49 protein-coding genes and 2 pseudogenes are annotated in these 46,317 nt (G+C 40.7%); 25 read left to right on the top strand and 26 right to left on the bottom strand.

Annotated features, from left to right (window positions below):
• Positions 1-119 precede the first annotated feature (119 nt).
• Positions 120-638 carry a PAS domain-containing protein gene (locus tag ACM0OX_RS22325; RefSeq protein WP_414517162.1) on the top strand — a complete coding sequence of 173 codons (519 nt, stop codon included), beginning with the start codon at positions 120-122 and terminating at the stop codon, positions 636-638.
• A gap of 449 nt (positions 639-1,087) precedes the next feature.
• Here the strand turns inward: ACM0OX_RS22325 and ACM0OX_RS22320 are convergent, their stop codons facing one another.
• Positions 1,088-2,407 carry an IS1634 family transposase gene (locus tag ACM0OX_RS22320; RefSeq protein ID WP_414517161.1) on the bottom strand — a complete coding sequence of 440 codons (1,320 nt, stop codon included), beginning with the start codon at positions 2,405-2,407 and terminating at the stop codon, positions 1,088-1,090.
• 653 nt (positions 2,408-3,060) lie between these two features.
• On the opposite strand from ACM0OX_RS22320, the gene ACM0OX_RS22315 reads away from it, so the two are divergent.
• Positions 3,061-3,615: a hypothetical protein gene (locus tag ACM0OX_RS22315; RefSeq protein ID WP_414517159.1), complete on the top strand. Its 555-nt coding sequence runs from the start codon at positions 3,061-3,063 to the stop codon at positions 3,613-3,615.
• A gap of 354 nt (positions 3,616-3,969) precedes the next feature.
• Here ACM0OX_RS22315 and ACM0OX_RS22310 read toward each other — a convergent pair.
• Positions 3,970-5,214 (bottom strand): annotated as a pseudogene (locus tag ACM0OX_RS22310) (IS701 family transposase); the annotation flags it as partial.
• A gap of 40 nt (positions 5,215-5,254) precedes the next feature.
• The gene (locus ACM0OX_RS22305) at positions 5,255-5,539 is read right to left on the bottom strand and encodes a transposase (RefSeq protein WP_414517167.1); all 285 of its coding nucleotides are present in this window, start codon (positions 5,537-5,539) and stop codon (positions 5,255-5,257) included.
• A gap of 226 nt (positions 5,540-5,765) precedes the next feature.
• On the opposite strand from ACM0OX_RS22305, the gene ACM0OX_RS22300 reads away from it, so the two are divergent.
• The gene (locus ACM0OX_RS22300) at positions 5,766-6,320 is read left to right on the top strand and encodes a hypothetical protein (RefSeq protein WP_414517158.1); all 555 of its coding nucleotides are present in this window, start codon (positions 5,766-5,768) and stop codon (positions 6,318-6,320) included.
• Here ACM0OX_RS22300 and ACM0OX_RS22295 read toward each other — a convergent pair.
• Positions 6,280-7,303: pseudogene (locus ACM0OX_RS22295) on the bottom strand (IS4 family transposase). The gene ACM0OX_RS22300 and the pseudogene ACM0OX_RS22295 sit on opposite strands and share 41 nt — an antisense overlap.
• A gap of 568 nt (positions 7,304-7,871) precedes the next feature.
• On the opposite strand from ACM0OX_RS22295, the gene ACM0OX_RS22290 reads away from it, so the two are divergent.
• Together ACM0OX_RS22290 and ACM0OX_RS22285 are read left to right on the top strand one after the other, a co-directional pair.
• Positions 7,872-9,167: a nucleotide disphospho-sugar-binding domain-containing protein gene (locus ACM0OX_RS22290; RefSeq protein WP_414517157.1), complete on the top strand. Its 1,296-nt coding sequence runs from the start codon at positions 7,872-7,874 to the stop codon at positions 9,165-9,167.
• Between the two features lie 101 nt (positions 9,168-9,268).
• Positions 9,269-9,490, top strand: coding sequence for an ABC transporter permease subunit (locus tag ACM0OX_RS22285; protein ID WP_414517156.1), 222 nt, complete (start codon positions 9,269-9,271; stop codon positions 9,488-9,490).
• Here ACM0OX_RS22285 and ACM0OX_RS22280 read toward each other — a convergent pair.
• The 3 genes from ACM0OX_RS22280 to ACM0OX_RS22270 are packed head-to-tail and all read right to left on the bottom strand — an operon-like array spanning position 9,485 to position 12,445.
• A complete protein-coding gene (locus ACM0OX_RS22280) occupies positions 9,485-10,237 on the bottom strand; it encodes a hypothetical protein (protein ID WP_414517155.1) in 753 nt (250 codons plus the stop codon). The genes ACM0OX_RS22285 and ACM0OX_RS22280 overlap by 6 nt on opposite strands.
• Complete coding sequence (dnaB, locus tag ACM0OX_RS22275) at positions 10,200-11,555, bottom strand: replicative DNA helicase (RefSeq protein ID WP_414517154.1); 1,356 nt, start codon at positions 11,553-11,555, stop codon at positions 10,200-10,202. The genes ACM0OX_RS22280 and dnaB overlap by 38 nt, the downstream gene beginning before the upstream one ends.
• Positions 11,552-12,445 carry a MarR family transcriptional regulator gene (locus ACM0OX_RS22270; RefSeq protein WP_414517153.1) on the bottom strand — a complete coding sequence of 298 codons (894 nt, stop codon included), beginning with the start codon at positions 12,443-12,445 and terminating at the stop codon, positions 11,552-11,554. Before ACM0OX_RS22270 ends, dnaB begins: the two co-directional genes overlap by 4 nt.
• Positions 12,446-12,728: 283 nt before the next feature.
• On the opposite strand from ACM0OX_RS22270, the gene ACM0OX_RS22265 reads away from it, so the two are divergent.
• A complete protein-coding gene (locus tag ACM0OX_RS22265; RefSeq protein ID WP_414517152.1) occupies positions 12,729-13,103 on the top strand; it encodes an XRE family transcriptional regulator in 375 nt (124 codons plus the stop codon).
• Positions 13,104-13,161: 58 nt separating this feature from the next.
• Here the strand turns inward: ACM0OX_RS22265 and ACM0OX_RS22260 are convergent, their stop codons facing one another.
• Together ACM0OX_RS22260 and ACM0OX_RS22255 are read right to left on the bottom strand one after the other, a co-directional pair.
• Positions 13,162-13,824, bottom strand: coding sequence for an ISAzo13 family transposase (locus ACM0OX_RS22260; RefSeq protein WP_414517151.1), 663 nt, complete (start codon positions 13,822-13,824; stop codon positions 13,162-13,164).
• Positions 13,793-13,969: an ISAzo13-like element transposase-related protein gene (locus tag ACM0OX_RS22255; protein WP_414517166.1), complete on the bottom strand. Its 177-nt coding sequence runs from the start codon at positions 13,967-13,969 to the stop codon at positions 13,793-13,795. The genes ACM0OX_RS22260 and ACM0OX_RS22255 overlap by 32 nt, the downstream gene beginning before the upstream one ends.
• A gap of 21 nt (positions 13,970-13,990) precedes the next feature.
• Between ACM0OX_RS22255 and ACM0OX_RS22250 the strand changes: the two genes are divergently transcribed.
• Positions 13,991-15,157 carry an RNA-guided endonuclease InsQ/TnpB family protein gene (locus tag ACM0OX_RS22250; RefSeq protein ID WP_414517150.1) on the top strand — a complete coding sequence of 389 codons (1,167 nt, stop codon included), beginning with the start codon at positions 13,991-13,993 and terminating at the stop codon, positions 15,155-15,157.
• 29 nt (positions 15,158-15,186) lie between these two features.
• Here the strand turns inward: ACM0OX_RS22250 and ACM0OX_RS22245 are convergent, their stop codons facing one another.
• Both ACM0OX_RS22245 and ACM0OX_RS22240 read right to left on the bottom strand, forming a co-directional pair.
• Positions 15,187-15,645, bottom strand: coding sequence for a hypothetical protein (locus ACM0OX_RS22245; protein WP_335202981.1), 459 nt, complete (start codon positions 15,643-15,645; stop codon positions 15,187-15,189).
• Positions 15,638-16,402, bottom strand: a complete 765-nt coding sequence (locus ACM0OX_RS22240; protein ID WP_094353341.1) for a ParA family protein — start codon at positions 16,400-16,402, stop codon at positions 15,638-15,640. The genes ACM0OX_RS22245 and ACM0OX_RS22240 overlap by 8 nt, the downstream gene beginning before the upstream one ends.
• Before the next feature lie 590 nt (positions 16,403-16,992).
• Between ACM0OX_RS22240 and ACM0OX_RS22235 the strand changes: the two genes are divergently transcribed.
• Entirely contained in the window at positions 16,993-17,955 is a 963-nt protein-coding gene (locus tag ACM0OX_RS22235) for a ParM/StbA family protein (protein ID WP_414517149.1), read from the top strand.
• 2 nt (positions 17,956-17,957) lie between these two features.
• Positions 17,958-18,248 carry a hypothetical protein gene (locus ACM0OX_RS22230; protein WP_179075951.1) on the top strand — a complete coding sequence of 97 codons (291 nt, stop codon included), beginning with the start codon at positions 17,958-17,960 and terminating at the stop codon, positions 18,246-18,248.
• Positions 18,249-18,300: 52 nt separating this feature from the next.
• Here the strand turns inward: ACM0OX_RS22230 and ACM0OX_RS22225 are convergent, their stop codons facing one another.
• Together ACM0OX_RS22225 and ACM0OX_RS22220 are read right to left on the bottom strand one after the other, a co-directional pair.
• Positions 18,301-18,450 (bottom strand): hypothetical protein, encoded by a 150-nt coding sequence (locus tag ACM0OX_RS22225; RefSeq protein ID WP_414517148.1) that lies wholly within the window; start codon positions 18,448-18,450, stop codon positions 18,301-18,303.
• A 28-nt stretch (positions 18,451-18,478) separates the two neighbouring features.
• Complete coding sequence (locus ACM0OX_RS22220) at positions 18,479-20,113, bottom strand: AAA family ATPase (RefSeq protein ID WP_414517147.1); 1,635 nt, start codon at positions 20,111-20,113, stop codon at positions 18,479-18,481.
• A gap of 329 nt (positions 20,114-20,442) precedes the next feature.
• On the opposite strand from ACM0OX_RS22220, the gene ACM0OX_RS22215 reads away from it, so the two are divergent.
• From ACM0OX_RS22215 to ACM0OX_RS22205, 3 genes are all read left to right on the top strand, one after another.
• The gene (locus tag ACM0OX_RS22215; protein ID WP_414517146.1) at positions 20,443-21,093 is read left to right on the top strand and encodes a primosomal protein; all 651 of its coding nucleotides are present in this window, start codon (positions 20,443-20,445) and stop codon (positions 21,091-21,093) included.
• A 172-nt stretch (positions 21,094-21,265) separates the two neighbouring features.
• Positions 21,266-21,697 (top strand): hypothetical protein, encoded by a 432-nt coding sequence (locus ACM0OX_RS22210; RefSeq protein WP_414517145.1) that lies wholly within the window; start codon positions 21,266-21,268, stop codon positions 21,695-21,697.
• A gap of 185 nt (positions 21,698-21,882) precedes the next feature.
• Positions 21,883-22,206, top strand: coding sequence for a hypothetical protein (locus tag ACM0OX_RS22205; RefSeq protein ID WP_414517144.1), 324 nt, complete (start codon positions 21,883-21,885; stop codon positions 22,204-22,206).
• A 78-nt stretch (positions 22,207-22,284) separates the two neighbouring features.
• On the opposite strand, the gene ACM0OX_RS22200 is transcribed toward ACM0OX_RS22205, so the two are convergent.
• The 6 genes from ACM0OX_RS22200 to ACM0OX_RS22175 all read right to left on the bottom strand — a co-directional run bounded on the left by ACM0OX_RS22200 (position 22,285) and on the right by ACM0OX_RS22175 (position 26,971).
• Entirely contained in the window at positions 22,285-22,830 is a 546-nt protein-coding gene (locus ACM0OX_RS22200) for a hypothetical protein (protein WP_414517143.1), read from the bottom strand.
• A gap of 151 nt (positions 22,831-22,981) precedes the next feature.
• Positions 22,982-23,767 carry a DUF6753 family protein gene (locus ACM0OX_RS22195; protein WP_414517141.1) on the bottom strand — a complete coding sequence of 262 codons (786 nt, stop codon included), beginning with the start codon at positions 23,765-23,767 and terminating at the stop codon, positions 22,982-22,984.
• 184 nt (positions 23,768-23,951) lie between these two features.
• Positions 23,952-24,722, bottom strand: coding sequence for a mobilization protein (locus ACM0OX_RS22190; RefSeq protein ID WP_414517140.1), 771 nt, complete (start codon positions 24,720-24,722; stop codon positions 23,952-23,954).
• Positions 24,723-24,767: 45 nt separating this feature from the next.
• Positions 24,768-25,406, bottom strand: a complete 639-nt coding sequence (locus ACM0OX_RS22185) for a hypothetical protein (protein ID WP_414517139.1) — start codon at positions 25,404-25,406, stop codon at positions 24,768-24,770.
• Entirely contained in the window at positions 25,403-26,551 is a 1,149-nt protein-coding gene (locus tag ACM0OX_RS22180) for a ParM/StbA family protein (protein WP_414517137.1), read from the bottom strand. Before ACM0OX_RS22180 ends, ACM0OX_RS22185 begins: the two co-directional genes overlap by 4 nt.
• A gap of 273 nt (positions 26,552-26,824) precedes the next feature.
• Positions 26,825-26,971: a hypothetical protein gene (locus tag ACM0OX_RS22175; protein WP_414517136.1), complete on the bottom strand. Its 147-nt coding sequence runs from the start codon at positions 26,969-26,971 to the stop codon at positions 26,825-26,827.
• 406 nt (positions 26,972-27,377) lie between these two features.
• Between ACM0OX_RS22175 and ACM0OX_RS22170 the strand changes: the two genes are divergently transcribed.
• The 3 genes from ACM0OX_RS22170 to ACM0OX_RS22160 all read left to right on the top strand — a co-directional run bounded on the left by ACM0OX_RS22170 (position 27,378) and on the right by ACM0OX_RS22160 (position 30,682).
• Positions 27,378-27,734, top strand: coding sequence for a plasmid mobilization protein (locus ACM0OX_RS22170; RefSeq protein ID WP_414517135.1), 357 nt, complete (start codon positions 27,378-27,380; stop codon positions 27,732-27,734).
• The gene (locus ACM0OX_RS22165) at positions 27,731-29,236 is read left to right on the top strand and encodes a relaxase/mobilization nuclease domain-containing protein (RefSeq protein ID WP_414517134.1); all 1,506 of its coding nucleotides are present in this window, start codon (positions 27,731-27,733) and stop codon (positions 29,234-29,236) included. Before ACM0OX_RS22170 ends, ACM0OX_RS22165 begins: the two co-directional genes overlap by 4 nt.
• Positions 29,237-29,326: 90 nt before the next feature.
• A complete protein-coding gene (locus ACM0OX_RS22160) occupies positions 29,327-30,682 on the top strand; it encodes a hypothetical protein (protein ID WP_414517133.1) in 1,356 nt (451 codons plus the stop codon).
• Positions 30,683-30,844: 162 nt separating this feature from the next.
• Here the strand turns inward: ACM0OX_RS22160 and ACM0OX_RS22155 are convergent, their stop codons facing one another.
• Together ACM0OX_RS22155 and ACM0OX_RS22150 are read right to left on the bottom strand one after the other, a co-directional pair.
• Positions 30,845-31,468, bottom strand: coding sequence for a hypothetical protein (locus tag ACM0OX_RS22155; protein ID WP_414517132.1), 624 nt, complete (start codon positions 31,466-31,468; stop codon positions 30,845-30,847).
• A gap of 55 nt (positions 31,469-31,523) precedes the next feature.
• Complete coding sequence (locus ACM0OX_RS22150) at positions 31,524-31,775, bottom strand: hypothetical protein (protein ID WP_414517131.1); 252 nt, start codon at positions 31,773-31,775, stop codon at positions 31,524-31,526.
• A 140-nt stretch (positions 31,776-31,915) separates the two neighbouring features.
• Between ACM0OX_RS22150 and ACM0OX_RS22145 the strand changes: the two genes are divergently transcribed.
• Together ACM0OX_RS22145 and ACM0OX_RS22140 are read left to right on the top strand one after the other, a co-directional pair.
• Positions 31,916-32,107: a hypothetical protein gene (locus ACM0OX_RS22145; RefSeq protein ID WP_414517130.1), complete on the top strand. Its 192-nt coding sequence runs from the start codon at positions 31,916-31,918 to the stop codon at positions 32,105-32,107.
• Between the two features lie 2 nt (positions 32,108-32,109).
• Positions 32,110-32,688: a siphovirus Gp157 family protein gene (locus tag ACM0OX_RS22140; protein ID WP_414517129.1), complete on the top strand. Its 579-nt coding sequence runs from the start codon at positions 32,110-32,112 to the stop codon at positions 32,686-32,688.
• A gap of 314 nt (positions 32,689-33,002) precedes the next feature.
• Here ACM0OX_RS22140 and ACM0OX_RS22135 read toward each other — a convergent pair whose 3' ends face one another.
• Complete coding sequence (locus tag ACM0OX_RS22135; protein WP_292876513.1) at positions 33,003-33,566, bottom strand: Uma2 family endonuclease; 564 nt, start codon at positions 33,564-33,566, stop codon at positions 33,003-33,005.
• Positions 33,567-33,683: 117 nt separating this feature from the next.
• Between ACM0OX_RS22135 and ACM0OX_RS22130 the strand changes: the two genes are divergently transcribed.
• The 6 genes from ACM0OX_RS22130 to ACM0OX_RS22105 all read left to right on the top strand — a co-directional run bounded on the left by ACM0OX_RS22130 (position 33,684) and on the right by ACM0OX_RS22105 (position 38,071).
• Positions 33,684-34,346 (top strand): hypothetical protein, encoded by a 663-nt coding sequence (locus ACM0OX_RS22130; RefSeq protein ID WP_414517128.1) that lies wholly within the window; start codon positions 33,684-33,686, stop codon positions 34,344-34,346.
• A 5-nt stretch (positions 34,347-34,351) separates the two neighbouring features.
• A complete protein-coding gene (locus ACM0OX_RS22125) occupies positions 34,352-34,789 on the top strand; it encodes a hypothetical protein (protein WP_414517127.1) in 438 nt (145 codons plus the stop codon).
• 151 nt (positions 34,790-34,940) lie between these two features.
• Positions 34,941-35,765 carry a hypothetical protein gene (locus ACM0OX_RS22120; protein WP_414517126.1) on the top strand — a complete coding sequence of 275 codons (825 nt, stop codon included), beginning with the start codon at positions 34,941-34,943 and terminating at the stop codon, positions 35,763-35,765.
• Complete coding sequence (locus tag ACM0OX_RS22115) at positions 35,738-36,496, top strand: hypothetical protein (protein ID WP_414517124.1); 759 nt, start codon at positions 35,738-35,740, stop codon at positions 36,494-36,496. Before ACM0OX_RS22120 ends, ACM0OX_RS22115 begins: the two co-directional genes overlap by 28 nt.
• Positions 36,480-37,172 (top strand): hypothetical protein, encoded by a 693-nt coding sequence (locus tag ACM0OX_RS22110; protein ID WP_414517122.1) that lies wholly within the window; start codon positions 36,480-36,482, stop codon positions 37,170-37,172. The genes ACM0OX_RS22115 and ACM0OX_RS22110 overlap by 17 nt, the downstream gene beginning before the upstream one ends.
• The gene (locus tag ACM0OX_RS22105) at positions 37,163-38,071 is read left to right on the top strand and encodes a ThiF family adenylyltransferase (protein WP_414517121.1); all 909 of its coding nucleotides are present in this window, start codon (positions 37,163-37,165) and stop codon (positions 38,069-38,071) included. The genes ACM0OX_RS22110 and ACM0OX_RS22105 overlap by 10 nt, the downstream gene beginning before the upstream one ends.
• Before the next feature lie 70 nt (positions 38,072-38,141).
• On the opposite strand, the gene ACM0OX_RS22100 is transcribed toward ACM0OX_RS22105, so the two are convergent.
• Positions 38,142-38,861 (bottom strand): response regulator, encoded by a 720-nt coding sequence (locus ACM0OX_RS22100; RefSeq protein ID WP_414517164.1) that lies wholly within the window; start codon positions 38,859-38,861, stop codon positions 38,142-38,144.
• Positions 38,862-39,601: 740 nt separating this feature from the next.
• Between ACM0OX_RS22100 and ACM0OX_RS22095 the strand changes: the two genes are divergently transcribed.
• Positions 39,602-40,741 (top strand): ATP-binding protein, encoded by a 1,140-nt coding sequence (locus tag ACM0OX_RS22095; RefSeq protein ID WP_414517119.1) that lies wholly within the window; start codon positions 39,602-39,604, stop codon positions 40,739-40,741.
• A 130-nt stretch (positions 40,742-40,871) separates the two neighbouring features.
• On the opposite strand, the gene ACM0OX_RS22090 is transcribed toward ACM0OX_RS22095, so the two are convergent.
• Positions 40,872-41,198 (bottom strand): hypothetical protein, encoded by a 327-nt coding sequence (locus ACM0OX_RS22090; RefSeq protein WP_414517118.1) that lies wholly within the window; start codon positions 41,196-41,198, stop codon positions 40,872-40,874.
• A gap of 252 nt (positions 41,199-41,450) precedes the next feature.
• Here ACM0OX_RS22090 and ACM0OX_RS22085 point away from each other — a divergent pair, with 252 nt between their 5' ends.
• Positions 41,451-44,846 carry a hypothetical protein gene (locus tag ACM0OX_RS22085; protein WP_414517117.1) on the top strand — a complete coding sequence of 1,132 codons (3,396 nt, stop codon included), beginning with the start codon at positions 41,451-41,453 and terminating at the stop codon, positions 44,844-44,846.
• A 199-nt stretch (positions 44,847-45,045) separates the two neighbouring features.
• Here the strand turns inward: ACM0OX_RS22085 and ACM0OX_RS22080 are convergent, their stop codons facing one another.
• Positions 45,046-45,939: an ATP-binding protein gene (locus ACM0OX_RS22080; RefSeq protein ID WP_414517116.1), complete on the bottom strand. Its 894-nt coding sequence runs from the start codon at positions 45,937-45,939 to the stop codon at positions 45,046-45,048.
• Positions 45,936-46,317: WD40 repeat domain-containing protein (locus tag ACM0OX_RS22075; RefSeq protein WP_414517115.1), on the bottom strand; the 382-nt coding region annotated here is incomplete at its 5' end. The genes ACM0OX_RS22075 and ACM0OX_RS22080, both read right to left, overlap by 4 nt.

Genomic DNA, 46,317 nt, shown 5'->3' with positions numbered 1-46,317 from the left:
ATTAGATTCTTCTGATTCCTTGCGTCAAGCCTGATTGAGATGCTCTTACCCTGACCTGGAAAGGTGGGGTAAAAATATGTGTTTGCGATAGTGAAGCAATCCAAGTTGAACTTCACGCCTTGGCAATCGAGAATTCAGCTAGTCAGATAATAGCAATATTTTTTATTTTCATCGACCTTACTGAGCACAAGCAACTAGAAGCAGCATTAAAACCAATTGAAGAATTTTCCAAGTTAGCATTGAAAGCCGCTGGCATGAGTATCTGGCAGTGGAATCTAAAAACTAGGGAAATAGTCTCCGTTGGTAACTTGAAAAATATTTTTGGCTTAAATCCAGAAACTTTTTGCGGGAACTTTGATACTTTACTTGACTACATTCATCCAGACGACTATCAAAAGTTAACCTCTGTAGTTAACTATGCCTGCGATGAGCACGTGGACTACAATATTGAATTCCGCTTGTTGAGTGGCGGAAGCATCCTCTGGCTTTTAGCTTCCAGCCACTTCCTGTATGATGAAACAGGTCAAGCTACACAGATGTTGGGAATAGTTCAAGACATTACAGAACGAAAAAAATCCGAAGAGTTATTCAGAGAAAGAGAAGCAACTAACCCTGAGGGGCAGGGCAAACGCATCTAAATATTGACAAGCCTGAATCAGGGTAAAATACAGCAAGACTCAAACTAAATAAAGCTTTGAGGAAATTCGACCTCACTGATTATGAAAATGAGAATCATTACAAGGGGGGAGTTAGATCCCACATTCCGCACCCCAAGTGTCACAAACGGAAATTACTGAGAGAAAAAAGGCAAATAAGAATAAAAACAGACATATCTAGAAAAAAATACATAAGAGCCGTGATCAATCAGCAAAAATGGCATCAAAACCTATTGTCAATAAGCAGCAATAAGAACTGATGGCAAATAGATTCGGATTAGATAAATAAAAGAAGATATTAAAGACTGAATTCATAAATTAAAATAATGAATTGAAGTAGCAAAACTAGATTTTTGACATAGTAAATTAGAGCTATGAATCAAAACGATGAGCTTCAGGTAACGTCTATATTAAATTAACAAAGATAAAAATTATCTGATTAATTGATAATAACGGAGACAATCATCTGGTAAAAGATTCAGGATGAAATCCCTATCTTGAGTCCAATTAGAGACGTGTTTTTCATTGTTAAATTCAACTAAATGAATACACTGAAAGCGTTGAAATATCCAACGTAAAGTAGGGCGGTTAGTTGCTTTACCTAATTGGTTTTTAATCGTTGATTTAGACTCTGTGAGTGCGGCTCTGATTTGACGTTGAGCCAATGTATAGACCAGCAAACATAAACCCATAATCATTGCTAACGACTCTATTCTCTCAGTGCTTTTGAGGAAAATACTATCGGCAAAAAATAATGGGTCTTTCAGAAAACCAAATCCCCTCTCACAGGACTGCTGGGCTTTATATTCACTCAGGATTAAATCGTCATCTAGCTGCTTTGAATCTAAAACATTTGTGGCAATAATGAAACGCCCTGCACTCAGAATTTCTGTATTAATTTTACTTTCATTTTTGCATACTGTAGCCGAAACTCGGTAAGCTATTCCTGCTTGATTATCTTTTTTATTAGATATAATCTCCGTAACTTTACTCTCCTGAATTTGGTGATATTTAAATTGTTTTGATAGTTTTGATAATGCTTTGATAGCATCAGCTTCACAAGCAAATTTATCTTGTGATAACTTTTTCAACTCAAGAAGTGCTTTTGATTCTGCCTTGATAATTTTTTGTGAGAGTTTACCCAGGTCTGATTCTCTTCTATCTTGGCTTTGTACTACCAACCATCTTTGTTCTACTTCTGCATAAGTGACTGTTTTTGAAACAAATCTGTATCCTGGCAAATTACTATTAATAAATTCCGATTCTGGTAATGTTGATATTAATGATTGTGCTGATTTAATACTTAATGGCACTCGAGATAACCAGCGTAGATCTGACATCAATTTCAGATTTAATTCTGTATATAAAGCGCAGTCTGCAACTATGAGACTATTAACTTCTATTTGTTTTTGATACTCAACTGCTATTTGACCAAAGCATGATGAGTCGGACTGGTTTCCTGATGCCAATTTCAAAAATATTGGTATGTCCCCATCTCCTGAACATATTAGTTCTATAATGAATTGTTTTAAATCTGGTCTATGGTCTCTTGAATAACCGTAGGTTATGGTAATTTCTTTGGGTGATTTTACTACTAATTCTTCTGACTCTTGGGTATTGACTGTTTGTTGCTCTTCAAATATTACTTCTGGTAAGTTGGTATTGTATTGCCCATGTACGTGCATTGATGATGAATCTAAATGTGATGATAACAGGGATATGCAAAGTATATTAGTTGCTAGCTTAAACAAACTTAAAGCTTGAACTTACTACTTATTCCTTTCTTTCTTCTGCCTTCTGCCCTCTGCCCTCTGCCTTAAGGCGCGTAACTTTTCATCATCACCAAAAGTTGCCAAGAACCGGTTCCATCAGTTCGTTTTACTCTTCAAGTAATGATAACAATTCTCATAATGAGAATTGCTGGGCTCTTATTGTTTTACTATAAATTGCCACATTCTTTAGCCTGTAGCTATTTCAGAGTATTTTGTCTCCCCTCAAGCTGGCTGTCACTCTCACATACCCTTCTCTTGCTGGCAGTCCCTAAGTCTTTGACCCGCTCCCATTGGTCATGCCGTAGCGTATAACGTCGAGTCATTGTTTCTCTATTTGGTTTATCCCAAGCATCACTGATTCCAGTTTACCTAATTGATGACACGCCCTAGTCCTCAACAATCTCAAGAAAATCAATCTCCTGGCTTTGAGCTTGTTCCTCAATCTAATGCCACGGAGTGTGTTTATTGAAAGTTAAGATGAAATATGCTTACAATATTTAGTCTAGAGTATAAATGTAAATTCTCTTGTCTCTAACTTTAAAACAAAAATAGTTTTAACCGAAGTTGGCTACTACAATAATGTTACATATTGACTCTATTTTTTAGTGAAATAGACTAATAACCACTACCCAATGTCCAATTCTCAAAACTCATCGAATCCTAAAAAACTAGCAAAACTAGCAAAGCAACTTGATTCAAAACAAAAATTACTTTTGCTCAAAGAATTAGCTGGTATGTTAAACCCTATGTTGCTTGAAGCTATGAAGATTGAGGCTGAACAGGCATTGATACTTTGCAAACTGGATGGAACAGAAGAACTTGATGAGCTAGATGAGCGACTAGCCAGACATTTTGAAGTTAAAAAAATCAAGCACAAATATTACGCATATCTACGATGGCGAGAAGATGGACACCACAAATCTGAGTATTTAGGACCAATGCCTTTTCTACCAGGTCATACTTATACACTGGTGCATAAAAAAGATGGCAGCAAAAAGACTTTAACGCCACTTAGCTTAGAAATAGAGGATGACCAAATTTACCTCAAGGTTGAAATTTTAAATCCTATTCAAACTATTAGAAGCTATCTCTATCCAGAGTGCTTAAAGACTATATTCAGCAAAAAAGAGTGGACCATTGAGAAGGTAGCTTTTCCTGAGAGCGAAAAGGAAAAAACCGAATACTAAGAGGGTGTTTGAAAAGTCAGAGAAAGCTCCAGTAGTCGGCTCTCGTCCGCTTGCGGATGGCGGAAAACTTATCTATCTGGATGCCTAAGCCAGGAAGTCACCCCCCTGACTCGGCTACAAAACCGTGGATGAAACGTTAATTTCACACGGCTCCTTAGTGATTTGGTGCTTGTCAAGCACACCTATAAATTCAGTAGATCACAAACTTTTTCCCGAAGGGCAATGGCTTGGAAGTTTTGTAGTCAATGATACTTTTTATCAGTTGCTGTTTAAGCAAGTAGGTAGGTCATTGATAAGAATCCCTTACCCCTCTTCTGTCACTTTCCGGAATAAGCAAGTAGTGAATAAGTTAAATTATCCAGAAGTATAACCAGGTTTAAATTGATTCATTGCAGCAATTAAATGATTAAATCCTAGCAATAAATGTGAATTAGGGAAAATATGTATCCAGGGATAAATTAACCAAAATAGTAAGAGTGGTTGGGCAATGAGACGCAGATTATTTAGAGTATTTTTCCATCCGCATTCATGGTGACATTGCGGATGATTAGAAAAATCAACATCACTATTTTCTTCTGCCTCAGTCTCAATTTGACGAGATTGATTTAAGCCTAAGAAGGCTGGAGAATCTAAACTAATCATCGTGTAAACACAAAAAATAATTTCCCACCACCTCTCAATATGTTGGAAATTGGTGAAACGGTAATCTGTCCAGCCTAGTTCCTGTTTACACTGTCGAAAACCATATTCTACCCAGGTTCTTAATCCATATAAGTCGCCTAAAGTTTTCTTGAGATTACCTTGAAGATTTGTCATCACAAAAGAAGTAGAATTTTCTGGCATGGTTTCTGGATCAGTAGTTATTTCCCAGTAAGTTATGGCTCTTTTTTTACCATAAATTATTTCCCTAATGTATCAGGTTTCTGATTTTTGATTGCTAAATGTTCTTTCACATTTACACCACTTATTCGCCCTAACACTTTGTGCTGCTGGCAACCAGACTCCATGATTACTTCTAATTGATACAACATAATCTAATTTATATTCAGCTAGTTTTCTCATAAATTGGCTACTTTCACCATATAAACTATCTGCCAGTACCAGTTCAATATTAAAACCGGATTCAATTAATTCTGTAATAATGTCTGACGCTAACTCTATTTTAGTTTTATATTTATCCTCCTCTTTTAGCGTTCCTTTTGGTTTGAATATTTTTACACTGAAGGGAAAAGTTATATTAGAGTAAACTCCATACGCATTTACTGAAACTATTCCATTATCGACTTTTCCCACACTTACTAGATATTGTCTAGCTACATAATCAGTCTTTTTACCCTTTTTACTATCTCCTGTTTCATCTATTACTACTGTTATTGCATTTCCATTTAAGACTTTCTTAAGCCTCCTTAATCTTCGTTGTTTTAATTTATTTACTGACCAATCTGAATTCGCTAGAAAATGGTGTAATGACTGTGCTGAGTTTATACTTACTACTTTAGCTATCTCTGGTAATGATTTTCTTTTGATTGGCGAGATTATTCCTAAGTGCAAATATTTGAAACACTCATAATTTATCACTTCTTTAAATATATCTTGATAAGTAGGTAGGCGAAAAAATTTATAACTATGTAACAAAAACTTAAGTATAGGTATTAAAGTTAAATTTTACACGTTGCGTACTATAGTTTCCTTTTTCTCCCCTAGCTGTAACACCATCAATGACCGCGTAAGCAAGGTCTAACTCATCATCAAATATTTGCCCAGATAGCTCATCTTTTTTTAGGTGTTGCCACTCCAATTCAATTGGATTCATTTCGGAGCAATATTTTGGTAAAAAGAAAATGTACAAACCCATGTACTCCCACTTTTTCCATAACTGCTGAACTTCCTTGCATCTATGTATGGGACTGTTGTCTTGTACTATTACTTGTTCTCAGATTTAGTAAAGTTTTGTTTTGCTCACGAGTCAAAAATACTCTTAGACGAACACCCATACTTTAAGTTTCCTCGGTAGATACATTCTCCGTATTTATTTATCCTACTAAAAGGGGTTTAAAACCCAGCCCTTTCAACGCGAACAGATGAACTACTAAGGCAAAGGCTAAAACCCGCTCCCAATATAGGTTATCAATGATGAATTCAAGGTATCCTTGGCAATATCAGTACCAGGGTGCTTAAAAATGCTGTCCTCCATCTTTGAGCAATTTGTAAAAGAAAGTCCAGTAAGCGTGATGGCACAAGCATTAATGTCACATATATTTGCATCTGAGCGGATGGATGGGTTATTTAGAAGACATGCTCAGGTGCAGTACCAACAAGATTTGCTATTTTCAAGTCTTGTAGATTTGATGAGCTTGGTGGTATGTGGAATGCAGAAATCAGTTCATGCAGCTTATAAAGCGAGGGCAGCGAATTTAAGTGTAAGTACAACAGCATTGTATAACAAGCTTTGTGGTGTTGAGTTGAGGGTAAGTCAAGCATTAGTAAGAGAAACAGCACAAGACTTAGTTGAATTAGTGAAATTAGTAGGTGGAGAGCAAGCAAGTATATTGCCAGGGTATTGCATGAAAGTAGTAGATGGGACTTGTTTGAAAGCAGAAATGTTGAATGCTGATACAAAACTTTACATAAATAGTTATACTAACTCTAAAAAGCCTAAATTAGTCAACATAACATCATCTCCTCAAACCAATGAACATAGCTGATTTTCTGACACATACAAGATTGAAGATAGCGGAATTTATCTAATAGTGTATGTCCCCATTGTGCCGGAATAGATAAAATCTGTAAAATCAGATAAGCTATCAAACTAACGTAAATTTGTATGGTAATACCATTGACGTTTTTGGTAATTAATTTGTCAAGTTTTAAGTGCATCTTTAAAAACTTCCACAAGAGTTCAACTCCCCAACGTAATCGATAAATATCCCTAATTTCATCATCATGAACAGCTGCATCTCCCGACTCTGGTAAATTAGTCACCTTAGCGTTATTCAGTTTTAGTTTCTAAATCACAAAAATTAATGACTCTATAGGCTTGAGCATTATCAGATGCACCTACTTTGACTAATCCACTTGCATCCTCAAATTCTAATTTCCAATTGTTTTTAATCCGCAAAACAAAGTATTTGTTTTCTTGCACTAATTCTTGGATAAATTTTAATCCCGCAAAGCCTCTATCCATTACCCCAACAGCATTAGTTGGTAGACTAGACATCATCTTTGAACCAAATTTATAATCATGATCATGTCCAAAATTGATGAAGTTATCTTCTGGCCTGCCGGTAGCTAAATTCAAATAACTAAAAAGTTTGACTTGATGATGACCCAAAACCCATAACAATTTACTTGTCAGGGTAATAATTGTTGAATCAATAGGACAAATAGCATATTTGTTGTGTAATTTTTTATGAATTTTCTTCTGTACTAACTCATTCAATTTTTGATAAATTTCTTGAAATGGTTTTTGTGCGCGATGAGAACTGGCTTTGGAAAAGGTCGAAATATCTACTTCAAATCCGGTGTTATTTAATCTTTGAAATAAATCTCGCATACTTGTTAAACTGTTATCCAGAGCATACGATAGCCAGCACTCAAAGAATAGACGACTATTTAATACTGGATAATCGTTTTTTGGCAGGCTTTTCAGGATATCTTTGACAATTTTGGGAAATGAATTTATAATCACAATCAAACTAAAATATTTTAAGCCTTCGCCCAAAATTACCATATTTTGGGTTATTTTTATCGGATTTTTCTTAACATTCAACACTTTTGCATATATGGCAATTATTTCGTTTAGCATATAGCCCTCCTAATTTTCTTCTTGGAGGGCATTTTATTGCTTAATCGGAGCAATGCTATCGCTCGTAAGAGTAACTAGCAACTTGGGTTATTATTTTTCATAAGCGCGTAGGTATTCCCTGTTTTGATGTGAGATATCAAAACCTTTACTCCAAAGGGAATCCTACCTTTTTTTTTGGATAAAAAAACGAGTTATCTTTAGAATCAACAAAGTGTTCTAAGTATTATTACTTTCTCCCCCCTCTGTAATGATTATCATTATTGAATAAATATTGTTTCTTGATTCTTTTGGGATAATTTATTCTTTGGAAGTCCCTGACTTTCTCTAGCAAACTTTGCCCCTCTAGAAAAAATTACCTAAGTATGCAACTTTATGTATGGGGTTAAACGTGGATATAGTTATGCTATTGGCACTCTACCTCATGATGGTTTAAAGATGAAATTTTAGCGTTTTGTTTGACCAACTACAACCTATGAAACTTGGACTTTTCACTCCCTCTGCCAGCGGACACCTTAACCCTGCCCTAGCGCTCGCTAAAGAATTGACCCGTCGCGGTCATGAAGTGAGGCTCTTCTGTGTTCCAGAAGCTCAGCAAGCTGCCGAACTTTCAGGCTGCATATTTGTTGCCCTCCAGTCGGCCAGGCTTCCCAGTGGCGCATCTGCCTCCGACCGCCAAGTACTCGCTGGCAAATCCGGTCCAGGAGCCGTTTTTTCCATCATCAGGCTGTTGACCGACTTAACTGAGCGGTACCTGCAGGAGGTAGACCAGGTTCTGAGGGAACACTGCGATTTAGATGGTCTTCTCATCGATATCGTCTCCCCAGAACTGTTCTTGGTAGCTGAGAAATATAGGCTTCCCTATATTGCCTTTTCCTCCACCCTCCCTATTAGGCTAACGAGCGCCGTGCCTCCGGCTATCTTTAGCTGGGAGCATCGAGCAGATTTGTTTGGTCGATTGCGTAACTGCGTTGGCTGGCAGATGCTCTTCCCAGTTTTGCGTCCGGCCCATTCCTTGGAGAACCAGTTCGCTGACAGGTGGGGACTACCACGGTCAGCAAGACCGCTTGATCCACGACGTTCGCGCGCTTACTTGACCACCTGCCCACCGGACTTCGATTTTCCTCAGCCGGATGCAGCACGCTACACGTACTGCGGGCCGTTCGTTGACCCACAGACGCGGCTGAATATCCCGTTCAATTGGACCAAAGTGCCATCCAACCAGCCACTTGTCTATGTCTCCCTCGGAACGGAGTTTAACAACCAAAAAGATATCTACCGAGTCATCCTGAAAGCGGTGCAAGGTATGGAAGTAACGCTAGTCGTATCTGTGGGCCAAGACATTGCAAACGAGGAAATAGCTTGCCTCCAGCAACTGCATCCCGATGCCGTGATTGTACGCTCGGCCCCTCAACTGGAAATGCTCCAGCGTGCCAAGACGTTCATCACTCATGCCGGGATGAACTCGACGCTTGAGGCCCTTATGTATGGTGTACCGACAGTGGCCATCCCGATAACTGCCGACCAGCCGGGCATCGCTGCTCGCATTCATCGCGCTGCGGTAGGAGAAGTGATTACGCCCAAGCAACTCACCTTAAAGAAGCTGCGAGAGACGCTTACGCTTGTACCGAATAACCTCTCGTATCGGTTGAACCTAAAAAAGTTTCAGGATTGGATTGCCGCTCACCCAGGTGTAGTTGTGGCTGCAGACGAAATTGAAAAGGTTCTCACCCTTCCCAATACTTTGTAGTAAGCAAAGCTGTGTTTCAATATTCAGGGTAAGTTTGCGATTAAAAGCTTGGACTACTGCGACGTGCGTTCTTTAAGACTAGTGCAATTTTAGCTGCGGCTGTGGAAGCGGTTAGAGAAAAAGATCAAGGAACACTAAAACAATTGTTGATGACTCCAGTTGCATCAACTTCCATTCTGATTTCTAAAATTGTGCCGATTTCCGCTTTACTCACAGGAACATTGCTGATTTGTTTCATCGTTGCTTACTGGGTTTTTGCATTACCTTTAAACAAATTAAGCGTTATTTATGATTTGCTCGGCTTTTCTGAAGTTTTCCTATAATTTTACTCGCAATATTGACAAAATTTCTCTAACTGGTGCTTTATCTGCTTCTAGCTTCTCTATTCTCTCTAATAGTCGTTTTGGAATATACTTGCACTTTTTAACTAGGCGATCGCCATCCTTCCAAAACTCATAGTGATACCAAGCTTGGGGATAATCTTTGCCGTGAAGGGTAATGGTTTTCCACTGAATGGAGCCACTACCTAATCCTTTGTGTCGTCTACTTTTACTAGGGTTATTTTTACTGGGGGGTATCTCTGACTGTTCAACATCGTTACTAGGGCTATTTTCGATATCCCCCAGTAATGTGTTTTTACTAGGGCTAGGCACAACACCCAGTAATGTCAAAATTTCTCTAATTGGGCGTTTCTTGAACTCTGCTTCTTGAATAACCCCCAGTAAATGCTTGGGAATGTACTTGGTCTTTTTTCTACCTTTTTCTTGCCAATGATAATAAGCCTGGGGATAGTCCTCTCCACCCCTAGTAATGGTGCGCCAATGAATAGTGCCGTTACCCTCACCCCAATTTCTGCGCTTTTTACTAGGGCTATCTTTACTAAGGGATATCTCTATTTGTCCAAGCTTTTTACTAGGGTTGTCTTTACTAGGGGATATCTCTTGTTCAGAGTTTTTACTAGGGCTATTATCAATACCCCCCAGTAAAAACTCCGACGCAGGAGGGGGATGATTTTGACAGCAGTTTGAGGACTCAGATATTTCCGGAGCGCAAATTCTGTATAATTCCATAAGACTTGTCAAAAAACACCGTTGCTGTACCTGTTTCACCGTGCCGTGCTTTAGCCATGATTAGCTCTAATATTCCTGGGTCTGTAGTGTCTGGGTTGTAGTACTCATCCCGGTAAGCAAGAATAATATTGTCTGCCACCATTTCTAAAATTCCCGATTGGCTGAGGTCGCTCATCATTGGGCGCTTATTCTGTCTGCCCTCAACTCCTCTAGAGATTTGCGACAGTGCTAGCACAGGTACATCTAGTTCCCCTGCCATTTTGTAAAGCCCCCTGGCTACATCTCCTAGTTCATAGCTACGGTTCCCTCCAGAGTCCTCTGCCATCATTTGTAGGTAATCAACTACAACCAACCCCAGTTTTCCTTCTTTGACCTTAATTTGACGGCATTCTGACGCAATTTGTGAAACGGTGATGCCCCTTGAGTCATTCATGTACAGGGGTAATTCTGAAGCAACACCGACGATTTTGGCAATGCTTGTAAATTCCCAGTCTGCTAGGGGTTTATTACCTGAGCGATGTCTGCGGATGCGATCGCTTTTTAGTGGCGTTAACTCTAAATGCTTATAGGCGTTGCTAACACTAATTAAACTCCACAGCCTGTACTCCAATTGTTTCTTTGTCATCTCTAAGGAGAAGATGACCACAGGTAGCTCATGGAACAGTATCATTTGGAAAGCCAAAAACAAGGCTATCTGGGACTTTCCCATTGATGGCCTACCCGCAACTATGGTGAGTGTGCCGCTTTCAAATCCCACCATCAAATTATCGAGTTCATGAAGTCCTGTAGGGTAAATGGGGTTTCCTGAATTTAAATCCTCGTAAGCAGCAACATTAATCGTGCTGTTATGTTCAGTGTTTGAAGATAGGGTTTGATTAGATAATTGGAAAATTTTCTGTTCTGATTGGTCAAGGATTTGTGGTAACTCAGTTTCTGTCTCATAACCCAGATGTACAATTTCATTTCCAGCCTTGATTAACTGCCTACGCGCGAATTTGTCCATCACCAACTCGGCTAAAGTGTCAATGTTGACAGCTGACACTGTGCGGTCTACCAGAGTTGCTAATTTATTTCTCCCGCCGATACGGACTAGTAAATCGTGGTCAGTAAGCCAAGCTGTAACTGTGAGTAAATCAGTGGGTTTACCAGAGCAATGAAGGCGCTGCACGGCTTGATAGATATCTTTATGGGCGCTAATGTAAAAGGCTTCGGGAATTAAGCGATCGCTCACCCTATCGATTGCTTCTGGATCAAGCATGATACCGCCTAAAATTGCCTCTTCCGCTTCGATGTTTTGGGGTGGTAGTTTATCAATCACGTCGCACCTCCAGTATTCTCAGCGAGATTTTGGCTTTGCGACTCTTCCCAAGCTCTTTGAGCCTGTTGCTGCCGTTCTTCAAGTTCACGACGGAATTCGTCTCGAGCATTTTTTGTTTCAGTTTTTTTGGCTTGTACCTGTTTTGAAGCCAGATATTTTTCGTAATAAACTTCCCAGCGATTCCTTCCGGCTTTGTTCTTGTGAGCTAACCAAGCCTCAATATCATTCACCGGCTGGCTAAGATTTTTGGTTTTTTCCTCACAAAATGCTAGAAAATTCGCTCGCTCGTCTTCTGAGAGAGTCTTTATAAAGTCTAAATAATTCTTATTGATCTTAGGGTTTTGAAATTCTCTCTCCACAAGGCTTTTAGCCTCTGCATGGTGCGTGGCGATCGCGCATGGTGCGTCATGATCCATCGTGGTGTGTGGTGATCCAGCGTGGTGCGTGGCGATCGCGCTCGGTACGTCATCACACCTTGGGTACGTCATTACACCATCGGTGTCTTCACACACCATCGGTGCATCATCACACCTTGGGTGCATCATCACACCATCGGTGTCTTCAATAAATTCGGGTGTGTCATTGCACCATAATCCCTTTGGCTTCACCTTGGTTCTGACTTGCAATAGCTCTAGATCAATGAATCCCTTTGCGTCTAATTCCTTAAGAGCGCGGCTTACAGTTTGCCTATGGACTATCCGCTCTGGTGCTGACAGATGACGAGCTACCTCAGCGGCATTGATGTCAATCCCTTGGTTATAAGGGTCAATGGTTCGGATGTAGTACAGGACATCCCTCTGTGCTGGTGTGAGTTCACGGCAGGCTTTCAGCCATTCTTCATGCTTAAGTGGATAGAAACGTCCCTGAATTTTTGAATTTGGTTGTGTCACAATTTTGCTAATACAAATGAAAAGACAAAATTTCACCTCGATCCGTTGGGATAGAGAGTAATTTTTTAGGTGTCCATCATTAACACTTAGTCAACGAATTTTTATATTCAATCGCGACAAGGTATTTATTTGATGGCTATGCTAGTAATCTGAAGATTAAAGATATGTCTGGGAAAAAGCACTCCTAGCAAGAGTTTGGTAAGATTAGGCTATACATCATCGTTGTCGTTTAATCAAACATCAAATAGTATAACCGTTAAACTTAAGTATAATTAGCAAAGCAATGCAAAGTTTTGTATCAGAAAAAACACAAAGTTATCAGCAGTTATTCGATGAGATGATGAATCGCTTCAATTTGGAAGCGAAGAAGACTGCTGAACAGGCTAAAGTGTCAGAAGTAATGTTATCCCGCTTTCGTCGCGGGAAGGCGGATCTAGGAGCATCAAAACTAATAGCGCTACTTTTGGCTATTCCGGTAGAAGCTAGGGTGTGGTATTTATCTGAGTTATTTGGTCAGAGGCCAGGAATTAGCCTGCGATCGCTAATTGCTGAAGCACCTCCAGAAGAACAAGCTGAAGTTTTACGACTAATTGCTGATATTTTTGTGAATAACAGCCGTGAGGCTACAGAACCAGTGCAGTTGCTTAAAGCTTTATAACTCACCGTTCGCAATAGAATTTAACTAAGAGAACTCCCCAAAAAAAATGATTTAATAGCTATGCCGATTTAGCAAAAATTTCCACAAACCATTTTTTGAGATGAGGAAGACGGTGAATTTGTGTTTCAACTTCCGCCATCGCTTCGGTTGTAAGTTTAACTCCTGTTGAGTAAACTTTATTTACCAATGTCACAACTGGATTGTTCCCCTTAAATGTGAGAGTTTTGGCAAAATTCAGTACTGTCTCAACAGTGTCGAGTAAACTGCCATTCCAATGCTTTTCTAACCAGCCAAAGCAGCGTTCAACAGGATTATATTTGCTGTGATAAGGTGGATAATAAGCAAGTTGCAAGTCAAGTTCAGATGAGATAGCAAAGTCTACAATGCGCTTCATAAACTGGGTGCGACGAGAATGATTTTCTGGGCCATTATCCTGATTAATCACCAGTTTTTGAATGTGAGCAAATCGATGCTTGACGCTTTGCCACCAGCTTTCAAGTAAGTCAACTATGCAATCAGCAGTCAATTTGCCAGAAACGAAGAATAAAAATAACTCGTTGTACTCAGGTAAAAAAATCCCATAGGGAATCAGAGTTGTTTCTGGAGCAAAGTCATGGTCTAGGGAGATTGTGGGTACGCGAGTTTTACCCTTGCGGTCAAACTCTCCGACTTTAACCGCAACCTTAGCGTCAACTTCCGATCCGTAGGGTATTTGGGTCATTATCAGCTTCAGTATTAATTTGCTCGACTTGTTCAAATATGGCCTCTGTTTGCGGAATCTTTTTGACTGGCTTGGCTTTGATAACTCGTTTTAAGCAATAACCTAAGTCATTCAATCGCCGCCGAATTGTCTCTTTTGATGGCAGTTGTTCGTCACTGTAACCAAATTGTTCTATCAGTTGCCGACGTATTCTCTTGTCGGATGCACGGATTCAGGAAGTACAGTAAAAAAATCAAGGAAGATCCGGATCTTCCTCACGGCGGCACAAAGGCAGATTCTTAAATCTTGGTTTGGTGTGTCTAGATTTGTCTATAACACTACTGTTAAATCGCTGCAAGATTCTAGCATCAAGGCTAACTGGAAAGCGATTAAGACTGACATATTGAATGGACTACCAGAATGGAGTAAATCAGTCCCTTATCAAATTAAATCAATCGCCATCAAAGATGCCTGTAAAGCTGTTAGTAACGCCAAGAAAAAATTTAAAAATGGTGGTGGTATTAGCAAGGTTAGATTTAGGTCAAGGAAAGACACTGTACAATCTTGCTACATTCCTAAGTCTGCGGTAAAAGACTTAGGAATTTACCACACTATATTAGGTGAGGCAATCTTCAAAGAAGCCTTGCCGCAAAGCTTTGGCGACTGTCGTTTAATATTTGCCTACCGTGATTACTATCTGACAGTTCCAGAGAACGTGCCACAAGAAAAATCTGATAACCAAGGACGCGTTGTGGCACTTGACCCCGGCATCAGGACGTTTATCACATTCTTTTCTGAATCTAGTTTTGGTGAAATTGGAACAGCTGCTAATTTGCAAATTCAGAAGCTATGCTTCCGCTTAGATAAGTTGATTTCTAAACTCACCAAAGCTAAATGCAAACAGAAAAGAAGAATGAAACTTGCGGCAAGTTCACTACGAGGTAAAATCAAAAATCTTGTAGACGAACTGCACAAGAAAACTGCTCGATTTTTGGTTGACAACTTTGACATTATTTTGCTACCAACTTTTGAAACATCTCAGATGTCTAAGAAAGCAAAGCGGCGAATTAGGTCAAAGTCAGTACGCCAGATGTTAACACTCTCCCACTACCGATTTAAGCAGTTTCTTAAGCACAAAGCTTTTGAAACTAGCAAGTCAGTTATGGATGTTAACGAGGCATACACATCAAAAACAGTAAGTTGGTCTGGTGAAATAATCCCCAATCTTGGTGGCGCTAAATTCGTCCAGTCTCCATCTGATGGGCAAGTGATGAGCCGGGATCTAAATGGTGCGCGAGGGATTTTCCTTCGTGCATTGGTTGATACGCCCTCTCTCCAAGAGTGTATTTGTTAATGAATGTTAGCAAAAAGGTATCGGTTAACTTAATCGTTAACGTTGATTTTCTTAGCCAATGTCTGAAATTTGCGTTGTTCACCAGCTTGTTTACGCTGTTGATAACGTTTTCTAGCTTGCTTTAGTACCTCTTGCAATAATTCCTCATTTTCTGAGCAGACGATAAATGCACCTTCTAGGAAAGTATCTCTAGTAATTTTATTTACATTGCAAAACGTATCTAGCTTGGTATCAATATCCTGTTCTAACCTGATTGTTCGCCTGATGATCTGGGGTAACTCTAACTGCTCTTCTTGATTAGAAGTGCTTACCTTATCGTTTATTACTTCCTCACTATCTAAATCCGGTTTTGGTTTTTCAGGTAAATGACTAAATTCAGTAATTTGGTCATTTAGTAAGTTATCGTGTTGTACTTTTACAAGTGTTGTATCCCGTGCTGGAACACTTGGACGTGTCTTTTTCTTAAGGCGCTCAAAAACATCAGACATTCTTTTGTAACCTCTCGATAATTTGTTGGAAGGGAGTTTCGAGTTGTTCAAAGCCTAGAGAGGACAAACTTACACCTTTATCTATGGCCTTTTTAAATTGTTCAGATTCTAAAATTGAAGGTAAAACGACTATTTCTTCGGCAATTGTTCGCATTGCACTGATACTCGCCTTACTTTGTGCGACTTGGTTATTACCTACCCATTTATCTCTGAATGGCAAGATGCCAAGCACTATCCCTGAAAAAGCATCAATTTCTTGAAGTTCTTCAACTAAACTTAGAGTTCGGATGAGAGAATTTACACCTTTGGATGATGCTTCTACAGGAATGATGATATGGTCAGCTGCCCCCAACGATGTAAGGCAGATTTGCGATCGCTGAGGTGGCGCATCGACAATGCAGTATTGGAATAAATCTGATACCTCTTTTAAGCGTTTGCTCAGAACAATAGCTCCCATACCGCTCCCAGACAAAAATTCTTGAGCATTATCTAATCCATCATCAGCAGGAATTAACCATAGGTTTTCTCCGATTTCATAAATACCGTCTTCAGTATTGATCTGTTTTTTGAGAACTTCTAGAAGCGTGGGTTGATTCTGCTGAACTTCGTGTCCCAGGTAAAAAGTTAGGTTCGCTTGGGGATCGGCATCAATCATCAGTACACGCTGTCCTGTTTGAGCAAGCATTCTACCCAACAAGATTGCAACAGTTGTTTTTCCCTGGCCACCGGACAAGGATGCACAAGTAAGAATTAACATTTTACTGACTACCAGCAGCATGGTGTAAATTAGTCAATATCATAATGCATAATGTTGTTTTTAAGTTATTTAGTCATTATATAATTTAGTCATTTGCAAATGACTAAATTATACTTAACGCTATTTAGCCATTACTTTAGCTCTCAAAAAGTCTTGCTCTTCGGGAAGATGGCTGTTCTGTAAAGATAGGTTTTTGTCCTATTTAGTTGTTAATGATTTTAGTCAAGACAGAATTTAGTCATTCCCAAATAGCGAAATTATATAATGACGTAATTTATTAAACCAATTTTATTTTATTCATAAAATAAAATTTCAAAAATGCTGCTGGGGGTTATATAGGGGTTATATGTACCCCAAAAACGATTCAGGACTTCGATGAGTATTTGACACCTATATAGGGTATATATGGGTGTTTTATGGGGTATACTTGACTGTTTGACACTTTGTACCCCACTTAGCCCCCAAGGGAGTATGATAAGCTCTTGAGGCTGGAGAAAAAAGAGGTAGTCATTTTATTCTTCTCTCCTCTGCTCCCCCATATCTCCTCAACTGATAACTTTTACAAATTGAACCGTATTACCTTTCCCCCAATGTCGAACATTCACACCTTACAAAAAATTTTTCCTGCTGGCTTTGATAACGGTTACGGAAGCCTAAAACTTTTAGTCGATGGCTTTGAAGTAGTTCGTGTCCCTAGCTATATTTCCACTGCCGAGATGGAAGATGTTCCAGGACGGGTAGTTTTTAACGGCACTGCTTACACAGTCGGAGAATCAGCTTTCCGCACAGGATATCATTTTGACCGAAACACAGATAACAATGAAAACAAAGTCAATAATGCGTTGTTGACTTTATTTGGTGCATTGGCACATCTTCCATACCGTAAGGCTTGGCATTTAAAATTAGTCGTCAGCTTACATGATGTTGGTCTGGCTGACGAATTGCAAAAAGTACTAAATGGAGAATATCAGCCAATACTTGCTGGCAAACAATCAGAAGTGAAGATCGAAGTCCTGAAAGTCGTACTAGAGGGGATGGGTGCATTGTTTGGGCATCAACTACCCAAAAAATTAACGATTTTAGACTTTGGTAATGGAACGACTCTGTATTCTCGTTACAACCAGGGGAAGCGAGAAGTTCACACCGCCTACCCCATTGGTGTAGAAGTTCTCATCGATGATATTTCTCAAAAAATGAAACATCTAAATGGGGGAAAAATCGGGGATGCCTCCAAAATCCGATTTTGTCTGGAAATGGGACATACCAAGTACAGCCGTGACATCGATATCAAAGATATATACAGTGCTTGTTTGAAAGATTGGTATGAAAAATACTTGAAGAAAGTGGTGAATTTGACACTTGATGCCAAGCACCAAGGGGATGAAATCTGGGCTATAGGTGGAGGTTGCCTCTTACCTGGATTTAAGAAGCTCTTAGAAAAGAACGGGTTCAAAATTCTGGATAATCCAGTGGAAGCTAATGTTTTTGGGCTTCTAGAAATGGCAAAAACCATTATCAGCAAGAATTCACCAAACACATCTGGGAAGCTATAACAATGACAGACAAACAAGACTTGACACCGGAAAAAGTTCGGATCAAAGATAGCTACCGTGAGCGGATATTTGCAGAATCACAGCAATTAGGTAAAAGTTATCTGGAGACGCTTTACTTTATTATTGATTGTTATTTTGCTTTTAGAAGGGGTACATTCCCTACTCAACAAGTAGCTTTCACCCCGATTAATACTGAGTCAAACCAACTTATTCAGCCGACTAAAGAGCTATCTACAGACTCTAAACCAGAGGATTCTGATGACCAAACCTTCAGCCTTGATTTTGATTTGTAAGGGAAATATAGGGCTCCCGTGAGGTTGGTCAGCCGATGCTGTAGTCTCAGAGTCAGCGCCCAAGGATGTCACCAGTCGAAGTTAGAGAGCTGTTCACCCAGACATTTTGGTTGTGATAAAAATTACCACGTTGTTCTAATATAAACCCACCCAGCAATAATCCCAACCATACTTCTACTATCGGCATTTTAAAATCCGACACAAGCTGAATTTCAAAAATTACATTCGACTCACCCAAATAACTCTCGGTGCTGATAAGCAAATCGAGAAACATCCAGACTAGCCACAGGTTTAGCATAAATAGCCTGATTGCGAATAGCCTGTATCTGTTCTGACTCTCGCTCCATAGCTGGTGTGAATTCTTGTCGCTGTGTCAGCAAATCCTCAAACTCAATTTCCCCAGGTCTACCTTGATAAAAAGCCTCTTCAGCACAACGACGGACTGCATTACCAATTTCTGCCGGACTGCAAATGCGATATTCAGCCAACAGTCTACGCCATTGATCATCACTCCAAGGTGAGTTATTGTCTCGAAAAGCTGGAAAATACTTAGCTAGATGTAGATTGAAAACTTCATATCTTGCCCCTTCATGGGGTAAATCCACAAAAAAGATATCATCAAAACGGCGCACTAATTCCGCAGGTAGCATTGACAAGCGATTGACAGTAGCAATGGTATAAACTGGCTCTTGATGCTCTTGCATCCAAGTTAGTAAAGCCGCAGATAGCCGCCGTGCCACACCTCCATCTGCATTGGAGTCCCAGCCAGCAAAGCCTTTATCAAAGTCATCCCAATAAAGTACACAGGGAGCAAGGGAAGTCACCAAAGCAATAAACTCCTTTAATGCTCTGTCTGGATGACGATCGCCCAGTAGTACACCCCAATTAGCTGCTAACAATGGCAATCCCATTTTCTTAGCTGCTAACTTGGCAGAGAGACTTTTACCAGTACCCGGTGGCCCCCATAAGAGCATCCCAGTGGGAAACTTCAATCCATATTGCTTTGCTTGAGGTTGAAGTAGACAGGTAATAGTTTCCAACCTTTTCTCCAACAAATCTAATCCCCCGGCTGAAGGTACATCCGGTTGAGCAATGTATTCTAAACCCCGATCCCGCAGTTTGCTAACTTTATGCTCTAGGACTAATTGGGCGATTTCCTCAAGCTGCTCTGCAAAACCCAGACATTGGTGTAGTAGCATATTGATCTCGCCTATGGGTAAACCCTGACAGGCACGAAAGAGCAATTGCAGTGCTGATGTTTTTTCTGTTGTCTTTAACCAAGAATTGCGATCGGCTACGGCGAGGTAATCGCGATCGCACTCAGCAAACTGCTGAAGCCAAGGATGGCTACTCCCAACCCAGGCATCACAAAACTGCTCCACAACTATCTGCACCTGCTGTTGATCTGGAAGTGGATTTGATAGTACAGGAATAAAAGGCTGTAATTCTAGAGATAGTTGAACGTAAGTTTCCAATAACACCCAGTAATGATGTTTTTGACTCCAGAGAGCTTGATGACAGGCATTTAGTAATTGATAGCTAAATTTTTGACTTATTTTGCTACCATCACCCTCATTTAGAACTCCCTCCAGTAAATAAATGCCTGGTTGATATTCCTCCAGAAGATACTGAATAATGTCCCCGTCTTTACCCCTGTCAGTTGACTGTAAGATGTACTGACCTTGATGCTGAATTAATTGCTGTAGTCCACAGTAACCAGGATTCCAGACAAAGACTGACAAAGAACGTTCTTCACCCCAATGGTAAAACTGCTGTAGTATTTGCATTCTGTCAGGCGTATGATACTCCACAGCCACAATTGGAGCATTTTGGTTAGCTAGAGCAGGCCAGTCTGTCAACTTCATAAATCTGACTTCAACAACTTACTTTCCCCTTTTAGAGCAAATTTATTACTGATGCTTTAGCCACACGGATAATTATTACTAACGGGTTGGCTATATTTCTTATGTGAAAAAGAGCGATGGCTACGCCCGCCGCAGGCATCGCCTCTAGCACAGTGTTAATTTCGGAAACTGCTCCTACTGCGTTTCTTTATCTTTTAATTCCAAAGCATAAATTTGTCGCCGCAGCAAAGACAGGTTTGAAATCGCAAAAAAATTGAAATGAAATGGATGTGAAAGCCGCGATTGCGGCAAGGAGGTGAAAAATTTACTTCATTAAAGGAAGCTGTAAAATGGCATACGCAAAGCGCTCCGAAGGAATCGCTAGAGCTAGAACCAATAACAACAATCGCAACGGAGCTAATACTAAAACATCTGCCAAAACCAATGGCACATCTGCAACAACTAAATCAAAGGTAGCGAATGCTTCACCACAAGAAGAGGCATTAGCATTGTTGAAGGAATTACGGAACCTAATCTTCAAAGAATACGGCGTTAAGTTGCAGCTACGGGATTCGCGTGTTTCAACTAAAATCGGTCATGCAGCCCGTGAAAAACTCGGACTTGACATTGCAGCCCAAGTCAAAAAGAAAGGTGGTAACAAAAAGTTTGATTGGCAAAAATGGAATACCAAATTATTTACTAAATTGTTTGGACAACCAGATGCACTCAAATATGCACCAGAAGTAGTGGCAATTTTCATGAGTATGCTGTATGACACTATCAGCACTGACCCAGAGCAAGCAATAGCAGATTTAGTTGAATTCAACCGCGCATCTCTGGAACGTCGTAATTCTTTCCAAGAACAAGAAGAGGAAGAACTTGACGATTTAGATGACGAACTAGACGAAGACGTGGATGAAGATGAGGAGGATATCGAAGATGAACTAGACGAAGATTTAGATGAAGATGACGAATTAGATGAAGAAGATGAAGATGAGTAAATAACTCCGGCTTATTCTCAGGAATTGACAGAATAATAACCCAAAATAACCATGTATTGCCTCAAACAATACAGGTTATTTTTTTGTCGAATAAAGAATTTAAATTGGAGCGAATTGCATCTTTCGATGCTGTTTCTATGAGAAAAATACTAAATATCAAGGAGTAATTCTCATGGTTAACGCTAACGCTCGCAAAACTGCTAAAGCATCACGTAAAATTGAAAGGCACATTCCTGCTTTAGAACGAGTAATGACTTATCAGGAAAAAGTACACCTGATGGTAATTGAAGTATTGCGGGAAGAATCAGGAAGAGAATTAGCAGCAGCAGCTAGATTTAACGGACAAGAGTTTGATTGGGACAAACACAATTCCCAATTCCGTAAGGACTATGTAAATACACCATTAAAAGAACTGGTGAATTATGCCCGCAAACTTTACGGCTTGAATAATCTTGATGAAATTCGAGATAGACGTGCTTCTCATAAAGCTGCTCGGTCTAAACGTATGGACGGACTCAATGGTTTAAGTAACAACTCTGATGACTTGATAAATGACGATTTTGAACAAGATGAAGATGACGAAGATATAGAAATTGGCGATTAATTACAATGCCCTGAATTATCTAATTCAGGGCATTCTATTTCCCGCCCACCCGCATCCAACAAACAGAATTGAATGCAGCGATCGCTGCTGAATTCAAGAGATTCAAAAGTGAACTCTAACTCAGAAGGCATCTGTCGATGCTGTCTAGGTGAGATGTAGTAATTCGTTAATCAAAGGATAATCAAATGACTCAGATGACTCGTAATCAGCAACAAACAAAAGCGTTGGATCAAGTAATAGGTTATCAGGATAAAGTGCGATTAATGGTACTGGAAGTTTTACGTGAGGAATCAGGCAGAGAACTTGCTGCTCAAGCACGTTTTAATCAGCAAGAATTTGATTGGAACGAACATAACATTCAGTTTCGCCAGGATTATAGCGAAACTCCCATCAATGAACTAGTAGCATACGCCAAACGTCTGTATGGACTAAAAGATTTGGATGCAGTACGGGAGCGGCGTAAAGCTCATAAACAACAACGTACAGCTAGATGGGCTGAAGCTTCATAATTATCTGCTGGCTCTCACAGCAGCCCCACTAAAATGTGGGGTAACTTTTTTGCCCGCCCACCCTCAACCGTAAAAGCTTTATTTTACCGAAGATGCAGCTTCGCACCCCACCCCGCCAAATGTTGGAATTGTCCGACTGGAAAGTTTACTAGTCATCAACTCATAAATCTGCTGGTTTGAAAGTTGAGTTGGCTTGACTTCGACTGTGGGTGCAGTTTCTCCCCTGTTGACTTGAATAATGGAATTAGCCCAATAAAACTGCTGCTGGTCAGGTTGGGAATAAACAGGATAACAGCCTTTCGAGGCGATCGCTAATTTATGTTCTACGCTAGAAACTGATGGCAGAGAAATACCAGCACGAACTAATTTTGCCTCTCCTACTGGCCCCCACAAACGCAATTGTTGATTGACACAACGTTTTCCATCCTTGAGGGGGGCAATGATATTGCCACAAACTTTAACATCCACATCATACATCGGTGGATAATCAGGCACAGTTTGAGCTTGAGCTTGAGTCGTATTCCTCTCATCCTTGCCACTGACATTTACAGTAGTAGGGGTACAAGCTGTAACTATACCTCCTATTACCAGCAGCCAAAGCCAGTTAACTTTGCAGGTAAACATCTGCTGAATCCTCTTCTACGATTGAGAAATTGACAACTAATTTTTTAACTTAAACTCCGTCTATTTTGAAACCTGGAGTTTTAAGGAAAGTGTATTATTCTGGCGTGGCTTGAGTTCTGAGCTTTACTCTGATTCCAAAAAACTATGGTTTTCAAGGTTGACGCGGTTTAGATACAAACTGGCGTTGATTACTAGGTGATGTCCATAACGTGCAGAACCCGGACGAGGCTTTTCTGCTACTTGCTCCAATTTCCAGTGTTACCCCCAAACGCTTAACATCCTTAGCACAAGTAAGTTGACCGTTTTGATCACGACTCAGCAAATCTTGATTCCATTGCATTAGATTGTGAGCAAATTTACCTTCATTACTAGTTGCCCATTCCAAAGCATTGGCTTGGGCTTGTGTGAGTTGGCGTGGCCCAGCAGGATCTAGATGACTAGATTGATACCAGGACATTCCAGCTACACTTACCAGTCCGCCTACTCCAGCTGCAATTAATAGCAGTGTTCCCGCAGCAATTAAAGAGGGAACCGAATGAATAGCACGCTCAAATTCAGTACGCCTAATTAATCCTGTCACAGCCTGAGCGATCGCTTTTTGCTGACCTTTTACTGCTGCCTTTTCATATGTCTGGAGATGGTCATAAAGCTGCGTTTGCCACAGGTCAAACATTGCTTCCATTTCTTTGGGATTGTCTTCCAACAATACTTGTAGCCTGCCAGTAGCAATCATCATCAGAAAAGCTGGATCATCAGGGTCAAGTCCGGTTTGGACTACTATTTCCCAAACCCTAGCTTTAAATGAATCATCTTTACCTCGAATGGCTAAATCTAGTAAAGTTGGGTAAGGAATTTGGCTCAGTCCTTTGCCTCTAGCAGCTACTGAATCCAAAAATTCATCGTCTAAATCGAGTTCTTCAGTGTGAGAATTACTCATATCTGTATTTGCTTTTAGCTAATTAGCGCCCTCGTACCCTACGCTCATTTGGTAATTTGATTTGATGGTGGGAGATGTCACCGAAACAGTGCTGAGTGCTGAGTAATGAGTCCTGAGTAAAAAAGTAAAATTAATTGCACAGGCTAAACCCCCCGCTATCCATGTACACCACTCCTGAATTAGATTACTTCTTGGTAGCAACCTTACCGTTGACATTAGCATCATCAACTTTTTCTGTTGGGGAAGTAATTGAAGCTGCTGGAAGGTTCCAAATTTTAGCCTTCTCAATTTCCTCAGAAGCTTTTTTGAGAAAATTGTGTAATCGCTGCTTACCCAATACACCTAACTCTCCATAATCTCTAGCCGCAGAAAAATTTATCTGATTGGCATCAAGGATATCCCGCTCTCGATAGCTGAACTTGGGAAAATTGATGACAGCTACTTTATGAGCTTTGATTAAATCCTGTAAATTCTTACGTCCATCTACATGTTTCCAGTCATCGCATAAACCATAATTGCGTACAAATATGTGCTTAATTTTGTTCTCAAAGCGTTCGAGAGATTGCATAAATAATTGAACACTGTCATATCCACCACTACAAACAAACCACTTATATATTTTGACCTTATTTTTCCCCGTAATTTCTAGGATTTGATTACGCTCAATCCAATCAGTTACTGCTGGGTATACTTGAGCAGGTAAATTGACAATGACAGAAGTTGTTAACGCTAAATTAAAAATTTCATCAGCATCGTAAGCTTTACGCTCTGATTCGCTAAAAACTGCTGTTTTATGATTATCTGGGTAAAATGCACCCACATCTGGATTACTTTGGTCTGCTTCTACCAACTCATAAGAGAGTTTATTGTCAATGCAGTATTGCACCATAACCCGTGCAAACAAAGACTTGCCAACTCCACCTTTTTCACCATCAATGAAGTGAATTGCTGCCATTTTAAATCTCCTTTGTGATTTGACTAAATGTGCATTAATAAATACTTAAATATTCTCAAACATATTGTCTGTATCATCATAGAAAGACCCCTCACCAGGAATGAAGGAATCAGAATCTATTTTGTGTTTTGGCTGGTTGTCACTATTACTACTGCCATTGCCTTTAGTTTTACCTTTAGCGCTAGCATTACGATCATTTTCATCATCAATACCACCGCTATTACCAATTTCTAGACCGAACATAGTAGCAAGCGTTTGAGGATTGGTCATAGTGCTGAGAGGTACAGGCAAAACATCACTTGATTTATGCGGTAATCCTAGTTCCATTCGCAAATAGGCCAAATGTTGCTCCAGGGCATGACAACAAATTAACCCTACCTGATGCACCTCTTTATCACTAATTTCTACATCCGTATTTGCTTTAGCTTGATATGCTAAAGGCAACCAACACATTCGTAATGCTTGTAACACCATCTCTTTGCTAGTACTGACTCCATTTCCTTTTTGCAAATATATAATTAGCTTTGCATCAACAGTATTTGAGTAAGCACGAAGCCGGAGAGTCAAATTTTTATATTGTCTTTGTCTGTTAGTATCAGTTCCTTCAGGCAGCCTACAACTACCGCTACTATTGGGCTGTCTATTATTGTCATTATTTTTGGGTTGTTTTTTATTTGTAGTCATGCTACCTTCTCGATTTGCGCTCTAAACCGCATAAACAAACCAAACGCATCAATCAACCTAAATGACAAAGCTTCCTGCTCTCGGAAAGTATGGCAATAATCATTACTTTTATCCTTGAATACTTCTTGTACCTGCTGCTGTAAGTCAGCACCCCAATAAGTTAAAATTTCTTGAAAGCAGTCTTGTAACTCTTGCTCTAAGTACAATGCTGCGCCACCACTCAAAATCACCTCGTTCACCGCAGGTAAAGTTGATTCCAGCCAATCGTAAAGCCTAGACCAATACTCAGCTTTAGCAGTAGCAATGGCATTAACAATCATCTGCAATTCATAATCAATATTTTTAGGTTCTCTACTTTTGACTAGAGTGCGAATTGCTTGGTTATCAGTTGTGATATCTGAACCAGCTGCATAGATGGCAGAGGTTAAAGCAGTGGCATCCTGCCCAGATGTGCGCTCAATTACTCGCTTTACCATTTGGTGAAAGCCCAGCCCATTGGTGTAACCCGCCGTCATCTTACCCCGTTCAAATAATAGAAGGCTGGTATTGCGATGCCCGAACATTAGCACTGCGATGGTTTGGGCGTTAAACCATTCTTTACCATTCTGGCGTTGCCGAATCATTGCTAATCCCGCACCTTCGGGTAAGCACTCGAATCGCTCCAGTTTCACCCGCAACCTTTGACCCCGAAACCTAAAATCCTTGAGTGCAGACTGCAATTGTTGCTCAAATGCTTGACGATTTTGATATTCACCATAGGGCAGTAGTGAGGTCAGTGATAGTGAAAACCTGTTAGGCAATTTGTTGTGTTGAGCGATCGCACCAATAACCGCCAAGGCTTTGTGAATTGAGGTTTCGTACTTGAGCTTATCGAGTCTGGCAGATGCTGAAAACTGCCGTGCCAGGAATCCAACTACCGTACATTGTGTATCTCCATCCGCAGGACTTGACACCCAGGCTTCATCTGCTGGTTTAGGAGATTCCAGACCCTTGCGACTCGACATATAAGCGTCAATCGAACTTTGAGGCAACTTCAGCATCTCTGGTTCCATTGTCATTAAACATGGTTTGCCTTCAGTTGCTAGTTCGTAAACAATCTTGGTCAAGGAAGCACCAGGGTCAAAACTGACTATCAAGTTTGACATTGACTGTGGTTTACCTAAAAGCTTTTCTTTAAGTTAAGTGCAAATATAAATCATGCCAATCTACCCACTGACCATTTTTATAAGGCGAAAAATTAGCCCATTGGTTATTTTTTGGCTGCATTTTCTCAAGTAGTTATTTTGATGCTATTGAATTCAAAAATACGCCACTCAAATGCCAATTCAATGCCACTTAAGCGTCACTTGAGTGCCAATTCAATCCCAATTGAGTGCCAATTCAACGCCACTGCATACAGTATGTATATATTCTTCTTATCAATAACTAAGCTTATTGACAATAAAATGGTCAAAAAATGCCAACTCAGTGCCACTTAAATGCCAACTCAATGCCACTGATGTTTTTAATTTGAGTAGCCCAAAAAAACCTTTGGTGAGTAGCAAGCTATGTTGCTGTCCGGACATTTTTTCTCTTGAGAAAAAACGCACCCCCCAGGTGCGGCAACAAACTTGCCCTCTTTTCACGGTTCCCCTACCTAAGTAGGACAACCACCGTGACAGAGGGGAAGACGATACGAAAATTCTCTGTAAAAGTTTAGCCTAGAAAATTTCTGCAAGGTTTGGGCGGATTAGCTTTTTAATTGCGCGATGGGCTACGCCTTGCCGTAGGCGATCGCTTACTTTTGCTATATTCAAAATATCCCTAGCGCTATCTTGACTTTCTTAGTACTCAACCAAAGCTATTGCAGCGCATTCGATTATCTCGCATCGCATCTTGGCATTGAACCAGAATCGTAAGTAACCGCTTGGTCAATGACAAATGATAGTGCTGTCGTCAAACTTAAAACAGATATTGACTAATGCATCAATAATGCGACAGAAACGCTCACACAGGATAGACATTAGACTGACTTTGGCAGAATACCAGAAAGCACAGCTAATGGCAGATGAAAATAATCTCACTATGAGTGAATTGTTTCGTGCCAAGACTCTGAAAAATAGATTGCCCAGGCGTGTCACCAAAGTAGCAGGCCAAACTTACTGGGAGTTGGGGAAAATAGGTAACAATCTCAACCAGATAGCTAAAGCAATCAATACTTCAGTACTCATGGGAGAACCTGTGGTCGTAGATAGAGCATTGTTGTCACAGGTAAGAGATTTGGTGAAACAGGTGCGGCGAGAGATTGCTGAAATTGATTTAATCACTGATTTGCAAGATGAAGGATGATTGGTAAGCACATCAAAGGTAAAAGTTTTCGGGGACTGCTAAACTACCTCTTTGGCAAAGATGGAGCAAGACAAATCGGTGGGAATATGGAAGGAACAAACCCACGCGAACTAGCAGCTGAATTTGGTATATCTCGAAGATTAAACCCGAAGGTGAGCAGGGCTGTTTATCACGCTTCTCTCAGTTTGACCCACAAAGAGAGTTTAGATGATGATACTTGGGATGAAATCGCCCAAAAGTATCTGCAAGCAATGGGTTTTGATATGAACCAATATGTCGTAGTGCGGCATACTGACCGGACTCATGAACACATACATATTGCTGCCAGTCGCATTCAATTAGATGGCACTACAGTTTCTGATAGCTGGGACGATCGCAGAAGTGAAGCGGTAATTCGCAAGTTGGAGCAGGAATACAATTTGCAATCGGTGCAACCAAGTTGGGAAAAAGATAAGCACAGTCCAACTACTGGCGAACGTAGGCACATTGCCAGAACTGGAGAAGAAAGCGTTAGAGTCAGACTTCAGCGATCGCTCGACCAAGCAACCCACGACCATCCCACTATGCCAGAGTTAATAGAGCGAGAGCAACAACAAGGTATTAATATCCGCGTTGTTTATACTCGCACAGGCATTGTCAAAGGCATTAGTTACCAACTTGATGGTGTGGCTTTTAGTGGTACGCATCTGGGTAAAGCATATACCTTTCCTGGTTTACAAAAGCATCGAGGGGTAAACTACAATTCCAAGCGGGATGACAAACGCATCCAGAAACTCATGGAACAAGCTGTCGAAAATCCTACACCAGCAGTACCTCCAAAACAGGATGACAAACGCAGAAAGAAACTCATGGAGCAAACTGTTGAAAGTCCCACGCCAGCAGTTACTCAAACAAACTCCTTGCCTACACGAGAACCAACAAACTGGGAGCAAATACGCCTAAAGTTAAGCCAGCAGTACAATTTACCCAATTCTCTGCTCACAGAACTGTATGAAAAGGGTTGGCTCTATGCAAGTCAAACAGGTCAAGCAATATTTGTGGAACGTACACTCGATGATCTTCCAACTCTTGCCAAGCAGCTAGAACCAACAGGTAACTTCACCGCCATTCCCCTGAACTCTGAAGCGAGGAAAAATGGTAGTTTTTGGATTGCTACAGATGCCACAGTAGAAAGAGTAGTGCTACTAAGTGACCCGATTGAAGTTCTCTCTGTCATTGCCTTAGAATCAACTGTTGACAAAGAAAAGCGCAAACCTACATTGTATTGGAGTGTAGGCGATAGCGAGCAAATACCTTTAGAATTTTTGCGAGCGATCGATACAGTGGTCATCGCTTTTAAAGATCATGAGAAAGTTGAGGATTTGATAGCTGAGATACTGGCTGAACTACCTCAAGCCAAAAAAGTTTCTCCCGGTGAAGCAGGCTGGAATAGGATGCTAACCCTGAGCAAACTGCAACCCAATCAAAGTCGAATAGCAGAGTCTCAAGATTGGGAACTTTAATATTAGTAACCAGAGTTAGGGTTTAACTGAGATTTTGTAAACAAGAGCGCGATTGCGCCACTGGGAAATGAACTTGTAGGCGTAACTGCCATGACCTTCAATCCCAGACAAACAACCATTAAATTCTTAAGAAAAATAGGCTTTACCACCGGAACCAAAATTTGGCTCAGGATTTCTTGGGACTTGCCCACAAACCTAATACCTAAAAACTGGAATAACTACTGCTGCAATGGTCAATTTGTCTACTCCCACTACATTCTCTGCGGTAAAATCACCCAGCAAGGATTTCAACTCTATTGCTGTACTTACGGAGGTCGAGACAAAAAGGGCAACACCTGCTGGCGGCTGACACCTAAACGCTATGCTGATGGTTGGGCATTGGCATTTAAAATGTCATATCTTGGTGCTACAGTCAGCTTTTACCCCAACCAACCAGACAAGGGCATCAGCAATCACCACGTTAGTCAATGCCAATGTTTGTTCTACGAAATTGATGATTTGGCATTGAGTGAGCAGCGACAAGCTGTAGTTCGGTTAAAGGATGAAATCAACTTGGAACCCGCCGCCGTAGTTTACACAGGTGGGAAATCCCTGCACGTTTACTTTAAATGCAGCCATTTCTTGAATCCTGCTGAATGGCTGTACCTCAATCGCCAACTGACGATTATCCAAAACGCAGATCCAGCCATTTGCAACTTAGCTCGTTCCATGAGACTGCCAGGTATGGTTCGGAGACGGGTGGTGGATGGAATATTGAGTGCAACCATCCCTATTACCTTAGAGCATTGGTCAAACTGTCAGTACAACCTGGAAGAGCTAGAAACCGCATTTGATTCTACAGCCTTATTTCCCTACGAACTTTCTGAGCAACGTTGGCGCAAGTGGGTGCAACTTCTCACAAGAGCGAAAAATGGAGAAGTTATCAACCCACAAGCAGCGTTACTGCAACCTTCTGTGACTGTTCCTCGCTCAACCTTGCATTGCCGACGAGGGACAGTAACACAGGCTACAACCAGAGATAATGGCTCATCTCTTAAACAACTACGCGCTAGCGGAGTGTCTGTTCCTTTGTCTATCTGTTTAACTTTGAGCGATCGCACTTTACTAACTTATGGCGAATTTGAGGGAAACAGAAACAATTCTGGCTATAAATTAGCTCGTAACCTACTGGGTACATCTAATTTACTCACTAGAAACCGAATCGCTTATCATCCCGAACCACGTCAACTATTTGACCGATATTGCGATCGCTGTAAACCTCCACTCGAACCAACTGAGGCAGATACAATTTGGCACAGTGCAAATAAAACAACAGCCTTTGCCAGTCGGGACTTTGGCTCAATTGTCATGAGCATTCGTAAGTGGAAGTTACACCGCAAATCAAAAAAGCAATGCGTAAGAAAACCAAAAAGATTAATTAACGAGAGATTGACAAAATCGATGTAATACCCTTCCAATTTCTACCCATAATTTACCGTGTACACATATCTTTGTACAGGATTAAAACGGTGTGGGACAACTCCAAAATACTTGTGTGTACACGGTAGCCCTATTCCAGGGAGACTATATGACTATTAAAGATGAGTATTGAAAGTACTATCTCTAGTTTTACTTTGCCATTTTTGGTAAATAAGACTGACGATAATTGTTCTTAGCCATCAGCCTAGCCTCACGCTTTGTCCACTGTTTTTGTAAAGGAACATCAGCCAATCTTTGCAATAATATGAATACACTATCATCTCCAGTTAATCTAGCGATGATTTGAGCGATCGCCTTACAGCAACTCCAAGGATGACGTACCACCTGAACTTCTGCAAATCTCACCACACCCCAATTGCGCTCCAAGAAAAAACGGTTACGGATTTTATCGTCATCAACATCAATGCAGTGGTGAGGTTTACCTGTATCTCCAGTATAAGGTTCATCAATCTCAATATCGAGAGCTAACCCAGAAGATTGATGGTAAAGGATAAAATCGGCTGAATAGCGTCTAGGTGAACCAGGAATTTCAAATTCCACCGCTTGACAGATAAGATTCTCTAAAAAAGCACACAGTAAATGGCGAAAAAATTGCTTTTCACTGACACCTTGCTTGGCCGTACCATTTCCATTTGGTAATTGAACACATCCTTGAAACGAAGCTTTCAAATGCTCCTGACTTGTAGAATCTTTAGTGTATAAACGTCTCACTAGTGGTGGATAAAGAATAATTGGATAGTACCCAGTAAACATAACCACACGTTTGTTAAACTTTTAGCAATCAAGAAGAACAACATCAAGACAATAACTAGAATTTATCTAATCTAATATCTTTCCAAATATCAGAAACTTGCCATCCCGTCTTACCAACAGAAAGGACTATAGGATTATCACGCGCTGGAATATAGTTAGCTTCCTTATTACTTCCACCTATTTGTGGCTGTTCTTCAAGCATTGGTTCTTGCATATTAATAATGTCAATTTGAAAATTATGTTCTTGTGTTTCCTCGATGATTTTTGTTTCTTGGAGTAGCTTTTCCGATTTTTTGATGAGCTTCATATCTATTTGTAGTTTTAACGCTTGATATTGACAAAATAACAATAATCTGAAATTAAGTTAATTCCTAAAAACTTGGGAGAATACCAACACAGATAGGTGCGCTATCGCGCCAAAATTGATGGCGTTACACAACCAAAACAATGCAACAATTAACAGCTATTTTAACAAAACTTAAACCTAAATTTGTTGCTCCTCCGATTTTAAATTTTCAGCCTACACAAGAAAATGCTTCCAATTTATCTTTCAATACTAATTTAGATTCAGGCACTATAGCTATATTAGAACAGATTGAAGCTGAATATGAATATTACCAAACTTGTGAGGAGTGGTAGTCATGAATTTAGCACTCGCTCAACAATCCTTAGCAGGACTTTCCCAAACTGCTGCTCATCTCTGGGAACAGCTAACCAATTGCCAGACTCCTGAAGAAGAAGCTGCTATCATCACCGCTATTTGGGAAACTCAGGAAGTTCAGGAAGAAGTTGTTGATATCCAAGCAGAATTAGCATTGCAACTGGATGCTGAAATAGCGGCTATTAAACAACGACTAGAACATCTAAAAGCTGTACATCAATCAGCACTGTTAAGACTAGAACGCTGGCGACAAAAATTAGATGAAACTATTTTAGAACAAACCGCCGCAGGAATTCTACCTGAGCAAATGATTGGTAATTCACTTCGCATCACAATTCAAGAAAATCCGCCAAGTTGTGAGGTGCTGATAGATGCAGAACAATTGTCTCCAAAATACCGCCGAGAAAAGACTGTTTACTCAGCAGACAAGAAAGCTATCATTGCTGCTTGGAAGAAAGGTATTCCTGTAGATGGCACTCACATCCAGCGTAAGCGCCGGGTTATTTATGCTTTGACAGCAACGGCAATTCACAACTTCAAAGAATCGCTTTTAACTTAACAATAGCTTTAACTAATTTATCAGCCAACAGCAGGAATTTCACTGTTTTGTTGGCTACTACTTATACGTCAACCAAAAAGTTTTTAAAAGTCAAGACAAGCGGACATTTCAGGTAAATACAGAGAGGGAGCAAAACAACCTATTAGTTAGCATTTAAGGCAATACCCCTAGCTCAAAAGCAAGCGATGTTTGGCGACAAGCCTTATAAGCATCTACGCTCTTAAACCAATGGTGAATACTCCTGATTCACGATGGCTGAAACTCCTGTTTTTACTTTATCAAAAATTTGTGGAGAACTTGTTTTAGCTGTTTCTCTAACTGCTCATTTTTAGCCAACCAAACACCTGAGCAACAGTTAACTCCAAGTCTATCCCAGCTAACACTGGCAAACGCTCATCACCCTGCAAAAGTTCTGGTTGTTGATTTGGACGGAAAACCAAAATAGAACGATCTTCTGGGTCTATCAACCAACCTAATTGGCAACCATGATCTAAGCAATAGAGAATATTGCCTGTAACTCGATTTGAACTTTGTTCTGGAGAAAGAATTTCAATTGTCCAGTCTGGAGAAAGTAGAAAATCATTGGGTGCCTCCCCATCAGCAGCAAAGGGAATACGCGACCAGTTGAAAACCGCTACATCAGGTACTATTGAACGGATACCAAAACTACAGCGCAGTTCTGGAAAGGCATAAGCAACATGAAGGCTTTCGGCAACATCGTTGATACTGTTGCACAGCCTTAACTGTAATCGGCTATGCTTCCCTTTTGGCATTGGCTTCTGAATAATCTCACCATTAATGTAAACGCTTGCAGGCTTTGTTTCTGGTAGCTTGAGAAACTCCTCCAGAGTCAGGGATTGGGTAATTACCGTAGACATGGCTCCAAAAGCAAAGGGGATATGTTTTAGTCTAGCAGTACCTACTCTCAAAAACAGTTTCTACTTCTGGCTACCGCCACAACTGCTTGCACACCAGTTAACAAGGCTAAAAAAGCTATGACTACAAAATGGCTAACACCAGAACAAGCCATTGTCAAAGCCAACCTCACTGTTACATCTGAAACCTTAAAATCTTACATTTCAGAACAGCAAGGAAAAACCACTGCTGAAGAACAATTTCAAGCTTTAGGATTGCTATTTGACAGGGAACGCTTGCGTGCAGGTAAAGCTAATTTTTTGCAACTTTTAGAACCCGTAAGTCATGAAAATAGCTACGCCAGTCATGAAAATAGCTACGTCGAAGATGAAATCGACTCTCATCAGTTAGATGACGATGACATAGAAACATCTGCTACCAACAAGGTAAATCAACTAGAACCATTTATTTTTGAGCAATGCAAAGTTCAAATTGTGATCACTTTACTACCTACACAACAAACAGGAGATAGACCTGTAATGATTGCTGCTAGCAGTCACGGTGATTTCCCTGTAGTTACCATGCTCAATCAAGAAGAACTCGGTGATTTTCCACCTGCAATTGTTCAACTATTGGACGAACTGAAAGCCGATTTTCCTAATCGCCAAATTCGCCGGAATATAGCTCAGACTAAACCTGTCAAAACCAATAAACCCACTACCCAGACTCCAGTTCGCACTGAAACTGCTAGATCAGATACTACTAAACCAGCAAGTAATACTACGCAAATATCACTGTTTTAAATGCCATGACTACTACAAATAGTAACAAATTACTTGTTATCTACGAAGGTCAACAACACTGGATTCCAGAAGCGATCGCCATTGACGACCAATTACTAAGGGATGCTTTTACTCCTCTTTGCGCTGAACTGGCAAACGCAGACATTGAGCGTAAACCAGGAGAACCTATTCATATCATCAAGAAGCCTGGTAAAAAAGGTGCTTCTTCTCTAGATTCCCTGATAGTGGCTCCTGAAGAAATTAACCCCGCAGTCCAAATGTGCTACCAAATGCGTCAACGTCAGGTCATCACTGGAATTGACTGGCAAAATGCAGGACAGCTATCAGCCCAGATTGAAGAGGCGATCGCAGCTGGGACAGAATTTTCTGAGTCACTCAACCAAACCCTAAAATCCCTAATAGCCTGCACTCTCACATCTAGCGTTATCCCTAAAGGTTTTTGAGTGCTGACAAAAGGGGGCGGAAATTGACTTGAGGGATAAATGATTGTCCACATTACAGCAGTTAGTATTTCGATTGAAGTAGACCCCACACCCTACCTCTGTCTCTTTGTTATTCAATTCCGGCCCCCATAATAACGAGTTGCACTAAAATATGTCTTACCTCGTACCCCTCAGTATGGCAGAGGCAATCTATAGTCTTTGTCAGTGCCAACTTACCTTAGATGCCACAGAATCACTTGATTATCTGGAAACCCAACTCAACATTTACTCCTTACTAGCGCTGTATCAGCATTACTTTCCCACCGAATGGAAAGCCAGCCAAGCCGCTATTTACCCACCTACAGATGTAGATTGCCATAGTCCCAGAGAACTGGAATTCATTGTACTGATTTACACTCATCTGTTCCCGTTATCCCACTGGACTGTAGAAACAGCCTACGAACAAAGATTGCAAAGCATTCCTATTACCCCAATGGGTATTGACTGGACAATGGATGGAGAAATTGAACATCTCAAAGATGGTTGGCAACTACTTTTACCCTTTAGCCATGACAGTCGCCGTTGGCTCGATGACATACACCCAGAAGGTAGCGATTGGTTTGATAGTGAATTTGCAATTTACGAAATTACGTACAGTGACATCGACCACCCAGACAAAATTGACCACAAAAAACTAAAACGGCAGTGTCATCACTTAGATAATCCTTTAAAGTTTCTGCCTTTAACTTTAAAGCTGCTAGACCATGAAACTAAAAACCTTTGGTTGGATGAGTACGCAGACGATTATTACTACCAACCTGACTGCGCCTCTCTACCTTGGTCAAAAGCATCTATTGATTTGCTCACCAGAAAATGGCAGCAAGCCGACCGAATGCTGAACTGTGCAGCCAACTTAATTGATTGGCTAGAAGCAGACTTAAAACCTCATGCTCAAATCCTACTAAAACTATGGAAACAAGCATTGAAACCACATTAATCGACGTTACATCGACACCAATTCTATCCAGCGAAATTCTACGAGCAATTTTGGCAGAACCTCCCCGAAAATCCCCAGTAATTCAAGCAGAATTGCTGTTTTTGGATGGCATTTACATCTTCCACCACCGAGACAAAGAAATTGCCGATGCTCATATTTACAAATGTATCTCACCCGCAGCCCTAAGAACTGCTTTCAGCAACGAACCCATTGATACTGGTTGGATGGAACCAGGAATTGTGCGCTGGGGTACGGGCAGTACAGACACATATTTGGTAAAATTTATCCCACCAGCCACTCATACAATCAATTGCGATGAACTTGGATCTTTAACCGTTCCGCTACCTGCAATGGTGTTTGTGGGCAAGGGATTAAAGTATTGGGTTTGGGCAATTCAAGAACAGGAGTTTACTCCTCAAGCACCAGCTTTTCATGTGCCACTACCCAATGTCTACAGTTCTGGACAGGTTTGCTGGGGAGTGAACGAACCACCTGCTGCTAATGGTCTATCAATTAACCATACTTGGAATTTGTTTATTTCCAGTATTTTCACTAACCATTTAACAATAAGTAAATCACAAAAATACCGCAAGGATATTCGCCAGCAACTTCTAAAACTGCACAAAAGATGTAGACGTGCAACCTATCCTGTATCTGACCTTGTGCCTATCGGCAATCAGAAAAGTGTTGCTATGCTTGTGCAGGAAATCCTCGATGAACCCATTGCTTGAAGGTATTATTGGTTACAAACTTGTCATAAATTCATCTCTGCCAACACACACCAGCAGTGGACTAGAGTACCTTTATGCCGGAAATGGCATCTTTGCTAGAGCCATTCGTCCTGGCATAGAGGTATTAATGCCTATTTGCTTGTGTTCCCAAACTATCAAAGGGCTACCTCACCTAACACCTTATCTCAAAGTCACTCCCTTAATTCCCAAACAGCTACTACTGGAAATGTGGCGGTCGAGTTATCAAGCTGGCAATCAATTTCATGAAATTCTCTTTCATCTCCACTGTACTGATGCAGGCTGGGATTTACAAGTCCCAGAGCAAATTCAAACTCCAACTAGCTGCCAGCCAACTCATTCTGGGAGTGACTCTTCCCACCAGAAAGCGGCTGTAGACATCCATTCCCACGGTTCCTTACCTGCCTTTTTCTCTACCACCGATAATGCTGACGAATCTGGCTTTCGGATCTATGGGGTACTAGGTAGAGTTAATACCCTGAAACCAGAGATTAAATTACGGGTTGGACTGTTTCGCCACTGTTGGGATGTACCTGCTAGAGCAGTGTTTGATATTGACCCAGACTTTTTTATGGTTGATGTCTCACTTTCATCTGGCTGTAAATTTTACAGTACGGATGTACCGCCTGTAAATGTGATGGAAAAGCTATGGAGGTGAATTTCAATTTAGCAAATGCCTGTTCCCTCACCGATACTTATATCAACTTAACCAACTGTACTATGGAGCTAAATCTTGATTTGGCAAATGCTTCTCCTCTCGTGACTGTCAACTACACAGAGATAGAATTATGGCTAGTTGGGTGTGGCGGTACTGGTTCTTGGTTGGCTCCTTCTCTAGTTAGATTGGGTAGAGTTCTTTCTCAGCAAGGTAAACAGGTGAAACTCTACTTTGTTGACCCGGATCATGTTGAGTCAGCTAACGTTTTACGCCAGTGCTTCTGTGATGCAGAAATCGGACTCAACAAAGCCAAAACCCTGGCGCTGCGCTACTCCCTGGCTTGGAAGATGGAAGTTACAGCGATCGCTCAACCTTTCCAACCCAAATGGATTGTCCCCAGTTATAATACCCTGATTGTTGTCACTGCTTGCGTAGATAATGCCAAAGCCAGAGAGTCAATTACCCAAGTACTTCAGCACAACACTCATCGCCCCGCGCCTCACATTTGGCATTTGGATTGCGGTAACTCCAAGCGTAGTGGTCAGGTACTATTAGGTTCTCATCTGTCTACTAACCCCAATGACTATCATTTTGAGGCTTTAGGCTGCTTTCGCTTACCTGCCCCAACTGTACAGCAACCCGATCTACTGGTTTCACAACCAGAAGAGTTGGCAGACAACAACTTGTCCTGTGAACAAATGGCCTTGCTCAATAGCCAGTCCTTGAGCATTAACCAGCGAGTTGCTGCGGAAGCATTTGATTATTTATTGCAATTGACGACGGGGAAACTACGACGATTTGCTACTTATTTCGACTTAGAAAGTGGTAGCGGAAAATCCCTGTATACAACGCAAGTCAGTATTATGCAGGCGATTCTCCTGGGTCACTCCTGCGCGTAGACCGTCGTAGACATCGCTCCCCTTTCAAGTTAACAACCAAGCACTGTACAGTAGCAATTGTACAGTGACTTCAATTGAGCAAACCAGCCCGCAACGCTAATACAGCTGCTTGGGTGCGATCGCTTGCACAAAGCTTGTTCAAAACCCCACGCACATATACTTTTACACTTCCCAAGCTGAGATAGAGTTTCTGGGCAATCTCGTTATTGCTATAGCCTTGGACAATTAACTCCAAGACTTCCAGTTCCCGATTTGTCAATGGATCTGCTTGCAGAATGCTTGCTTGCTCTGGGTCAATTGCAGAGATCGTCACCGTCTGAGTAGCATTCGGTTTTACCGCCGTCGCCGCTCCTTGACGAGTATGCTTGAGAACGATACGAGCGATCGCTGGATCAATCCACGACTGACCTTCATGGGTGATATGCAGCGCTTCCAACAACAACTCGAACTTAATTGTCTTTACACAGTAAGAGTCTGCCCCGGCTGCAAACGCTGCCAGTACCATCTGCTCTTTGGCAAACGAAGTAAGCATTATTACTTTAGTCTGTGCAGCAGTTTCCGACACTAGAGATTCCCGAAACTGCTGCACCAGCCATATTCCGTCTCTATCCGGCAAGCCAATATCAACGATCGCTATGTCTGGTTTTGTACTTTGGAGCAGTTTCAACCCATTGGACGCTGTAGCTTCATCACCCACAACTTGAATACCTTCTTGCTCGTTGAGCGAACTACGCATTCCAATCCGCGTTAAGCTGTGGTCTTCAATAATTGCTACTCGAATATCTCCCATCATTTACCTCAGCAGCTTGGTAACTATACTTTTTTAACTGTCGAATATGGTTTCAAGGAAAGGATTACTCCATTGGACGAAAAATTTTAGCTATTTAGCCAAAATGTGGCTATTGAGATGCAAAGCGGCATTTCAATGTTATTAAACCTTATCTAGGTTGAAACCAGTAGTTTTTACAGTATTGGCTGAAAAGTTCATATATCAAGGGCTACATATCTCAACTAGCTGTTGAAAAAACTCCAGTGTTCAAAATGGACATCGTTTAATCTGAAAATTCTCTGAAAAAATCTTCCTAAAGTATAAAAAAATATAAAAGCACTGAAGTTAAACTGAAACCAATACAGTTTATTCTGACTTGTGTCCACATCACACTTAGAGGAGGATGTAGCTTATTTTTAAGCGATAACCTTGGCTCTTACACATAACATAGCCAGATTAACAATTCGTAATTACGTTATGCATGGAAATTTAGACCTCAATCATAAGGTTGTGACCTGTAGAGATGGGAGACTATAACCAGTTTCTTAATTACCAATTACGTAGCTTGCTTCTCGTTAGAGGCGAGTATTACGAATTAGTAATTATATTGACCAATGCCTTGACTTTTAGAAAAATCTGATGAATCTTCATCGCTGCGTAGTAGTTAGCATGGCGCTTGAAAATGCACTTTTGACAACGAAATTTAGCTTTATTACTCTTTTTCTCTACTCAAAAGAAATTAGGTTTATCAAAGGCGTTTTATGAACACTTTATCTTGGAATATAACTTCAGAACAAAGAAACCAAAGAATTCTGCTGGTGGATGACTCAGCTGACAGCCTCCGCTTGCTGCAAGTCACCTTAAAGCTGAAGGGATACAACGTGATCATAGCCGACAGTGGTGCTGAAGCATTGCTAAAAATTGCTGAATCTCCTCCCGATTTGGTACTCCTAGATGTGGTGATGCCGGATATGGATGGCTACGAAGTTACCCGACAAATTAAGCACAATTCAAACTTACCTTTTATCCCAATTTTGCTGGTGACAGGTTCTGAAAAATCAAGTGTCGTCAAAGGTTTAGATGCAGGTGCAGATGAATTTATTTGCAAACCGGTAGATAAGAAGGAATTACTGGCCAGGGTGCGGGCTTTGCTGAGACTAAAACACAGTATGGACGAACAACTGTTCCTCATTCAGCGACGGGAAGATTTTGTGACCCGCCTGACTCACGATCTGCGAACTCCGTTGATAGCTGCTGACCAATTCCTAAAGTTGCTGCAAAGAGGTGTTTTTGGCAATACCTTATCAGCAATGCGTGAATCTTTAGAACAAATGGCTCAGAGTAACCAAACTTTGTTGTCAATGGTCGATACCTTGTTAGAAGTTTACCAGTATGAAGCTGGAGGCAAAACTTTGGATTTCTTTGTAGTTGACCTGTGGGAATTATGTCAGCAAGTAGTGCAAGAACTAATGCCTTTGGCTGATGTTAAACATTTAACTCTCAAAGCTGTCTTGACAAAGGGTACTGAAGCTTCTTTAGTTAGGGTTAGAGGCGATCGCCTGGAACTACGCCGACTCCTCACTAACTTAGTTGGTAATGCCATTCGCTTCAGTGATGCTGGGTCAGTAGAAATTCGCCTCAATTCCACTGTTCAAGGGGTAACGATTGAAGTAGAGGATACAGGTATTGGCATGAATCCAGAAGAACAATTACTCTTATTTGATCGCTTTCGACAAGGCAAGCATCAACGTCGGGGGAACGGTTTAGGATTATATTTGTCCCGTCAAATTGTTGAAGCCCATCAGGGAAATATCTCTGTTTCATCGACTGTAGGGAAAGGCAGTATATTCACAGTTTATTTACCTGTGGAAACAGCTTATTCAAAAATGTTGTCAGCATAAAAAATTTGGGAAATCGAGCTTAAGGATTTGCACCGAAATAACCTACCTACTTTATCAAAAAAAACTGATAATCAAGGCTTTCAGTTATTCAAAAAGGTAACTTATTGATGCGTGCCTTTTAAGGTAAGTTTTACCAAGATTCATCGGGTTCAGGTGGACGCCAACCACGAGTAGTTGAACTTTCATCACCTAGTCGATCAATTGCCCCAGGATCGCTATTGAGAAATTCATCTAAATCTTCATATCCACTTGGATAATAATAACCTGATGTAGGTTTGATAGGATTTTCCTTAATTATTATGCTTTCACCAGGTTTGAGATGAGCATATTCGGGGTAATGCTCATCTTGGGATACATTATCAGAAGGAACGATTAACTCATCTCCTGGTGAATCTGGGTCATCGTCATAAAGCATTACTAATAAACCGTCTTCTAGCCGTTGAATTCTTTTATTCATAAAATCTAGTGGGAGCTTCAAAATTCTGTAGCTTAAGTAACACAGTGGGAAAATGATAATACGATTAAAAGCGCTGTTTAGCTATTTAACTTTCTTGGAAGTCTGCTAGCAGAGCTAATACCGTATAAAATACCGTCTGTCATGAAATCAGTAAATTATCCACTTGGATGATTTTATTGAGTCTAATTTCGTGCCAAGGTGAATATTGGAGTCTCATGCTTGCTAGATAAGCTATCTAATAGATTATTGGTAATGGATTTAACTACTAGAGTCTTAGAAGGTTCTGGTTTGAGCATACCTATCTTTGATGGGTCGTATAACAATGGTAAGGGGAGATATTTATCTGAACCAGAAATCATTAAAAATTCTCTGCTCGAACAGATGTTTGAAGCAGAAGATTTACAATCTCTAGTACTGGTTAAAATTGACAGTAAAAATCCAGATGCCAACCATTTAAGAGAAAGAACCTTTCAGGATGGAATCCGACGCAAGTTAGCTTTCAGTTCTGGCAATAGTTATTACTTTGCTGATGGTTCACTGCATAAAAAAATTAGACGCTTATTCGCTACAGAACCTGATACTGCCTGTCGCTATGGTTCTTTGCTAGTTAGCAATTGCTACAAAGGCTCAGAAACTTTTACAGGGCTGCGAGTGAAAATTGTGGACTTTGAAGACCCACAGTATGCTCATTATAAAACAGGAGACTGTCACGGCAAGATTTCGCCCCAACTTGCCAAACAATTGGGAGGAGAAGGCAATTGTCCATTCCAATTTCGGTTCGCCTGGAGGAGTAATTGGGCTGAATCAGATAATTCTCAGTGTCCAAAAACCAGCTTCTTGTCCAAAGGTACTTTCCTACCCGATGCGAATTTGACTGATGCTAAAGGCTACGACATTATTATGGATCGTTCCTCAATTAAAGGCATTAAAAAGTCAGAACTCAAAAACTTAATACCCTGCGGTGACTATGAGTTTCCCCAAGCGGTAATCGGTAATCGAGGTAACGCCAAAGCCACCAGCTACGATAATAGTTGGCAGTTTACCATTTGGTACTCAGAAGAAGCAATCAAACAAGATTTGAGCAAACCCACCGAAGAAAAAGCTAGAGGACTTGCCGAGTTGCAGCGCAATCCCTTGGTGTTGGCAAAATATATCATCCAACAATATGACAAACAACAGCGATCGCCTACGGCGGGCGTTCCGCCATCGCAGCAAGAGCAGTCAGAAGAAGCTTTAAACGAAATTGAGGGTAATGCTAACAACCAAGCACAGGAATCTCGCTGGATTTCCCTATTACGCAGCGATAAATATGGTCAATTGATTGAAACCCCTAAATTCCGCAAGTTTGCCACCGATTACATAGCCAATCAATGGCGTGACTTAGCAATCAAGGGAGGATACAACCATAATTCGGGTATGGCAATGCCGTGCGATCGCCTAACTCGTGGCACAATCTGTGTACCCCATCTACCGGAAGGAGATGTCATTCTCACCCGTTACCCCATCGTCAACTCAGACAACATCCGCCTCTACCAAAACATCCACGATCCAGAATTGAAGAAAACTCGCAATGTAGTTTGGATTCACCCCAAGGATGCCGAGGAATACCACCAAGCCGATTTTGACGGCGACCAATTAATGGTCAGTTCTGCTAGTAAACTACCTAATATTGCTCAAGAAACTCTCCGCGCAGGTGAACCGGGAAGATTTGAGCCAGTTAAACAACGCCCTAAGCTGGCGTATACGGAAATCACAAACGAAGAAGGCAACTTAAAATACAAAAATTTAGCAGAGATTGCTGCTGCCAGCAGTCAAAATAAAGTAGGGCTGGTAGCAACAAATATTGGACGTGTACAGTCATCGATGCCCCAAGACGGGGAGAATGTAGAGCGATTTGGCAGACGACAAAGGAAGCTACTAAACCGTCTATTTCAGGCACTTCAGGTTGAGGTAGATTCGCCCAAAAGTGCAGAAAGATTGGAAGATATCAAGGAAATAGATGGGGAAAATTTACTCGCCGATGCCAAAAAATGGTCAGAGTCTCACCCCAGTTACTTCTTTGACTTTAAGAAAGATGAACGGCTTTATCGCTCCTTTGCCATGCCTGCGGATGCTCCTGGCTCAATTAACGTCATTGCAAGAGTTGTAGTCAATCCTTTATGGGAACCAACACGCATTCGCAGCAGAGATAGGCATGAGTTTCGCTACCTGTTTCCTAAAGAGACGCTATCTGTAGATGCCTTGGAATGGGCAGAAGAACTGAAAACAAGGTTTCAGCAAGCTAGAGACGAAATTAAGGAACGGGTGGGAGATGACAGGGAAGCCTTTAATGAGGAACTAGGAAAACTCTACGAAAGCTATCGGGCGGAAATTGATGAATTATTCCCCACTTCAGAGGAACGATTTGTAAATCCTGCGGACAGGCTCCGCCAATGCGTAGCGTCTCGCAGAGAAGGGGCGGCGGCACTGTGGAACACACAACACACCCGTCCAGAATTAGATCGGCATCGCAAAGACTGTTTAAAGCTGGCAGAACAAATGGAAATTACGTTTTCGTTTGAGCACGATTATGAACTGCCAAGCGTTGCATTACCACAGGATATTTATGTTTTGAGTGTTCCTTTCGGTGCAGGTGCTATTAAATGGAAAGAATCTTTAGAACAAAAAGGAATTAAATTTGATGCCACGATTCATCCTCAATTACCTCTGATTGAATTTGCTTTGAAAGACTTATCTCCCAAAGTAGTTGATAAATTAGCAGCTAAATTTGGCGAAAACATTAATGATTTAGATGAACTTAATATCCCGAAGGATTTGAGAATTATTCCTCCAGCAGATCATAGTTGGGCTACATCACGTCAGGATTCAGGTGTTGGTGCTTTGGCATATAACCTGTTTACAGAGGAGGTATGTCAACAACTTCAGGATTTTCAGTTTGATGAAATTAAAGTGTTGGGTATCAAATATAACGACTTCGCCAATGAAAACTTTGCTAGTAAGCAATGGAAAAAGCGCAGCGTTACTCTGGAAGTAGGAGTTTTTGAGTTACCCGAATCTCATCCAGAGTTTTATCGTTACAACGGTACACCGATATTACAGATTGATGGCAAGAATTTAGGCACTTTTGCTCCTGATAGTCCGAAACTACCGATTGGTGCTACATTTACCGCTACTTTGCAACCAGATGGCTCTAGTATTATCCTCAAGGTTAATCCTGAGTCAATCAATCTGCCAGAAGTTCCATTACCGGAATCAGAACCAAAGTTAGATACTGCTGGGCAATTCCGAGCCATTCACCGTGAACTGTGGCGTAAAGAAATGTTTGATAATTTAGTAGGGGCGATCGCTACTACCTACGAACAGCGACAAGCCAATCAATCTGCAAGTAATGAAATTGAGCAGTTTAAAATTGGTAGCCATTGGACTGCTTATGTGCAATCCAGTGGTGATTTTATTGTTCGGAATGAAGGTAAGCGGACGATTTGTCGAGGTAATCTACAGACGAGTGAGGAGATATTTCCACTTTCAGAAGAACGTGCCAGTGATCTAGAAGCGATGATTTTAGAGAGAGAGCGATTACTTCACATAAAACATGATTTATCACATAATGGACACCATATTAGCAGTCAGGATATAGAGTTGAACTAAAGTAGTAAAAAAGATTATTTAAATGTGCTAAATAATATACGTACTTTTATCAAGTTACGATTACCTTTGAAACTGGGCGGCAAGCGGCAGGTGGTTTTTGAGTTGTCATTGTGAGAGACAATAACTCTACTACGAAACGCCCTACCTCTTCATGCTCTTATTTTGGTAACGGTATTGAATCAACAGGTAAAGATTTATCCTAACTCAATTGTTCTGCCAACCAGTCACGGAAGTTAGAATGATACAAACTGTATCGTATTTCGTTGTTTACTTGATGCTGTTGTAAAAACTCAAACCAATTTTCCAAAACTTCTTCAACATCGAATATATCTGCATCAAGAATTGGTGGGTTTGTCAAGTCAATCCTTTGAAGTATTGTACTTGCCGATATACCCTCATTTTCGGCAGTTGCGAGAACCTGCAATATTTTCATGGCAATATCTGAGAAACCCTCACCTTGCATTTGCTGCCAATGTTGGATAAATGCTGAGTCATTATCCCAGTTTTGTAAGTCATGTTGAGATAAATCGATAATTTGGGATGGTGTTTCAATTAATAAACTGGATTTTTCGGTTTTGAAGGGACGACGGGTGAGGAGAAAATAAATACCTTGGGGTAAATATCGGGGAAGATAAAACAGGTTTGTACCTAGTGGTTGATTGTTAGGGTTAATTGTATCTAGTGCATCAATGGCAATTATTAGTTTTTGTTTGGGTGCGAGTTCGTCGCTAATTTGTTGGAGTAATAAGGAGAAAAACCAACTTCCTTCCGTTGCATTATCGGGGATTTCTTCTTTTTTTCTAATTAATTGACTACAAACATATTTGATAAATTCTTCTGCGGTGTTTTTGCCTTCTATTTGGGCATTGTAATAGATAATTTTAATATCTGGATTATAATTATAACTAGCAAATTGAGCCAGGATGGCACTTTTTCCGCTACCAGGAGAACCAACGATGGTTAAATAACCGCGATCGCACTTATGTAAAAAATCGTTAATTGCGGTAAAGATAAATTCGCATTTGGTAAAGTTTTGGCTTTTTTCTAAAATTATTTTTTGAAATTCCGAATCTAATTGAGGTGGGGTATTCATGACAGTACCTCAATGTTTTCTAAGCGAAGAAAATGCAAATTTCCTAACACATCACCTGCGATTATTGTTGTACCATCGGAAGTAATCCCACAGCAACATATACTACCTTCACTTGTAAATGTGGCGATTTCCTTTCTTGTTGCGAATTCCCAGATTTTGACTGTTTTGTCATTTGAACCAGAAACCACATATTTGCCATCGCTACTGAGGGTTACTACATTAATCGAAGCGCTATGACCAATGATGGTACGAATAATAATATTTCCTGTTGTGAATTCCCAGATTTTGATTTTTTTGTCCCCAGAACCAGAAACTACATATTCGCTATCGCTGCTGAGGGCGATCGCATTAACATAACTAAGATGACCATTGAGGGTG

Source organism: Nostoc sp. PCC 9305 (genome assembly GCF_963920915.1).
GTDB lineage: Bacteria > Cyanobacteriota > Cyanobacteriia > Cyanobacteriales > Nostocaceae > Nostoc.
Note: the sequence above shows the minus strand (reverse complement) of the source record. Positions and strands in the feature narration are given on the sequence as shown.

What these genes read in the sequence shown, in the direction of transcription:
- ACM0OX_RS22315 (WP_414517159.1), top strand. Translation starts at nt 3,061, where the DNA reads ATGTCCAATTCTCAAAACTCATCGAATCCTAAAAAACTAGCAAAACTA.
- ACM0OX_RS22280 (WP_414517155.1), bottom strand. Translation starts at nt 10,237, where the DNA reads ATGGAATTATACAGAATTTGCGCTCCGGAAATATCTGAGTCCTCAAAC.
- ACM0OX_RS22265 (WP_414517152.1), top strand. Translation starts at nt 12,729, where the DNA reads ATGCAAAGTTTTGTATCAGAAAAAACACAAAGTTATCAGCAGTTATTC.
- ACM0OX_RS22260 (WP_414517151.1), bottom strand. Translation starts at nt 13,824, where the DNA reads ATGACCCAAATACCCTACGGATCGGAAGTTGACGCTAAGGTTGCGGTT.
- ACM0OX_RS22245 (WP_335202981.1), bottom strand. Translation starts at nt 15,645, where the DNA reads ATGTCTGATGTTTTTGAGCGCCTTAAGAAAAAGACACGTCCAAGTGTT.
- ACM0OX_RS22240 (WP_094353341.1), bottom strand. Translation starts at nt 16,402, where the DNA reads ATGTTAATTCTTACTTGTGCATCCTTGTCCGGTGGCCAGGGAAAAACA.
- ACM0OX_RS22235 (WP_414517149.1), top strand. Translation starts at nt 16,993, where the DNA reads ATGTCGAACATTCACACCTTACAAAAAATTTTTCCTGCTGGCTTTGAT.
- ACM0OX_RS22230 (WP_179075951.1), top strand. Translation starts at nt 17,958, where the DNA reads ATGACAGACAAACAAGACTTGACACCGGAAAAAGTTCGGATCAAAGAT.
- ACM0OX_RS22220 (WP_414517147.1), bottom strand. Translation starts at nt 20,113, where the DNA reads ATGAAGTTGACAGACTGGCCTGCTCTAGCTAACCAAAATGCTCCAATT.
- ACM0OX_RS22215 (WP_414517146.1), top strand. Translation starts at nt 20,443, where the DNA reads ATGGCATACGCAAAGCGCTCCGAAGGAATCGCTAGAGCTAGAACCAAT.
- ACM0OX_RS22210 (WP_414517145.1), top strand. Translation starts at nt 21,266, where the DNA reads ATGGTTAACGCTAACGCTCGCAAAACTGCTAAAGCATCACGTAAAATT.
- ACM0OX_RS22205 (WP_414517144.1), top strand. Translation starts at nt 21,883, where the DNA reads ATGACTCAGATGACTCGTAATCAGCAACAAACAAAAGCGTTGGATCAA.
- ACM0OX_RS22200 (WP_414517143.1), bottom strand. Translation starts at nt 22,830, where the DNA reads ATGTTTACCTGCAAAGTTAACTGGCTTTGGCTGCTGGTAATAGGAGGT.
- ACM0OX_RS22195 (WP_414517141.1), bottom strand. Translation starts at nt 23,767, where the DNA reads ATGAGTAATTCTCACACTGAAGAACTCGATTTAGACGATGAATTTTTG.
- ACM0OX_RS22190 (WP_414517140.1), bottom strand. Translation starts at nt 24,722, where the DNA reads ATGGCAGCAATTCACTTCATTGATGGTGAAAAAGGTGGAGTTGGCAAG.
- ACM0OX_RS22185 (WP_414517139.1), bottom strand. Translation starts at nt 25,406, where the DNA reads ATGACTACAAATAAAAAACAACCCAAAAATAATGACAATAATAGACAG.
- ACM0OX_RS22180 (WP_414517137.1), bottom strand. Translation starts at nt 26,551, where the DNA reads ATGTCAAACTTGATAGTCAGTTTTGACCCTGGTGCTTCCTTGACCAAG.
- ACM0OX_RS22175 (WP_414517136.1), bottom strand. Translation starts at nt 26,971, where the DNA reads ATGTCCGGACAGCAACATAGCTTGCTACTCACCAAAGGTTTTTTTGGG.
- ACM0OX_RS22170 (WP_414517135.1), top strand. Translation starts at nt 27,378, where the DNA reads ATGCGACAGAAACGCTCACACAGGATAGACATTAGACTGACTTTGGCA.
- ACM0OX_RS22165 (WP_414517134.1), top strand. Translation starts at nt 27,731, where the DNA reads ATGATTGGTAAGCACATCAAAGGTAAAAGTTTTCGGGGACTGCTAAAC.
- ACM0OX_RS22160 (WP_414517133.1), top strand. Translation starts at nt 29,327, where the DNA reads ATGACCTTCAATCCCAGACAAACAACCATTAAATTCTTAAGAAAAATA.
- ACM0OX_RS22155 (WP_414517132.1), bottom strand. Translation starts at nt 31,468, where the DNA reads ATGTTTACTGGGTACTATCCAATTATTCTTTATCCACCACTAGTGAGA.
- ACM0OX_RS22150 (WP_414517131.1), bottom strand. Translation starts at nt 31,775, where the DNA reads ATGAAGCTCATCAAAAAATCGGAAAAGCTACTCCAAGAAACAAAAATC.
- ACM0OX_RS22145 (WP_414517130.1), top strand. Translation starts at nt 31,916, where the DNA reads ATGCAACAATTAACAGCTATTTTAACAAAACTTAAACCTAAATTTGTT.
- ACM0OX_RS22140 (WP_414517129.1), top strand. Translation starts at nt 32,110, where the DNA reads ATGAATTTAGCACTCGCTCAACAATCCTTAGCAGGACTTTCCCAAACT.
- ACM0OX_RS22135 (WP_292876513.1), bottom strand. Translation starts at nt 33,566, where the DNA reads ATGTCTACGGTAATTACCCAATCCCTGACTCTGGAGGAGTTTCTCAAG.
- ACM0OX_RS22130 (WP_414517128.1), top strand. Translation starts at nt 33,684, where the DNA reads ATGACTACAAAATGGCTAACACCAGAACAAGCCATTGTCAAAGCCAAC.
- ACM0OX_RS22125 (WP_414517127.1), top strand. Translation starts at nt 34,352, where the DNA reads ATGACTACTACAAATAGTAACAAATTACTTGTTATCTACGAAGGTCAA.
- ACM0OX_RS22120 (WP_414517126.1), top strand. Translation starts at nt 34,941, where the DNA reads ATGTCTTACCTCGTACCCCTCAGTATGGCAGAGGCAATCTATAGTCTT.
- ACM0OX_RS22115 (WP_414517124.1), top strand. Translation starts at nt 35,738, where the DNA reads ATGGAAACAAGCATTGAAACCACATTAATCGACGTTACATCGACACCA.
- ACM0OX_RS22110 (WP_414517122.1), top strand. Translation starts at nt 36,480, where the DNA reads ATGAACCCATTGCTTGAAGGTATTATTGGTTACAAACTTGTCATAAAT.
- ACM0OX_RS22105 (WP_414517121.1), top strand. Translation starts at nt 37,163, where the DNA reads ATGGAGGTGAATTTCAATTTAGCAAATGCCTGTTCCCTCACCGATACT.
- ACM0OX_RS22100 (WP_414517164.1), bottom strand. Translation starts at nt 38,861, where the DNA reads ATGGGAGATATTCGAGTAGCAATTATTGAAGACCACAGCTTAACGCGG.
- ACM0OX_RS22095 (WP_414517119.1), top strand. Translation starts at nt 39,602, where the DNA reads ATGAACACTTTATCTTGGAATATAACTTCAGAACAAAGAAACCAAAGA.
- ACM0OX_RS22090 (WP_414517118.1), bottom strand. Translation starts at nt 41,198, where the DNA reads ATGAATAAAAGAATTCAACGGCTAGAAGACGGTTTATTAGTAATGCTT.
- ACM0OX_RS22085 (WP_414517117.1), top strand. Translation starts at nt 41,451, where the DNA reads ATGGATTTAACTACTAGAGTCTTAGAAGGTTCTGGTTTGAGCATACCT.
- ACM0OX_RS22080 (WP_414517116.1), bottom strand. Translation starts at nt 45,939, where the DNA reads ATGAATACCCCACCTCAATTAGATTCGGAATTTCAAAAAATAATTTTA.